This is a genomic window from Paenibacillus sp. 79R4 (assembly GCF_013393165.1).
In the GTDB taxonomy this organism is placed as follows: domain Bacteria; phylum Bacillota; class Bacilli; order Paenibacillales; family Paenibacillaceae; genus Fontibacillus.
Genome location: NZ_QJOT01000015.1, coordinates 57,672 through 99,897 on the forward strand (window position 1 = coordinate 57,672; position 42,226 = coordinate 99,897).

General features: G+C 48.6%; 39 protein-coding genes (1 of these 39 running past the window's edge). 9 read left to right on the forward strand and 30 right to left on the reverse strand.

The annotated features are described in order from the left end of the window. On the reverse strand, positions 1–1,158 hold the 5' portion of the coding sequence (locus tag DMN77_RS19085) for a two-component system sensor histidine kinase NtrB (protein WP_068779697.1). It extends 543 nt beyond the left edge of the window; only the first 1,158 of its 1,701 coding nucleotides appear in the window; its start codon is at positions 1,156–1,158; its stop codon lies beyond the left edge, outside the window. 252 nt (positions 1,159–1,410) lie between these two features. On the opposite strand from DMN77_RS19085, the gene DMN77_RS19090 reads away from it, so the two are divergent. Beyond that, positions 1,411–2,682 carry a BaiN/RdsA family NAD(P)/FAD-dependent oxidoreductase gene (locus DMN77_RS19090; RefSeq protein ID WP_068779696.1) on the forward strand — a complete coding sequence of 424 codons (1,272 nt, stop codon included), beginning with the start codon at positions 1,411–1,413 and terminating at the stop codon, positions 2,680–2,682. 150 nt (positions 2,683–2,832) lie between these two features. On the opposite strand, the gene DMN77_RS19095 is transcribed toward DMN77_RS19090, so the two are convergent. From DMN77_RS19095 to DMN77_RS19125, 7 genes are all read right to left on the reverse strand, one after another. Then, a complete protein-coding gene (locus DMN77_RS19095; protein WP_179016031.1) occupies positions 2,833–4,107 on the reverse strand; it encodes an ABC transporter permease in 1,275 nt (424 codons plus the stop codon). Between the two features lie 41 nt (positions 4,108–4,148). Next, a complete protein-coding gene (locus DMN77_RS19100) occupies positions 4,149–4,853 on the reverse strand; it encodes an ABC transporter ATP-binding protein (RefSeq protein WP_372776215.1) in 705 nt (234 codons plus the stop codon). Between the two features lie 167 nt (positions 4,854–5,020). Then, positions 5,021–5,404 (reverse strand): RidA family protein, encoded by a 384-nt coding sequence (locus DMN77_RS19105; RefSeq protein WP_179016032.1) that lies wholly within the window; start codon positions 5,402–5,404, stop codon positions 5,021–5,023. Between the two features lie 96 nt (positions 5,405–5,500). Then, a complete protein-coding gene (nhaC, locus tag DMN77_RS19110; protein WP_082790005.1) occupies positions 5,501–6,982 on the reverse strand; it encodes a Na+/H+ antiporter NhaC in 1,482 nt (493 codons plus the stop codon). 32 nt (positions 6,983–7,014) lie between these two features. Next, the gene (locus tag DMN77_RS19115; protein ID WP_179016033.1) at positions 7,015–8,193 is read right to left on the reverse strand and encodes a MalY/PatB family protein; all 1,179 of its coding nucleotides are present in this window, start codon (positions 8,191–8,193) and stop codon (positions 7,015–7,017) included. 27 nt (positions 8,194–8,220) lie between these two features. Then, a complete protein-coding gene (locus DMN77_RS19120) occupies positions 8,221–8,901 on the reverse strand; it encodes a helix-turn-helix transcriptional regulator (RefSeq protein ID WP_068779692.1) in 681 nt (226 codons plus the stop codon). 253 nt (positions 8,902–9,154) lie between these two features. Next, positions 9,155–10,486 (reverse strand): MFS transporter, encoded by a 1,332-nt coding sequence (locus DMN77_RS19125; RefSeq protein ID WP_179016034.1) that lies wholly within the window; start codon positions 10,484–10,486, stop codon positions 9,155–9,157. Positions 10,487–10,828: 342 nt separating this feature from the next. Between DMN77_RS19125 and DMN77_RS19130 the strand changes: the two genes are divergently transcribed. Then, positions 10,829–11,296, forward strand: coding sequence for a MarR family winged helix-turn-helix transcriptional regulator (locus DMN77_RS19130; protein ID WP_068779623.1), 468 nt, complete (start codon positions 10,829–10,831; stop codon positions 11,294–11,296). A gap of 70 nt (positions 11,297–11,366) precedes the next feature. Here DMN77_RS19130 and DMN77_RS19135 read toward each other — a convergent pair whose 3' ends face one another. The 8 genes from DMN77_RS19135 to DMN77_RS19170 all read right to left on the reverse strand — a co-directional run bounded on the left by DMN77_RS19135 (position 11,367) and on the right by DMN77_RS19170 (position 18,305). Beyond that, complete coding sequence (locus tag DMN77_RS19135) at positions 11,367–11,537, reverse strand: hypothetical protein (protein ID WP_179016035.1); 171 nt, start codon at positions 11,535–11,537, stop codon at positions 11,367–11,369. Between the two features lie 19 nt (positions 11,538–11,556). After that, positions 11,557–11,901: a hypothetical protein gene (locus DMN77_RS19140; RefSeq protein ID WP_068779622.1), complete on the reverse strand. Its 345-nt coding sequence runs from the start codon at positions 11,899–11,901 to the stop codon at positions 11,557–11,559. A 47-nt stretch (positions 11,902–11,948) separates the two neighbouring features. Continuing rightward, positions 11,949–13,436, reverse strand: a complete 1,488-nt coding sequence (locus DMN77_RS19145) for an MDR family MFS transporter (RefSeq protein WP_068779621.1) — start codon at positions 13,434–13,436, stop codon at positions 11,949–11,951. 144 nt (positions 13,437–13,580) lie between these two features. Next, positions 13,581–15,164, reverse strand: coding sequence for an ABC transporter ATP-binding protein (locus DMN77_RS19150; protein ID WP_179016036.1), 1,584 nt, complete (start codon positions 15,162–15,164; stop codon positions 13,581–13,583). Beyond that, a complete protein-coding gene (locus tag DMN77_RS19155; protein WP_068779619.1) occupies positions 15,164–15,763 on the reverse strand; it encodes an ECF transporter S component in 600 nt (199 codons plus the stop codon). The genes DMN77_RS19150 and DMN77_RS19155 overlap by 1 nt, the downstream gene beginning before the upstream one ends. Positions 15,764–15,843: 80 nt before the next feature. After that, entirely contained in the window at positions 15,844–16,611 is a 768-nt protein-coding gene (locus DMN77_RS19160; RefSeq protein WP_068779618.1) for an energy-coupling factor transporter transmembrane component T family protein, read from the reverse strand. Continuing rightward, the gene (locus tag DMN77_RS19165; RefSeq protein ID WP_372776220.1) at positions 16,608–17,183 is read right to left on the reverse strand and encodes a GNAT family N-acetyltransferase; all 576 of its coding nucleotides are present in this window, start codon (positions 17,181–17,183) and stop codon (positions 16,608–16,610) included. Before DMN77_RS19165 ends, DMN77_RS19160 begins: the two co-directional genes overlap by 4 nt. Before the next feature lie 141 nt (positions 17,184–17,324). Then, complete coding sequence (locus DMN77_RS19170; protein ID WP_179016038.1) at positions 17,325–18,305, reverse strand: NAD-dependent epimerase/dehydratase family protein; 981 nt, start codon at positions 18,303–18,305, stop codon at positions 17,325–17,327. A 257-nt stretch (positions 18,306–18,562) separates the two neighbouring features. Between DMN77_RS19170 and DMN77_RS19175 the strand changes: the two genes are divergently transcribed. The 3 genes from DMN77_RS19175 to DMN77_RS19185 all read left to right on the forward strand — a co-directional run bounded on the left by DMN77_RS19175 (position 18,563) and on the right by DMN77_RS19185 (position 22,293). Next, positions 18,563–19,555 (forward strand): alpha/beta hydrolase, encoded by a 993-nt coding sequence (locus tag DMN77_RS19175; RefSeq protein WP_179016039.1) that lies wholly within the window; start codon positions 18,563–18,565, stop codon positions 19,553–19,555. A gap of 92 nt (positions 19,556–19,647) precedes the next feature. Then, positions 19,648–20,127: a GAF domain-containing protein gene (locus DMN77_RS19180; RefSeq protein WP_179016040.1), complete on the forward strand. Its 480-nt coding sequence runs from the start codon at positions 19,648–19,650 to the stop codon at positions 20,125–20,127. A 294-nt stretch (positions 20,128–20,421) separates the two neighbouring features. Beyond that, positions 20,422–22,293: an LTA synthase family protein gene (locus DMN77_RS19185; RefSeq protein WP_068779613.1), complete on the forward strand. Its 1,872-nt coding sequence runs from the start codon at positions 20,422–20,424 to the stop codon at positions 22,291–22,293. Between the two features lie 90 nt (positions 22,294–22,383). Here DMN77_RS19185 and rhaD read toward each other — a convergent pair whose 3' ends face one another. After that, the gene (gene rhaD, locus DMN77_RS19190; protein ID WP_179016051.1) at positions 22,384–23,205 is read right to left on the reverse strand and encodes a rhamnulose-1-phosphate aldolase; all 822 of its coding nucleotides are present in this window, start codon (positions 23,203–23,205) and stop codon (positions 22,384–22,386) included. A gap of 261 nt (positions 23,206–23,466) precedes the next feature. On the opposite strand from rhaD, the gene DMN77_RS19195 reads away from it, so the two are divergent. Next, entirely contained in the window at positions 23,467–24,228 is a 762-nt protein-coding gene (locus DMN77_RS19195; protein ID WP_068779612.1) for a DeoR/GlpR family DNA-binding transcription regulator, read from the forward strand. A 105-nt stretch (positions 24,229–24,333) separates the two neighbouring features. Here the strand turns inward: DMN77_RS19195 and yfcE are convergent, their stop codons facing one another. The 5 genes from yfcE to DMN77_RS19220 form a co-directional block, all read right to left on the reverse strand. Next, positions 24,334–24,882: a phosphodiesterase gene (yfcE, locus tag DMN77_RS19200; RefSeq protein WP_068779611.1), complete on the reverse strand. Its 549-nt coding sequence runs from the start codon at positions 24,880–24,882 to the stop codon at positions 24,334–24,336. A gap of 157 nt (positions 24,883–25,039) precedes the next feature. Beyond that, a complete protein-coding gene (locus DMN77_RS19205) occupies positions 25,040–26,983 on the reverse strand; it encodes a PTS fructose transporter subunit IIABC (RefSeq protein WP_179016041.1) in 1,944 nt (647 codons plus the stop codon). A gap of 44 nt (positions 26,984–27,027) precedes the next feature. Further along, positions 27,028–27,939 carry a 1-phosphofructokinase gene (gene pfkB / locus DMN77_RS19210; protein WP_068779609.1) on the reverse strand — a complete coding sequence of 304 codons (912 nt, stop codon included), beginning with the start codon at positions 27,937–27,939 and terminating at the stop codon, positions 27,028–27,030. Then, positions 27,936–28,691: a DeoR/GlpR family DNA-binding transcription regulator gene (locus DMN77_RS19215; RefSeq protein WP_179016042.1), complete on the reverse strand. Its 756-nt coding sequence runs from the start codon at positions 28,689–28,691 to the stop codon at positions 27,936–27,938. The genes pfkB and DMN77_RS19215 overlap by 4 nt, the downstream gene beginning before the upstream one ends. A gap of 1,284 nt (positions 28,692–29,975) precedes the next feature. After that, a complete protein-coding gene (locus tag DMN77_RS19220; protein ID WP_068779607.1) occupies positions 29,976–31,376 on the reverse strand; it encodes an MATE family efflux transporter in 1,401 nt (466 codons plus the stop codon). A gap of 163 nt (positions 31,377–31,539) precedes the next feature. On the opposite strand from DMN77_RS19220, the gene DMN77_RS19225 reads away from it, so the two are divergent. After that, positions 31,540–32,445 (forward strand): AraC family transcriptional regulator, encoded by a 906-nt coding sequence (locus DMN77_RS19225; protein WP_068779606.1) that lies wholly within the window; start codon positions 31,540–31,542, stop codon positions 32,443–32,445. Between the two features lie 121 nt (positions 32,446–32,566). Continuing rightward, a complete protein-coding gene (locus tag DMN77_RS19230) occupies positions 32,567–33,418 on the forward strand; it encodes a DegV family protein (RefSeq protein WP_372776228.1) in 852 nt (283 codons plus the stop codon). Between the two features lie 91 nt (positions 33,419–33,509). Here the strand turns inward: DMN77_RS19230 and DMN77_RS19235 are convergent, their stop codons facing one another. From DMN77_RS19235 to DMN77_RS19270, 8 genes are all read right to left on the reverse strand, one after another. After that, entirely contained in the window at positions 33,510–34,547 is a 1,038-nt protein-coding gene (locus DMN77_RS19235; RefSeq protein WP_229520956.1) for a phosphodiester glycosidase family protein, read from the reverse strand. Between the two features lie 322 nt (positions 34,548–34,869). After that, positions 34,870–35,355, reverse strand: coding sequence for a low molecular weight protein-tyrosine-phosphatase (locus DMN77_RS19240; protein ID WP_267490882.1), 486 nt, complete (start codon positions 35,353–35,355; stop codon positions 34,870–34,872). Positions 35,356–35,378: 23 nt separating this feature from the next. Next, positions 35,379–37,055 (reverse strand): DUF4091 domain-containing protein, encoded by a 1,677-nt coding sequence (locus DMN77_RS19245; protein WP_179016044.1) that lies wholly within the window; start codon positions 37,053–37,055, stop codon positions 35,379–35,381. 200 nt (positions 37,056–37,255) lie between these two features. After that, positions 37,256–38,545, reverse strand: a complete 1,290-nt coding sequence (locus DMN77_RS19250; protein ID WP_179016045.1) for an ABC transporter permease — start codon at positions 38,543–38,545, stop codon at positions 37,256–37,258. Then, entirely contained in the window at positions 38,538–39,443 is a 906-nt protein-coding gene (locus DMN77_RS19255) for an ABC transporter ATP-binding protein (protein ID WP_179016046.1), read from the reverse strand. The genes DMN77_RS19250 and DMN77_RS19255 overlap by 8 nt, the downstream gene beginning before the upstream one ends. A 59-nt stretch (positions 39,444–39,502) precedes the next feature. After that, positions 39,503–40,408, reverse strand: coding sequence for an ATP-binding cassette domain-containing protein (locus DMN77_RS19260; RefSeq protein ID WP_229520943.1), 906 nt, complete (start codon positions 40,406–40,408; stop codon positions 39,503–39,505). Continuing rightward, a complete protein-coding gene (locus DMN77_RS19265; protein ID WP_068779600.1) occupies positions 40,405–40,815 on the reverse strand; it encodes a GntR family transcriptional regulator in 411 nt (136 codons plus the stop codon). Before DMN77_RS19265 ends, DMN77_RS19260 begins: the two co-directional genes overlap by 4 nt. Positions 40,816–40,858: 43 nt before the next feature. Continuing rightward, the gene (locus DMN77_RS19270) at positions 40,859–41,593 is read right to left on the reverse strand and encodes an ABC-2 transporter permease (protein WP_068779599.1); all 735 of its coding nucleotides are present in this window, start codon (positions 41,591–41,593) and stop codon (positions 40,859–40,861) included. Positions 41,594–41,795: 202 nt separating this feature from the next. Here DMN77_RS19270 and DMN77_RS19275 point away from each other — a divergent pair, with 202 nt between their 5' ends. Beyond that, the gene (locus tag DMN77_RS19275; protein WP_179016047.1) at positions 41,796–42,119 is read left to right on the forward strand and encodes an antibiotic biosynthesis monooxygenase family protein; all 324 of its coding nucleotides are present in this window, start codon (positions 41,796–41,798) and stop codon (positions 42,117–42,119) included. Positions 42,120–42,226 lie beyond the last annotated feature (107 nt).

Below are 42,226 nucleotides of genomic sequence, written 5' to 3' on the forward strand. Positions count from 1 at the left end.
ATAATGCTCTAATGAGGCCGGACTTTTCTCCCGCATCAATTGCAGGAAACCGCGAACGACGGCCATCGGATTTCTGATCTCATGCGTAATGCTCGCCGCCATTTGCCCGACCAGACCCAGACGCTCCACATGATTTAATTCCATCCGCAGCGCCTCCAGCTCCGTGATATCCTGTACGATAATAACAGCTCCGATGTTCTCATTGGTATGCATCTTCGTAATCGGGGAAGTGGTCGCATAGAAGACGCGGTCAGCGCTTTGCAGGATTTCCGATGTTTTGACGTTCCCCTCCAGCGTCTGCTCTGCCCGGGAGGCGATGATTTCAAAATCGAGGCCCTGCATGACCTTCTCCATCTCCTTCCGGATCAAGTCATCACGCGTCCCACTGGGACGGCTTAGACGATAAAATTGAAGAAATGCATCGTTGACGGACACAATTCTCCCTTTTTGATCCAGCAGAGTAATACTCAGCGGTGCAGCATCCATCATCTGCTGCAGCGTCTCTGCCTCGCGGAAATATTTTCTCGATAAATGCATAACCTGCTCGCGCAGCTTCTCCTTCTCCATCGTCGTCTCTATTATATGTACGAACAAGCTTCCAGCCAGTACGGATACCAGAATATTGGAAATAATCGTTACGATCGCGCCCAGCTCAACCTTTATTTCTTCTATAATATAGGGTGATACGGTGATAACAATCTCTCCGATAGCAAAGATAACTGTTAATACAACCACTTTGCCGCGGCGGCTAATTCGCTTGAAATAATTGGCGTTTAATAGTACAAAGGGATAGAGGAACACCTCTGTCTCCAGCAGAAACTCCAGAACCGTAAACCTTACGGCATAGAGCGGATAGAGCAATAAATACAGAACGGCAAGGATAATCCCTTCCCTCAGTTTGCCGTACAGCATGAGCGCAAAGAGCGGCAATATCCCAAAGTTGATCGGGATCCCATTCCATACATAGCTAGGGAACAATGAGCATAACAACATGCTAAAGGTACATGTATAGGTCAATCCCATGGAGTAAGCCGTCTGATAGGCTTGGCGGCCATTGGGCTGAGGAATTCTAGAAGATTTCTCATACAGAAGCGGGAACAAAAAAGCAGGCAGACAAGCAATCAGGAATTGCAGCAGAATCTCCCTGAATTCAACCATCTTCTCCCTCCTCAGGCGGAAGAATACCAATCTATCATTGATTAAAGCATAGCCGACAAAGTTTTACAATATTTCTTATTTCAGATATCACTAACCCTTTTTTAGAATGTCTATAATATGTGATATCCTATAAATTATTGTTGGGTTGCCACAAATGGGAGCAATACTTCGAACAAAAATTCAAATAGATCGATGTGTTCTTATCAAAAATGAACTTTTTGAACTACCTTGCAAAAAAGAAAGGAAAAATAGATGAGTAAATATGAAGTTATTGTAATTGGTGGAGGACCCTCGGGCCTTATGGCATCGATTGCCGCTGCAGAACAGGGGGCTTCCGTAGCGCTGGTTGATAAAGGAGATAAGCTCGGAAGAAAGCTGGGCATTTCCGGAGGCGGCCGCTGCAACGTAACGAATATCAAGGAAATCGATGAATTGATCCAGTATATCCCCGGCGGCGGAAGATTTCTCTACAGCGCCTTCTCCTTGTTCAGCAATCGTGACATCATCGCCTTCTTTGAGAGTTTAGGAATTGCATTGAAGGAAGAAGACAACGGTCGGATGTTCCCTGTATCGGATAAGGCCAAGACCGTTGTTGATGCACTGGTCGGCAAGGCCAGATCACTCGGAGTGAAGCTGCTTACACATCATCCCGTTCAAGAGGTAATGTTCGCGGAGGAAGGAGTCCAGGGAATCAAGCTCACAACAGGTGAACCAATAGAAGCCAAATGCGTAATAATAGCTACCGGCGGAAAATCTGTCCCGCATACCGGTTCGACGGGGGATGGCTATCCATGGGCTACTGCGGCAGGTCACACGATTACAGAATTATACCCGACCGAGGTCCCCATCGTCTCCAAGGAGCCTTTTATTACGGACCGAAGCGTGCAAGGGCTGTCGCTGCGCAATGTGAAGCTCTCGGTGCTTAACGCTAAAGGCAAAGCGGTCGTCGCGCATCAGGGCGATATGATCTTTACCCATTTCGGCTTGTCCGGCCCAATCGCTCTGCGCTGCAGCGGCTTCATCCGCAGCGTCAAGCAGAAGAGCGGCAGCAACGAGGTGAAGCTTGCGCTTGATCTGTTCCCCGAGATGTCTCAAGCCGGATTGGATGCCTATCTGCGCGGACTTCTTACCGATGAACCGAAAAAAACGCTAAAAAATGTGCTCAAAGGTACGATTCCGGAGCGGCTGCTTCCCCTTTTGTTCGAACGAGCCGCCCTTTCCGGAGAGACGACCTATGAGCACCTGCCTAAGGAGCCTTGGTTTGCCTTTACAGCGATTCTAAAAAGCTTCATGATTCTGGTCACAGGAACCCGGCCCTTTGAAGAGGCCTTCGTCACTGGAGGAGGAATTCATCTTAAGGAAGTCAGCCCGCAGACGATGGAATCCAAGCTCATGCCCGGACTGTTTTTTTGTGGTGAAGTGCTCGATATTCATGGCTATACCGGCGGATATAATATTACGGCTGCTTTCGCCACCGGGTATACCGCCGGGCACCATGCCGGCTTGCTGGCGCAAGGCCACTGAGGGGCCGCTTTTGATCACGAAGTAGTACGGAAAGCTTACTCAGCATAAATCCTGAAATCAATCGCGCCTGTGCATAGGCTTACGAAGCTTATTGATATTTCTCCGGAAACATCAATAAGCTTCGGTGCTGACAACCGTTCCTTGGAACATCTATTCTTGCACTTTTCTGCGCCTTGAACTCATGGAGAAGAAACGCCACAGCACAGGAACCACCAGCAAGGACACGGCAGGTCCAAGCGGGATGGCTGCCAGCAGCCCCCAGCCAGGGGTGAACAAATTCATACAAAGCCCTGCCGTAATAACGAGAATGGCGGGAAATAACAGCAGTCTCATTGTCCTGGGTGCACAAATAAATTCCAGATTCTCGTCCTTCGGCAGTATGAGCAGTAATTTTACCTGATAGAACGCACGCCGCTGCGAATTCATCCATTGGAACAATAACAGGATCAAGCCGAAATAGACTAATAGATTGACTGGGTAAGGCGGCAAAAATACAGCCGTAAATCCGTATATTGTAAACTGCACATATAATAGAACTTCGCGGCCACGGAAGAAGGACTTAACCGCCGCCTCCGTAACGCGATCATGCACCTGCCGCTGGCGGATAAGATGTCCGCTACGGCGGAACAGCCATGGACGCGGCTTCGTCTTCACCGGCCTTTCAACAGAGGGCTGCAGGATCATGCCGGTCAGCTTCGTCCGTTGTCGTTCCTCCTCACGAATCGCCGCCTCAAACCGCCCTCGGAGCATTACCCTCCGTCGAATCAACCCCACGGAGGCCAAAACATAACACAGCAGTATAATAATGCTGATCTCAGGCCGCAATTCGATACACAGTACAGCAGCGATATAGCTTGCTAAGAGCACTCCGATACCAATAAGCCCCAAGAGAGTTCGTCTCAGGCCCGTGAATACAACAGCAAGCAGGTTGGATAGCAGCAGGTATACAGCATTCATGCCATATGTAAGGACAAAAAGAATGACGATCTTTTCGTTCCCCATCCCGTAAATCCGCCACAACAAAGGCAGCAGCAAGACTGCTTCCACCAGAATGACGACTATTCGCTGCGCCAGCGCCAGTGAGATGGCGCGCAGCATGATTCCCCGCACCCATTTGGGATGCTGTTTCAGAAACAAAACATCCGCCGCTTCAATATACAAAACGAGTCCGCCGAGCAGCAGCGTCAGGAGGATTAATGCCACAGGCACAGTCTGGAACGGCAAACCGGTCAGCCAGTTCGGCAGCTCGTCCTGCCATAAACCATAATAAACTCTCCCCAGCAGCAAAAGCCCCGGGATGCCGATATACAACAGAACCACGCCATCAAAAGCCGTGCGCAGCACGCCGGTCTGATGGCGGATATAGTCAAGCCAGCGCCTTCTGAACAACGATCCGGCTCGGGTGGCTGAGCTTATTTTGTGCATAGTCCCCATCTTCTCAAATCAATCCTCCCGGTTACAGCATTTTAAGTCAGGGCATTGAAGCAATCGAATAGAGTTCCCTCCGGCAAGGAAGCCGCGCGGCGAATATCCGCCAATTCCCCGCTCACCACGATTCTTCCGTTCGATACAAGAACAAAATCATCGCATATTCGCTCAGCCGTATCAAGCACATGCGTACACATCAGCACGCCCGCGCCGCGGTGCCTTTCCTCTTCAAGCAGCTCAAGGAAGTCCCTGGTAGCTCTGGGGTCCAGCCCGACAAAGGGCTCGTCTACAATATAGATATCAGGACGAATCAGAAAACCGATCATCAGCATCATCTTCTGCCGCATGCCTTTGGAGAAGCCGTCCGGCAGGTGATGTTTGACGTCCGTCATGCGGAACCGTTCTAACAGCGCGTTACCTTCCCTCTCCAGCACCGTCCCGTTAACCCCATAGACCGCCGAAGCGAGACTTAAATGCTCCCAGAGCGTTAACGTCTCATAGTAGACCGGCTGCTCCGGGATGTATGCATAATGGTTCCCCGCTTTCGTGAAGTTAATGGTTCCCTTCATTTCCGCAAGCAACCCCATAATAGCCTTAATCGTCGTGCTCTTGCCCGCCCCGTTCGGACCGATCAAACCCGTGAGCTGACCGGATTTGACTGCAAATTTGATTTGTTCAATCGTAGAGTGATTGCCGTCATATCCGGCCTTTTCAATATTTATCTCCAGCAATGTATCCGCCACTATTGCTTTCCCACCCTGCTTAATAAATTAAGGTTGCCTGTTTTTATTTATTATACGCCCTGAACCAGCCTTCGTTTCATAGGCGGCCTGCCTCAGAAACCGTAACCCGCGTTTATAAGGCCAAAATAAAAGGCCTCCGGGATTCCAGAGGCCTTCTTCATTATAACTTATTTTATGGCGATAACTTCGATTTCTACAAGTCCGTTCTTCGGCAGTTTGGCAACCTGTACAGCACTCCGGGCCGGATACGGCTCCTGGAAGAAGGTCGCGTAAACCTCATTGACCGCCTGAAAATCATTCATATCATGAAGGAATACGGTTGTTTTAATTACATGCTCCATCCCATAACCTGCCGCTTCCAGGATCGCCTTTACGTTGGACAAAGATTGTCTTGCCTGTTCCGCAGCAGTGGGCGGAAATTCACCGTCGGCATTCATGCCAAGCTGTCCTGAAGTGATCAGCAGATTGCCGAATTGAACGGCTTGGGAATAGGGGCCGATGGCGCCTGGCACCTCAGGGGTAGCGATTGTTTTTCTTTCTTGTTGTGTCATATGGGTTCTCTCCTTTATTAGCGCATGAGACTGCGCATTCTATATTGAATTTTACAAAATGATGCTTTATGCTGCCAAGTTTTCTTGTATGGGTTGTTATCTAGCTGTATCGCTCTCATCGTATTCCTTTAGCATCTCGCGCTGCTGTTCAGGGGTCAGCTTGCTAATACCAAAGCCGGTGAAACCCCAGATCACAGCGAAGATAATGCCTGTCCAGCATAACATTGCCCAAGGCAGGTAGGAAAGGGTCGCAACGCCGAGCGTCCCTGCCATATAAGCACCAGCCGCGGTCCAAGGCAGGATAGGTTCGATAATGGAGGCCGAATCCTCGATCGTCCGGCCCAGGTTCTTAGGATGGACTCCACGACGGATGTATGCTTCGCGCAGCATTTCACCAGGCATCAGGATCGACACTTGACCGTTACTGGTTACCCCGATCATCGTAATCCCGGTAGCAATCGTAGCCAGGATAAGCGATCCTGTAGAACGAACATGCTTGAGAATCTTGTTAACGATCAGCTCCAGCGACTTCGTTAACGAGATCGTTCCGGCAAAGGTAATGGCACAGAAGCAGATGAGCAGCGTTCCCATCATAGAGTTCATGCCGCCACGGTTAAGCAGCCGCGGGATATCGGGAATGACAGTAGCCACATCGAACCCTTGAACCTTGACCATCGCGATGTCAAAGCCATTGATTACTGCGCTGATTACATCATGCAAAGAGAAACCTTGGAAGATCAGCCCGTTTGCCATCGCCACCAGGGAAGAGATCAACATCACCGGAATTGTAGGCTTCTTGCGGATTGAGCCGTATAATACGATCAATATCGGAAGCAGCAGCAACAGGTTCCAATGGAACACGGTGCTTAACGTATCCATAATTGTAATGACCTTTTCGGGAATAGCGACCCCTGCCCCATGTGTATTTAACCCGGTAATTACATAGACCGTTGCCGCGACGATAAATGAAGGAATCGTCGTGTACAGGAGATGGCCGATATGCTCGTACAAATTGACCCCCGTGGATAATGCGGCCAGGTTGGTCGTATCGGACAATGGGGACAGCTTATCCCCGAAATATGCACCGGCTACAACGGCACCGGCTACGGCCGCCAGATTCGCGTCAAGTCCGGCTCCCACGCCCATAAAGGCGACCCCGATAGTACCTGCGGAGCCCCAGGATGTCCCCGTACATAGAGATACGACGGAAGTTACGACGAACGCCGTAATCAACAAAAACTGCGGGTTGATAATTTTGAGACCGTAATAGATCATCATCGGTATCGTTCCCCCGACCATCCAGGCCCCGATCATGAAGCCAACCGTAATTAAGATCAGGATTGCCGGCATTGTCTTGGCAATCTTCTGTGCGATCGAGCCCATAATATCGTCATAGCTATAGCCGAGCTTGATGGCAATAATACCAGCGACCACGGTTGAAGCAATAATCAGAGGTTCAGGCGGCAGTTCGAATAGAATATAGCCCAGACTGAGCAGCAGAACCATCGTAACAATAGGAACTAGAGCTAGAAACAGAGTGGGTTGCTTGATTGTCTTTTCCTTGATGGGCTTAGCCATGATGTGTTCCCCCTAATGAAGTAAATAATTGATTATGACGAATGACGAAGAGGATAATGGTTTGCCATTCGTTCAAAGGCTTCGCGGAGCAGCGCTCTTGGCGCGCCCAGATTCAGCCTTATAAACCCTTCTCCATCGGCTCCGAATGAGGTGCCGAAGCTGACGCTGACCCTGCTTTGATTCTGAATCCATTCGATTAAATCGCTTTCATTTCTGCTATAAGCCGAACAATCTACCCATAAGAGAAAAGTGCCTTCCGCCTGAATGATCTTCAATTCAGGCATGTGCTCAGTGAAGAATGCTTCGGTATAAGCTATATTCTCCTTAATATATGAGCGAAGCTCCTCAAGCCAATCGTCACACTCCGTATACGCAACCTCCAGGGCAGGTACGGCAAAGAAGGTCGGATTGTGAATCCCTGCCTGCCTTAATCCCAGTTGGAAGCGTTCCCGTATTTTCTCGTTGGGAATTACAATATTGGCGATCTCCAGGCTGGCCAGATTAAAGGTTTTGCCTGGTGAGGTACATATTATAGAGCGCTCCGCTACCCGCTGTGACAATTTGGCGATTATCGTATGCTCATGTTCCTCGTGTATAAAATCGGCGTGAATATCATCTGATACGATAAGAGCGTCATAACGGATACACAGCTCGGCGATCCTCTCCAGCTCTTGCTTCGTCCACACACGTCCTGTCGGATTATGCGGGGAAACAAGCAGGACGATTTTGATCCCCTCCTTCATTTGACGCTCCATATCATCGAAGTCGATCTCATATTTGCCGTCTCTGAGCAGCATAGGGCTCTGCACCAGCCGCCTGTCATTGATTTCCACCGCATTGGCGATCGGCTGATATGCCGGAGTATGCATCAGAATACGGTCGCCCGGCTCCGAAAAGCGCTCAATGATGATCGATACAGCTTGTACAATTCGTGGGCAGAACACGATCCAATCCTCCGGCACGCTCCAGTCATAGGCTGTCTCTAGCCAGTGTTGAACTGCAGCATAATAGGGAGGGCGCGGATCGGTGTATCCGTAGATTCCATGACGCGCCATTGAAGCAACCTTGTCAACAACCTTGGGCGGTGCTTGCAGATCCATATCCGCAACAGAGAGCACGATTACATCTCTGCCCAGAGCATCGGCCGCCCCATCCCATTTGGCACTATTGGTATCAAACCTGCTAATGACCTGATCGAAGTTATAACTCATGATGATGTCACCCTCTTGGATATAATGTTATTTCAGCTTCTGAAGATAACGATAGACGGTAGGCTCGGATATCGATAATGACGCTGCTACCTGGGAAACGCCGCCCTTCAATAAGAAAACTCCAAGCTCATTCAGCTCGCGTACAATTTCAATCTTCTCCTGCGACGATAAGCGGTCCGGCGGTATCGTAATTTTGTCAACGACTGATGAGATCATATGCTGCAGCAAATCATCCGCATTCCCTTGCAAATATTCTGTCGCCTGCTTCTCTTCCTTCGGCGCTTCGTCCCCCGGGGGCGTTATATATGGATTAGGCCCTCCTTGCAAAATATGTTGAACCCATTCAGCAGCTACCTCCATATGGGTAACATCGATATTCAAGCATAAAAGACCGACAAGTTCATTCAAGTCATTCTTAATGAAGTAGGTCGAGGAGCGAAAGCTCTGTCCGAATTTGCCGGAAGCTTTATAGTTAGCGATAAATTGTTCCTCATGATACGCTTCGGATTTAAGAATTTTCAATACGAGGTCGGTAGAAGCATCCCCTACCTGGCGACCGCTGATGTATCCGTTCTCAATAAAGATAATGGAGTGCTCCGGATCGCTGATATCATGTACAACAACCTCGCATTTAGGTCCAATGATTGCCGCAATGAAGGAGGCCACCGGAAAGAACTTCTCTAAAAGCATCCGATTCTCGTTCTCCATCTTAATTATCTCCTTCCGTTCAGGACTTGCATGTATTTTATCGGAATAATAAATTATTATCTTGATAAAATCGTATCACATTAATAAACCGTTTTCAATACCTGATTTATAACTTTTCTCATCAAGCAAAAAAGCCCATACCATCACGGTTAGTGACAGTATAGGCGTCCATATCAACCTTATTGTACTATTTTACCAAGTTCAATTGTCTCAGCGGATCAATCGCTATTTCATAATAAGCTATTATTATTTCTTATTTCATTTCCTTCAATACGATGTTGTTCCCAGGCAGCACTACCCTGCTTTGATCCATTCCATCCCGCTTCAGAATTGCAGATTTGAATCCGAGAAGAATACAACCAATCAGCGCAACCAGGCTGCCGGATATAATAAAAGCAATCTGTGGACCAAACGATGTAACCAGGTAACCTCCTACAACCGGACCGATCAACGCTGCTGTTGAAGTCACGCTCGTCACCGTTCCGAACACTCTTCCAATCATCGCCTCCGGTGTACGCTGCTGCAGCATGACCTGAAATGGAATGAACGCCATCCCAGCGCCAAGTCCGGCAAGCATGAACAGCAGCAGCATGATGATAATACCGAATTGATTAAAGGTTCCAAATAAGGCGAACGCACCGGCGATAACGAATACAATCCCCAGCAGCATCCCGCCGACTCCCATCTTCAGCAGGGGAGAAATGGAAAGCTTGGAGGAGAATCCATTTAATCCCGCAGCCAGCAAAGTACCAACCCCGCTAAGCGCGATGCACCATCCTAATAGATCCTCCGGCAGATTAGGGATTTCCCGGAACAAGACCACCGCTTGCGAATCTGCAATTTGCAGCACGAGCAGGGTCATCGCCAACATAAGTGTACTGTAGGCAACGAGGGGAATCCCGATAATCTCTCGAATGCCCGCTCCCACTTCACGCATGAAACCGGTTTTAGCTGACTTGTCACTTGACGTTTCTTCCACGTCTTTATCGCTCGCTGGGATTTTGCCGGGAACAAGCAGTAAGAGTAATGCCGAAAATAAAAATGAAGCTGAATCTACCATAAAGCAGACCGATACGCCAAATGCCGCAGTAAGCATGCCGCCAAGAGCAGGACCTACGATTTTACTACCCTGTTCAATAATTGCGCTGTAGGATACCGCCTTCTCCAATTGCTCCTTGGGAACAACCTCCTTAATCTTCCCGTTCTTCGCCGGCGAGAACATGATATCGAATATGCTTTTGGCAACGATTAATACGTATACCTGCCATATATCCGTTACAAATACCAAGCCCAACACAATAAAAATCCTGACTGCATCCGCGATGATCATCAGCTTCTTGCGCTCTACTCTGTCGGCCAGCATTCCTGCCAGAGGACCACCCACCAGCATGGGCAGCATGGAACACAACATGATCATCGTAATCTGCCAAGGGGTTGCATGCCATTTCAGCCCGACCATCATTAAGAGCGCCAATAAATGCAGCCAATCCCCTAAATTGGATATAAGTTGCGAAGCCATCAAAGACATATAAGCACGGTTGTGCAGAAGTCCCTTCTTCTCCTGTGCGATATTCAAAGCCGCCATTCATCTCACCTGCCCATTTCGAAATTGTTGTCTGATTCAGAGCACCTATTGTGCAACAACAGTTGCCTTATAGCATCCATGCGTTCACGAACTTTTTCTACGACTCATATTAATACTTAAGGCATTTATATCCATCCGCCTCCAGAATGATATTGATCGCCAACTGAGGAAGGATTTTTGATGAGGTCCCAGGGAGGACAAACGGGGCAAAAACACAATTTTAAAAATAAATACCGAAAATTGTGATAAATTATATTTTTTTTAATATAGGCTTGATCTAAGATAACATTATTCCAAACAATTTTTAGCTCATTAAAATAATAGAACAAGGCGGGATGATAAATGTTGAAAACCGAGGAACGCGGAACCGATTTGTCACTGCATCTTTATCGCGTATTTTCGAAGTCCTTCAAGAGCGTCAACGAGCATGCCGTAACAGGAAGTAAAATTCAGGGCTTTAACCCTACAGCCTTCGCTGTTATGGAAGTCCTTTATTACAAAGGCCCGCAACCGATCCAACAAATAGGTGCCAAGCTGCTGCTTCAAAGCGGCAATGTTACTTATGTCATCGATAAACTGGAATCTGCCGGTTATTTGCACCGGAGCCCTTGTCCACGGGATCGTCGCGTAATTTTTGCCGAGTTGACTCCTTTGGGCAAAGAGCTGATGGATCGGTTGTACCCTGACTTCTCTGATCGAATCGATCATGCGCTAAGCGGTTTAAGCGAGGAAGAGAAGCAGACTATGATTGAATTGTTGAAAAAAATGGGACGTGAAGCGGAGAAATTAGCGCCTTTGGCACGCAAATAGTTGTTCCTCATTTCACATATTCATCACAAAGAAAGGCTGTCCGCTTCAGGACAGCCTTCTTTGCCTTACATTAATGTGATGGATCCATATCCGTCTCTTTATGGTGGTTGTGTACATCCCGGTGACGGCGGTCATTCGCTTTTTGCTGCGTCTGCTGCGCACTATGGCTGTTCACCGCTGATTGCTGCAGATCATCAGCCACGTTGCCGAGATTTTTGTCCCGACCATTGCCTTTAGCCATCTTACATGCCTCGCTTTCCTCAAGATGGATTCGTGATCCGGTGCAGAGCTTGCGCACATTCATGAAGATGGCGCACATAGTCGCCGGTCAGCTCCTGAAGACGTTCATTTTGCTCATTCACCGTCTGTCCGTCCTTCTCTACATCGACCAGTTCCACCTTGACTTCCCGGGGGTCCATATAAGAACAATAAAAATCGAAGGAATAGAACTGGTGGCCCGCTGCATTAATATGAACCCTAAGTCCTTGAGGGTTACTCTCATCAGCGAGCACCTCAGCCGAATCACCTGGCTCCAGAAATTCCGGAAGCTGCTCTTGCCAGGCATGGACTAATGTATTCTGATCTACATTGAATTCCTCTAACATCCATAACACCTCCCCTTACCATATAAGGTGCGGAGAAGGGCGAGGTTTTATTCCTCTTTGGCCTCAGGCGCCTGGCTGCGAAGCCCCAAGACCGAGAAGACACCAATTACAGCGATAACAGCCATTACGATGAACAAAATATGCAGACTGTCGCCCAGCACATGCTTCAGCTCACTCCACAATTGCTGCGGCAGAAGATGAACCTTCTCCGGCGAGAGCAAGTTGTTAATATCCTCCTGTGTGACCTCTGCCCCCGAAGTCGTACCTTTGGCCGTACGAGCGGCAATTTGCAAGTTAATCAATACGCCAAAGACAGCAACGCCAATCGTCTGACCAATCGATTTCACAAATGAGTTCAGAGCGGTCGACGCTCCTCGCAGATTGTAACCTACCGAGGACTGCGCTATGATCGTAAATACGGTAAAAGAAAAGCCGAAGCCTATTCCATACAGCGCATTAAATATTAACATCATAAACATGGGTGTTCCTTCGTGAACAAAGGCCAAACCGATGGCTCCTGCCGCGATAATCAGCATACCGATCAGCGAGGTGCTGCGTATTCCTCGGCTAATGATCCAACGGCTGCCCAGCACCGAGCCAAGCATCCAGCCGATCGACATCGGCGCAAGCACAAGCCCGGAGATCGTAGCATTCTTGCCAAGTACACCTTGTACATAAAGCGGCAGATAAGAAGTCAAGCCAATCAGCAGAGCACTCCCGAGCACACTCGCGATGTTGGAGTAAGCGATGTCCTTGATCTTGAACAGCTTGAGCGGAAGCAGCGGCTCCTCCACTTTTTGCTCCACAATAAAGAAAATAACCAGCGATATAACCGATACCGCAAAAATACCGAGCAAGAGCGGCGAGGTCCATTCCCATTGCTGTCCTCCGGTCGCCAGACCAAACAGCAGCGCAGTTACCCCGATGGTAAACGTAATCGCTCCGGCATAGTCGATCTTCACATCCCGCCGCTTGACCTCTTCTTTAAAATAGCGAATGATCATAAATAAAGAAATCAGCCCAAATGGCAAATTAAAATAAAAGATCCAGCGCCAATTCAGAGAATCTACGACATATCCGCCGAGCAGCGGACCAACGAGCGACGAGATGCCCCAGACCGAGCTGATCATCCCCTGAACCTTGGCACGCTCCTCTATAGAATAGATATCCCCGATGATGGTAAAGGTAACCGGAAGCAGCCCACCGGCGCCGATCCCTTGGATTGCCCGAAAAATAATAAGCTGCTCCATACCTGAAGCAAAGCCGGACAACATCGATCCGGCCAGAAACAGAACCGATCCGATAACAAATACGAGCTTACGCCCATATAAATCACTGATTTTCCCGAAAATTGGAGTCGCTACTGACATCGTCAGCAAATAAGCGGTAAATACCCAGCTCAGCAGCTCCACACCACCGATATCTCCGACAATTCTCGGCCCTGCCGGACCGATAACCGTCCCTTCAATCGCAGCCAGAAATGTAGATAATAACAGCCCGGCCAGTATATAATTGCGTTTTAATGTTGCGCTCACTCTCTTTCTTCCTCTCTCTCTGTCTAGACATGCATCATTAAATTATAAATGACCCCCTATTAAAAGAAAAGACGAACAAGCAGAATTATATAGGCATAGTTTGCCACATCTGCTTGTTCGCTGATTCATTCTTCTACTTTGACTTCATTTAAAAAAATGAAGCTGGTCTTCCGTCTCCAGACTTCCCTGATTCATCCGCCAAGTCGCTGCCTGCTCCCCTGCGAACAATTCCGGCTCGTGGGTAATCATGACCAGCGCTGCTCCGGAGGCCACAGCCTCCCTGCAGAGAGCGGCCAGCCTGGCTGCTCCGTGCAAATCTGTGCCCGCTGTCGGCTCATCGAGAATATACAGCTTCTTAGGCACGATCATAGCTGCGGCTACGCTCAGCAGCCGCTTCTCCCCTCCGCTAAGCATATAAGGAGACAGGCGTTCCTTGCCTCGAAGTCCTGCAATGGCAAGCAGGGCCTGAGCCCGCTCCAACATCGGCTCCGGCGTCCGTTCGCGAGGAGCGAGCCCCTGAACCGCACGGGGACCAAAGAGAAGTTCTTCCAGCACCGTATTAGCCACGAACTGATGCTCCGGCTGTTGAAAGACATAACCGATATCCTGGGCCATATCCGATAAGGATAAGCGCGCAATATCCTGTCCCCGCCACCATACTTTCCCTTTTGGGGGATCAAGCAGGCCCATGAATAGGCGCGACAATGTCGTCTTGCCCGATCCAGTCTCCCCGCATAAGAGCTTCCACTCCCCTGCGTACAGAGACAGACTGATATTCTTCAGAACATTCCCCTTGTTCAAATCATAAGCATAGGACAAATTATTGATTTCCATTAATAGCTTATTGGAAGGGGCCTTTTGCGTATGAACTTCAGCTTCAGCCTCAATCTCAATCTCAACTTCAAACTCGGCTTCTGCTTTTAGCATTGACGAAGCTCTTCGCTCAAGCCCAGGCTGCATTCGATCAGACAGGAGGCCCAGCTTGACCAGATTTATTCTCTCCTGCTCCAGCAGGCGCTCGCTGGGCCCATCCAGGGCAATGTTCCCATGCTCCAGCACGATCAATCTTCCCGCCGCTACGGCGAATTCATCGATCCTTCCGCTAAGGGTCACAATGGTGCGACCTTGCTGCTGCAGCTTGTCCAGCAGCAGGAGCAGACGTTCCTTCGCTGCAGCATCCAGACTCGCCGCAGGCTCATCAAGCACGAGTATGGGCGTCTCCATGGACAGCACGGCGGCGATGGCCGCGCGTTGACGCTGGCCCCCAGACAAATTATGCACATTATCCATGCGGTAATTGCTAAGCTCAACCGCAGCCAGTGATTCCACAATCCTTCGTTCGATTTCGGACAGTTCACAGCACATATTTTCCGGCCCAAAGGCGACCTCATCTTCTACGCGCCCTTGTACCAGCTGGGCATCCGGATCCTGAAATACGACACCGATTCGCTCGGCGACCTCACGTATTGCTCCTTCTCCAGCCGGATCTACTCCGTGGACAGATAGCTCTCCACTGCGGATTCCGCCTCCCGTTCGGGGCAAATAGCCGCAGAGCAGCTGGGCCAGAGTAGATTTGCCACTGCCGCTGTCTCCCGTGATATGAACCCATTCACCAGATGCAGCGAAGAGCGAAATCGCTTGTAATGCCGGCTTGGCATCCTCCGCATAGGAATAAGCAACATTACGCAGTTTAAGCGGATAAATCGATGCTTCTGCAGAAGAACTCATTAATTTGCTCTTCTACCACTGTTGACTGCAAACCGCCGCAGCAGACCGCTACGGCTCAGCACATCGCCCAGCAGCTTGGTCAGTATCCCGCACATCACGATGCCGCTTAGAATACGAACTCCAAGAGCCATGAGCAGCACATCCGTTCCCCATGCCATATAGCCGAACATCCTGGCTGCGAAGAAGAACCAGATCGGAACCATCGCTCCCCCAACCAGCATAAGTACAGGCAGATTCCATTTCTTGTACCGAACCGCAGCGAATATAAGCTCGGCAATCACCATATAACATGCTGCAGCTACGAAGCAGGAAGCGATTCCGTATGCCGATCCCATAAAGGACTGAACGACCGCTCCAATACCATAGGTAATGACCGCCGTTCCCGGTTTGCGGATAATGTAATACGCAAGCAGGCCATAAATCATATATAAACCAGTAATCGTAGACGTCGCTATTGGTCCGCCCAGTCCATTCAAGGCCTGATTGAGCGGTGAGAGATAAATCGTTATTACCCCATTGGCCGCCGCCAACATCGCCATAAGTACAATTTCAATCGTTGTAAATGCTTTGAATACTCCGTTACCTGAAGATTGATTCATTTGTTTCGTCATCCTCTCCTCTGATTGTTAACCAACAATTTAAATTTAGGTTAACAATCAGAACGCGTCAAGTCTTTTTTTTAAATGAACCATAAACAGGCCGTCACTCCAACACTTATCACCATCAGAACATATCCGGCAATCCCAATCTCCACGCCCCTGAGGAAAGTGCGCACCGGGTAAGCGCCGAAGCCCTTGGACTCCATTGAGCCGGCCGTCTGCTCCACACGTCTTATAGCCCCGGTGAATATAGCCGCAAGATTGCCGCGCCACATCCGCAATCTCTCACCCATGCCGCGAGGCTTCCTGCCGAATCGCAGCTGGCGCGCTTGCCTTGCTACCCGACCTTCCGATTCAAGCAACGGTAGAAAGGTTAACGCCATGGATATGCCAAAGACGAAGCGATAAGGAAGCTTCAGGCGTGTAGTCAAAACGGTAACGAAATCCTTGGGATTTGTGGACTCGATGTAAAGGATTGAAGATAAAAACAGACAGAACATGCGCAGTGTAATCGCCGCTGCATATTCGGTGCCTTCGATTGTAATCTGTAGAGGCCCCCAGCTGGCAAATGCTTCCCCCGCTGGAGCCGCGATGCTGGTGATGATGAACAAGGGCAAGCCAAAGACGGCAATAAACCGCAATCTGCGCATTAGGCGCAACCAGCTCATTCCCGCACCATAACGGGCCAATCCGACGAACAAGGCCAGCATGATCAGCAGCGGTATCGGCTTGTCCCAATGCATCGCCAGAAGCGCAGCACAGAACAAAGCGACCAGCTTGCTGAGCGGATCTATAGATTTCAGCCCGAAGCCCCGCCTGAGTGAATAATCTGGATGTAACTGGTTCACAAGTATTTCCCCCCTGAATCATAGTCTCTACGCAGCAAAGAACAAATAATCAGATCAACGAAGCCCTCCTCGGTTCGCTGGTACTCCCGCAACAGCCCCTCCTCATGGAAGGCAAAAGATTGCAATATGCTGCGAGAGGCACTGTTCCGTGGATCGACCAGGGCTTCAATCCGGTTCAGTCCCATCGTCATGAAGCCGTAATTCAGTATTAAACGAAGCGCCTCTGTCATATAACCCTGTCGCCAGTAATCACGCCCTATATCGTAGCCGATTTCCCCGCGATAGGCCCCGGACAGCTCCCACGTATTAAAGCCGCAGCTTCCAATCAGCCTTTGCTCCTGCACCAGCTCGATTCCCCAGCGCATCGTATCCTCCGTCTCGGACAAGCCGTTGAGGAAATCGATCATCTCCGCTGTCTCTCCCACAGAGGTAAACACGGGGACATTCATATATTTAACGACCAGCGGATCACTCCAATAGCGGAACAGATCTGCGGCATCCGTCTGCTCCATCCTTCTTAGGCGTATCCTCTCGCCTTCCAGCACCGGAATCTTGCCACCGCATTTAAACACAAGCCTCATCTCCTAACCTGCGCAATCAGTTGTTTTTATATAAGCACAGAACAGGAGCCGGAGTCAAAGCGAAAAAATAAGCCCGGCACTTGTCCGGACTTTATCCTATCAGGAGTATTGTATTTTCAGTTCATAGCTTGCTCATTGCAAGCCCACGATACATTTTTGCAAAGTCTCACGGATGGCAGCCCGCACATCGTCCTTCCTGTACTGCAATACTGGCATCGTATCCTCTGGATCAAGATATGCGTCGCGATTCTGAATCTCCATCGTATCCGCCAAATGAATACCATGCTCTCTTCCAGCCGCCAGTTCTGCCGCATCCATCTGTTCCATCGCCGATTTCATCGTCTCTAATGGAACTACAATGACCTTCGTCTCCGTCTGCCCCAGCATATCAACAATCATCTGATTGAATTCAGTAAATTTCATATTGGTGTCACTAATCGCATAACAGCTGCGATGAGTCCCGTGTTCAATTGCGCCTGCAGCCGCTTCAGCCACTTGCTGTACGGTCACCATAGCAGTGCCCCCGTCCAGTACGGGTACGGTGTCTCTGCCTTTTACCTGTTCCACGAACATCGTCCACAGAGGCATACGTCCAGGCATCACTCCGAAAATATAAGGCAAGCGCAGCGACATCACATCCATCGTCCCTTCACCTTCCATAAATGCAACTTCTTCCTGAAGCAGACGTGTCCGAGGATAGCCATTGTTCCGCTTTAAATCCAGATCCGTCCAAACCTCGGCAAAATGGGAAAAATACGAGCCGAAGACCACAAATTTCTTCACGCCGGCCTGCTTGGCAAGACGAGCCATGCGTTGAGTCGGCAAGACATTAGCTTCATAGAAAAATTTCATCGCAGGTGGCGCCGGAACGACACGTTCATCTGCACCAGCCGCATATATAAACGCATATTTGCCTTCCAGCATTTTTACAACCTGTTCATCCGTCATCTCATTGATATTAGCCAATGTGCATTGAACTTCAGAGGGTAGTAAATCCTCTGCAGGCATGGGTGGAAGCGCCACTGTTGAGACGCGGTAACCTCTCTTTAGCAGTTCTTTGGTTGTATAAAAGCCCAGAAACCCCGTGCCGCCAAGTACAAATACTTCTTTCATTTACTACATCTCCTTTGCACCCATAATAAAATGATAGTGTCACTATCAATAATAGTATTTTGCTATATTTGTACATGTGAATGAAATCACAATATTAAGCGATATAAGGCGTTTTTTCATAAATTATTTTTAGTTAATCCCCAACCGCCCAAATTCACAATATAATGCAGCATATTCATCCGGCGGATCGGCAGATAATATAAACCACATTCTCTGGATGTTCCACCAAAGTCCGACAGTTAAGGAGGTTCACTCGCATGACAATTTATTTGATGATTACTCTGTTGGCCATCGCTGCGATTGGATCAGGAATTGTCGCCTTCGCCTTCCAGCAGCTGACTCACATGAAATTGCAATCCACTTATCATCTGTTTCAATATTTGGAGAAATCCGGCGTCTACAGCCGGGAGCGTTTCGGCTGTCTGAAGAAGCAGGAAGTTGATATTCTCTCTGAGGACGGTTTGCGCTTGTGCGGCTATGTCATAGAAACCGACCCATCGTCCAAACAATGGGTAATTATCGTCCATGGCTATACCGTCTCTATGCTCATCTCCACCCAATATATTGATCTTTTCCAGCGCGAAGGCTTCAATATTCTGCTCATTGACCAGCGCCGCCACGGAAATAGTCAAGGGAAATATACAACCTACGGCTTCTATGAAAAATACGATGTTGCTGCATGGGTCAGATGGCTCTTACATAACTACGGTACCGATTGCAGCATCGGCCTTCATGGCCAGTCACTCGGCGGAGCGACCGTGCTTGAGTATTTGAGCATCGCCCATTCCAACATCAAATTTGTAATCGCAGACTGCCCGTTCTCCGATTTGACACAGCTTCTGCATCATCAAGCGAGAACGATCTATAAGCTTCCACCTTACCCGCTCTTGCCTATCGTCAATAAGCTTCTGAAACGCAAAGCCGGATTCACCATGGAACAGGTTAGCCCACTACAGGCGGTAGAACACTGCCATCTCCCCGTTCTGTTCATCCATGGGACGAAGGACAACTATGTACCCACCTATATGAGCGAACAGCTGTACAAGCGCAAGCCCGGACAGAGAAGCCTGCTCCTGGTAGATGGCGCGATCCACGGCAATGCCTATGCTGTAGCCCCCAAAGAATATAGCGAAGCAGTCCGCATATTAATACATCAAGCGCTCAAGGAGGAAGCGGTGCCAGCCCTCACCACCATCCCCATCGAATTCACCACGTCTACTGAGCCTGCCGTATTGCCACTATCCACCTGAGTGGCTCTGCTTTATACGGCCAGGCATTCATAATATAATAAGGCGTAATAGTTCGTGAACAACCTCTAAACAGATAAAAGGGAGATGGGCATATGTTCCATACAATCAGCTACACGGGTTCCCGTGAAGAACAGCATAATCAAGTCGTATCGCAATTAAAATCACTAATCTGCGAGGAGCCAGACAGAATTGCCAATCTAGCCAACGCTTCTGCTCTATTAAACTTCTATCTATCGGACATTAACTGGGTGGGCTTCTATATGTTCGATGGCAAGGAGCTTGTGCTCGGCCCGTTCCAGGGACTGCCGGCTTGCATTCGCATCCCGCTTGGCAAAGGCGTATGTGGGACAAGCGCAAAAGAACGCCGTTCCCTACGAGTAGATAATGTACATGCTTTTCCAGGTCATATTGCCTGTGATGCCGCATCGAACAGCGAGATTGTCATTCCAATGATCAAGAATGGCGAGCTGATCGGTGTACTCGATATGGATAGCCCGCTGAAATCCCGCTTCGACGAGTTGGATCAAGCTTTTCTGGAGCAATTCGTCCAGGTTCTAACGGAGCATCTCTAGTTCTATAATCGATATAAATCCCATACAATAATCTTCCGGTAACTTTTCAGAACGTGAACAATTCCACTGCTTTCTAATTACCGGTCTGGCATCATAGATATGTGAAGGGTCTGAAAAATGCCAATTTAAAGCAAAAAACAAAGTGGAGAAGCGGTTTAATCCCTTTTAATGCCATTTACTGTTAAATAAGAGAAATTGAACGATTTCCTTCTTCCCCTTATTTCAGTTATGATATTAAAAGTGTATGTTCAAGAATTCGCTTACTCCACTATTTATGAAAGGAAGGGTCGCACCATGTCAGCGTTTCAACGAATCCGGCCTGGGAATCTCAAGCCGTTCGTATTCTTTACCGTGATTATGATCCTGAAAAGCTACCTTGCCTGGATCACGATATTCGATCAAATGCCGGTCTGGGGACCGTTGATCAAGGAGCTCCCGTTTATCCTGATTCTGTTCTGTCTAATCGAGGTCTTCTCCTCCAGGAGAAAATTCGGAATTTATCTGAGCGTCAACCTGATTGTTACTGCCGTCTTCTTTGCAGCTATTATGTATCATAAATATTATGGCGTTATCGTCACCTATCATGCGCTTCAGCAGGTTAATCAGGTGACCGCAGTTAAGAACAGCGTATTCTCTCTGCTCGCTCCATATTATCTGCTTATTTTCCTTGATATTGTTGTCATCGGCTTCTGGCTAATGCGCAGGAAGAGAGCGGAGAAATTCAAGAGATTATTTAATTTGAACCGAGTCAGCAAGACCTTTGTAGGCGTTGTACTCGGAATTTCACTCGCTCTTTGCATATTCAATATTTGGCCAAATCGGGCCAGCATGAATGAGATCAAGCAAGCCGAGCAAATGGGGATTCTGAGCTATGAGACCTATACCATTCTATCGAACAAAGAGGAAGATCTCGTAGACAAAGATGAGATTTCCCAAGCTAAAATCGACAAGATCAAAGGGATTAATAAGCAGGACAATCCGCAATTCTTTGGCGCAGCCAAAGGCAAGAATCTGATTATTATCCAGTTAGAGTCATTCCAGAACTTCCTGGTCGATCTGGAGATTGATGGTCAGGAGATTACTCCCGTCATGAATTCGCTTGTTAAAGATAATTTCTATTTTAAGAATTTCTATCAAATGGTAGGGCAAGGGAATACATCGGATGCCGAGTTCGTAGTAAATACATCATTCTATATTCCTTATAACGAAGCGGCAACGCAGAATTATCCGAATAAAGAGCTGCCTAGCCTGCCTAAACTATTAAAATCAAATGGCTACGATACGGCTACCTTCCACACCAATGTGGTAGATTTCTGGAATCGCGGCGAATTGTACAAAGCGATCGGATGGGACCGCTATTACGACCAAAAGTTCTTCGGTCAAGAGGATACCGTATTCTTCGGACCTACGGACGAAGTGCTATACAAGAAAACGGCTGAAGAATTGGGTAAAATGCAAGCGACAGGTCTCCCATTCTATTCACAGGTTATTTCAATGACCGCGCATCATCCATTTACCATTCCACACGAATTGGACCGGATTACGCTGCCGGAGCGTTACGAGAACAATATGGTCGGCGATTACCTTCGCTCGCAAAATTATGCGGATTATGCCCTTGGCTTATTCATTGATGATCTGAAGCAGCGCGGAATTTGGGACAACAGTGTGGTTGTCGTCTATGGCGACCATCTGGGACTGCCGAAATTTTCGCTCGATAAGCATGGCCTGGAACTTATGAGCGAAATTTACGGTCGCGACTACAGCTACCGTGATATGTTGAACATCCCGCTTGTCATCTCGATTCCAGGACAATCGGAACCAAAAGTTTTGGAGAATGTCGGCGGACAGGTGGATATTCTGCCGACCGTCGCCAACCTGCTGGGTGTTTCGATGAACGATCAGATCCATTTTGGTGAAGATATACTGAATCATAACTATAATTTATTGCCACAGCGTTACTATTTGCCTTCAGGTTCGTTCATTAACGACAAAGCCGTGTTCATGCCGGGAACCTGGTATGAGGATGGGACCCAGTTCCCGTTGGCCAAGGACAGTGTTAGTCAGGCCCTCACTACGGAGGATGAATATAACCGGGCGCTTGATCTGCTGCGCTTATCTGACAGCTATGTACAACAGCTCCCGGATCGTGAGAAGGATCAAGAGTAAATCTGCTTTACAAAAAAACCAGGCTGCCTCAATATTAGGCTGCCTGGTTTTTGCTATATTATATGTGCTTCCTCTATCCAACCCATCGGTTTAGTTCTGCAGCACACCTGGTCTTGGTGTCACACCAAAAGCTTGAGCCAAATCAAGCAGCTCTCGATCCGAGATTGTCTGCTGCTTGCCGCCTTGTGCACATACTATCGTATAGACCTGCGCAGCCTTCTCCGCGGTCTCGATCAATCCAAAGGCCTCATCCATCGTCGTACCTGCTCCGAACACGCCATGATGCGGCCACATCACAATTCGCACACCCTTCATGCGCTCTGCGGTTGCTTCGCCAATCGCATCTGTACCTGGCACCATCCACGGAATAATTCCAACGCCTTCCGGGAACACAACCAGACATTCTGTACACATCTCCCATAGAGTTTTCGTAAATTCAATCTCATCCAGGTTATGTGTAAAGGTCATGCCAATCAGATGGGTTGCATGGCAATGCATAATGACTCGGTGCTTAGGATCTACTACTAACCGCTGCATATGATTCATCAGGTGAGTTGGCAGCTCGCTCGTAGCCACTCCCCCATCGGCAAACCCCCATAAAATCTCATAGCTATGCCCATCCTGGCCTATCCGGATCACTCCAAGGTTCACTGCCGGGTCTTTGATAACATTCTTGAAGTATTTGCCCGATCCCGTGACAATGAAGTACTTCCCTGCCAATTCAGCGGCATCAAAGCTCATCGGCACAGTGCGCTCTACTTTCGAAATATCCAGATAATCGCTTACTTCCTCCTCTGCGATTAGATAGCTAATATTTCCTCCATTGCGTTCGTCCCATCCCAAACGGTACAAATTGGCCGTAGTATCGCACATTTCCCGAAGAAACGGTGCAGTCCGTATATCCTGAAGCATGCTCTTCACCCTACCCTTGCTGTTAATATAAATAAATGACTTTTTCAATAAATTATCCATTTTCTTTGTTTCCAACATTATGATAACATGAAAACAAAATAATTCAACGTCATTTAATGGTTTTATTTTTGTTTTTCACATTTAACCTTTAATGTCAAAAACAAAAAAAGATTTTATTTGGTTTTTCGTAGTTTGTTTTTTGTTTTTCTTCTAAATTTAGGTACAATAGAATTATGTTCACTCTGGGAGAGGCGGGTTCAAATGAAGGCTTTTGAGCGGAAAGAAAAAATTATTCAAGAATTACATAGACATAAAAAAGTACTCGTCTCACAGCTGGCTGACAGCTTCAAGGTTACCGAAGAGACAATTCGCCGCGATCTGGAGAAGCTTGAGCAGGAAGGGGTCGTGACCAGAAATTATGGCGGGGCCGTTCTAAACAATCATATCCAGGACGATCTGCCCTATCAGATGAGAAATACGCGAAATATCGAGGAGAAAAGAGCCATCGCCAGCTTACTGCTCTCACTGATTAACGACGAAGATACACTGATGACCGATACAAGCTCCACCGTATTTGAAGCGCTCAAGCTCCTCGAGTCTGAACGCGACAATCTGACGATTATCACAAATTCTGTGATTATCCTGAACGAGTTCAATCAGACAAGCCATACGATTATTTCCACCGGCGGTTCACTTCGGCCCAAGGCAAGCTCGTTGATCGGACCGGTAGCCAGACAGACCATTCAAAATTATAATGTCGATATTGCCCTGTTCAGCTGTAAAGGCATATCCATGATGAGCGGCATCACCGATTCGAATGAGCCGGAGAGCGAATTGAAGCAAGCGATGAGTCAGCAGGCCCGGCAGACCATTCTGCTCATCGATTCAAGTAAATTCGATTTGATCGGCTTCGTCAAAATGCTTGAGTTCAAGCAGATCCGTTATATCATTACCGATCGCAAACCTTCCGACGAGTGGATCTCATTCCTGGAAAATCAAGATATTACATTGCTCTATCCCTGATTTACACTTTTGTACTCTTGGTTTAATACCCATTGCTCATAACTGCAAATATAAAAAAACAGGCCCCTGGCTTAAACAGGCGGCCTGTTATCGTAACATACACTCCTATGAGACAAAGGTTATCGATTTGACCGTGCCACCCTCGAAATCCTTAACGAGGAAGCTGCCGTCTTCCATAATACCGTAGGAGTTCGGATAATTCTCTTTGGGAAGTGCAATCGATCCGGGATTAAGCACAAATATGCCGTCTTTCATATCAGCTACAGGTACGTGAGTATGACCCTGAATGAAAATATCGTTCTCCAATAGCGGCGGCAATTGCTCTATACTGAAGCCGTGCCCATGCGTTACATATATGCGACGTCCCTCATGAAGGATTACCGTATAATCCGCCATCATCGGGAATTCGAGCAGCATTTGATCCACTTCCGAATCGCAGTTCCCGCGCACAGCCACGATATGCCGCTTGTACTGATTCAGCGTCTCTGCGACCTGTGCTGGGTTATATCCTTCAGGCAGCGGATTTCTAGGCCCATGATACATAAAATCGCCGAGCATAACGATCTGGTCAGGCCTCTCCTCCTTCACTTTCTCGATTGCCTTGTTCAGCCAGTACGCTGATCCATGAATGTCGGAAATAAACATCAATTTCATAATCCATCTTCTCCTTATTTAGTAGCGCTCTGTTCAATGTAACATAATCCTTTCATCCGGATCGACCTCATTATGCACAAGAGCCGCCCGCGCTAGCAAATGACGCTGCTGCGCGAACGGCTCTCCAATGAATCCATACCTATCTGTCTAATTAAGCTTAAGCTCTATCCGCCATTGGCTTCTTCCAAATACCGAGCACCAGGGCTGAGATCACCGAACCAATCGCTACTGCAAGCAGGAACAACAGCGCATGATTGGCCAGTGCAGCAACGAAGATTCCGCCGTGTGGAGCCGGGATATTAATCTTCCATAGCTGGGTAAGCCCGCCGGCCACCGCTGAACCGAGGATACAGGAAGTCAGGACACGAAGCGGATCGGCTGCCGCGAACGGAATCGCTCCCTCGGTAATAAAGGACAGCCCCAGCACATAGTTGGTCAAGCCAGACTTCCGTTCGTCTTCTGTGAATTTGTTCTTGAAGAAGGTGCTGGCCAGCGCAATCGCCAGCGGAGGAACCATCCCTCCGGCCATGACAGCCGCCATCATCAGTCCGTTTGTGTTGCCGCTGGATGCGAATACCCCGATAGCAAAGGTATATGCAGCTTTGTTGAATGGACCGCCCATATCTATCGCCATCATCCCGCCGAGTACAAGCCCCAGCAGAACCGCGTTGGCCGTCCCCAGATTATTTAATCCGGATACCAGCCATGTATTAATCGAGCTGAAGACAGGATCGAAGATAAAGTACATAATTGAGCCAGCGATCAGCAGCCCAAATACCGGATAGAGCAAAATTGGCTTAAGCCCTTCCAGCGATTTCGGTAATCCGGCGAACAGCTTGCGCAGCCCAATCACGATATAACCGGCCATGAAACCAGCGGCCAGACCACCAAGGAAACCTGCGTTCGAATTGACCGCCATCAAGCCGCCAACCATCCCTGGCATGAGCGCTGGACGATCCCCGATGCTCATGGCGATAAATCCGGCCAGAATCGGAATCAGGAAGTGGAAGGCCCCATCTCCCCCGATCGTCATTAGCAACTTGTACAGTGGATGATCCGGTCCGCCCACCTGTTCGAACAGGAAGGAGATAGCGATTAGTATCCCGCCGCCTACGACAAACGGCAGCATATGCGAAATACCGTTCATTAAGTCCTTGTAAATTTTGCTGCCAACGCTTTTCTTTTCTTCCCGCTCTGGTTCCTCAGCGGCTTTATTGCCGCCATGGTAGATCGGTGCATCGCCCTGGAGCGCTTTTTGAATCAGCTCCTTAGGTTTGCGGATACCGTCGCTAACGGGTCTTATGAGCACGGGTTTCCCATCAAATCTGGCCATCTCGACGTTTTTATCCGCAGCGACAATTACCCCGCTGGCCCGGCGGATTTCATCCGGAGTTAATACGTTTTTGGCTCCTTCCGAGCCGTTCGTCTCCACCCGGATAGTTACGCCCATCTCCTTGGCCATCTTTATTAGAGCATCCTCAGCCATATACGTGTGGGCGATCCCCGTTGGGCAAGCGGTTACAGCTACAACCAAAGCTTCAGATTCCGCTGTTTCGGAAGAGGTCTCCTGCGCCACCGGATGGGTCTTCTCCCGACCCTCGCTATGCCCGGCTTCCTTGCTTCTGCTTTGCGCCTCTTCGTCGCCCTCAGCCTGCTTGGCGTCAAACAATGCCGTCACTTCATCAGGTGTTCTCGTGTTCATTAATTGGTCGATGAATTCGCTATCAATTAACAGCTTAGACAGCGTAGCCAGCGTGCGAAGATGCATATTGCCCGCCCCTTCCGGAACGGCAATCATAAAGAAGATTGTGGCTGGCTCTCCATCGATAGAATCGAATTCCACTCCTTTGGAGCTTTTGGCAAATACAACAGTCGCTTCGTTAACCACATTTGTCTTCGCATGGGGCATGGCAATTCCCCCACCGATCCCCGTACTCGCTTCTGCTTCACGTTTCAGAATCTTTTCCTTGAACAGCACTGGGTCGGAGATTCGATTATGCTTATACAGGCTTGCGATCAGCTCATCGATTGCCGCATCCTTCGTCTGCGCCTGTAAATCCATGATCATCGTCTCTTTGATCAACAAATCGGTTATTTTCATGGTTAACACCCCTTTAGTTATTCGTTTACCCAACCAGCCTGAATCTATCGGTTATTAATAACGACCTGCGGCAGCAGTTGATTGATTTGATCTCTGGTGGCAAGATCATCCGCAAATGCCGTAGCGCTGCCTGCAGCGACCCCGGTGCGGAATGCTGCGAGCGAATCGCCGGTTTGCACCAGCGTACCTACGAAACCCGCAATCATCGAATCACCGGCTCCCACCGAGTTCTTGACTTGCCCCTTCGGCACCACCGCATGATACACAGCGGACTCGGTGATTAGCAGAGCCCCTTCAGCCGCCATAGAGACGAGGACATTTCTGGCTCCATCCTCCAGCAGCTTGCGTCCGTACACAACGATATCCTCCACGGAATTTAATTCGGTGTCATACAACTCAGCGAGCTCATGGTGATTCGGCTTGACGAGCAGTGGATGATGCTTGAGTGACTGGAGCAGCGCTTCACCAGTCGTATCGATTACAAACTCGGCATCTCTTTGCTTGCTAACCCGAATCAAGCGTTCATAAAAATCCTCACCGAGCGATGGCGGAACACTGCCCGACAGGATCACGATGTCATCCTTTTGCAAGGCGGATAACTTCTGCAGCAGCTGCTCCGCCTCCGCTTCGCTAATGTCCGGCCCGAGGCCGTTAATCTCCGTCTCTTCGCCATGCTTCAGCTTGATATTAATCCGCGTATCGCTTGCTATTGTTACAAAGTCGGTCGACATGCGCTCTTCCTGCAATCTATCGTTCACGTACCGGCCAGTGAATCCTCCAAGGAAGCCAAGCGCCGTGTTCTCGGCACCAAGCTGGTTCAATACGCGTGACACGTTAATTCCCTTGCCCCCCGGAAGCTTCAAATCCCGCTTCATCCGGCTAAGGCCGCCTATGTTAAGCTCGTCAACCTCTACGATGTAGTCCACAGACGGGTTAAGCGTTATTGTATATATCATGATGCTGATCCCTCGATTATTTTTGTTTTATGTGCGATGCCCTTCCGCAGATGGGGAGGTACGCTATCTGTAATCAGGATCGCCTCGTTCAGATCCAGCAGCTTGGCGAAAGTGACCTCGCCGATCTTACTGGAATCTGCTAGAACATAGGTTTGACCCGATAACTGATGAGCCCGCCGCTTGATAAGCGCTTCCTCAGGGTCCGGGGTGGTATATCCCAGCTCCAGATCAACTCCGTTCGTCCCAAGGAAGCATCGGTCGAATCGGAAATTATCCATGTTCTGCAAGGCAATGCTACCGATGACAGCCTTGGTATGAATCTTCATCATTCCGCCAAGCAAATAACTGCGGATTCGTTGGTTAACCAGAGCTTCGACATGGGACAGTCCGTTAGTCACAACCGTCACATTCTCCGCTTCAATATATGAGATCATCGCTAGAGTAGTAGTTCCCGCATCTAAATAAATACATTCATTATCCCGAATTTCGCGAGCGGCAAGGCGAGCGATAACATCCTTTTCTTGAATGTTTTTGGATGTTTTCTCATCCATCCCCGGCTCCTGACTCCTCTGATTCAGCAAGCTGGCTCCGCCGTGAATTCGCTTCAGCAAATGGCGGCTCTCCAGATCGACCAAATCCCGACGGATCGTTGATTCCGAAGCTCCGATAGCTTCAACAAGCTCCTGCAGCTTAACAACACCTTGACTTTGCAAGCGCTCTAATATTAGGTTGTATCGCTCTTCTGTCAACATAGCCATCCCTCCATCTGTTTTTATCATAGCACATAGCGCTCATAAATCAATCATTTTCTTTCACAAACATTCATATTCATCCAAACTCATTTACCCTTTACTCCCCACGACCGAACTATACCCGCCAAGTTGCGTTTCAAAACACAAATATGCTTACTATCCGATCCCCACATTGTAAAGAAACTGATGATCGTTATTTACGCCAAAAGGCGATTCCAAACTCTAACGAAACTGGGCATCGCTATTTACACCAAAAAGGGCGATCCACAATTCTAACGAAACTGGGCATCGCTATTTACACCAAAAAGGGCGATTCACAATTCTAACGAAACTGGGCATCGCTATTTACACCAAAAAGGGCGATTCACAATTCTAACGAAACTGGGCATCGCTATTGTAGCAAATAAGGGGCTAAATAGCGGGTTTTTACCCAAATAGCGTTATGGTGTTTCGTTAGAGTTCGATACCCCTCATTTTTGTGTAAATAACGATATGGTGTTTCGTTAGAGTTTGCGGGAGTTTGCGGGAGTTCCACAGTGAGTTCTATTAGAGTTCCCTCGGGAGTCCCCGCAAAAAGTTTGACCAGAGTTTCGTAAGACTTCCTCGCCCTTTTCCAATAGTCCGATTATCGCTTTTTTCAACAGTTTCGATTATCGCAGGAGCTTACCCGCTCGCCCAAATTGTTATGTTGCCAAAATCCCAGCACTATTACATCTTTTCACGAAGAAGTATAGGAACTGTACACTATATAAAAAAAGAAACCCTCGTCTAAAAGACAGGGTTCCTATAGTTGCGGCAAAGTGAGCGAATCAGAAATCTAACGAAACTGGGAATCGCTATTTGCTCCAAAATGGGCGATTCACAATTCTAACGAAACTGGGCATCGCTATTGTAGCAAATAAGGGGCTAAATAGCGGGTTTTTACCCAAATAGCGTTATGGTGTTTCGTTAGATTTCCATACCCCTTATTTTTGTGTAAATAGCGATACGGTGTTTCATTAGAGTTTGCGGGAGTTTGCAGGAGTTCCCACATGAGTTCTACTAGAGTTCTACTAGAGTTCTACTAGAGCTCTACTAGAGTTCTACTAGAGCTCTAGTAGAGTCCCCACGGGAGTCCCCACAAAAGTTTCACCAGAGTTTCGTAAGACTTTCTTGCCCTTTTTCAACAGTCTGATTATCCTAGGAGTTTACCACACTATTGCCCTTATCAACAGTTCGATTATCGCAGGGGTTTACCCGCTCGCTCAAATCGCTATGTTGGCGAAATTTCAGCTTCCAGGACAATTACAGCGCCAAGCGGACCTCGGCCGCGCATTGCTCCCCCTGTTCTCTTTGTATCTCTTCTTCTTTCTTGCGCAAATATTTACGCCCTCTCCAGCGGAAGTAGGAGAATACCCCGCGGATATACTCATCCGCAATCATGCATGAATAGATAGCGATGATCCCCCAGCCTAACGATACCCCCAGCAGGTAGGAGCAGCCCGTCGCTACCACCCACATGAAGATCAGGGAGATCTTCATCGTATAACGCGTATCCCCTACGGCGTTAAGCGAGTTGCCGAGCGCCATATTGACCATTTTCCCCGGCTGAAGCATAAGGTTCATCCACAGCAATACGGCACAAAGCGCCAATATATCGGTATCCTGTGTGAACAAACCAAGCACATGCCTGCCGAAGACGACGAGAATGAATGCATTCACTGCCACCAGCGGCAACCCAACGGCCAGCACTTTATAGGCAGCCCGGTAGGCTTCTCCCGTCTTCCCGGCCCCATACAAATGAGCGATCTGAATCTGTGCAGCCAGTGCGAGAGAGAAACCAAGCAGGAAGCAGAACGATTCCAGCGTATTCATATAGGTTCTGGCCGCCAGCTCCGTCGAGCCGAGCATTGCCAGGAAGGAGAAGATCGCCAATTGCGAAAATACCCAATTCGCTGAATTGATGCCGAGCGGCCAGCCGATCTGCAGCACTTCCTTGAACAACCTGCGGTCAAAGAGGCGGAAATCGCTGAATTTAATCTTGCGCTCGAACGAGCCTAGAAAGATGACGAACAGGACGACCGTAGCGATCAGGCGGCTGGTCACCGTCGAGATTGCAACCCCGGTAAGCCCCAATTGCGGGAAGCCATATGCGCCAAAAATAAAGCCGTAATTCATCACAATATGAATCACATTCATGCCGACGGCGATGATCATCGGTCCTTTCGTATTTCCCGTATTGCGGATCGCCGTACCCAATACGGCAATAGCAGCGATAAGAATCATGCCCCCGCCAACGATAGGGATGTAGGTATCCGCCAAGGGCAGCAGTTCATCCGGAAGCTGCAGCATTTTGGCAATCGGACGTGAAAAAGCAATTAACAATACGCTTAACGCCAGCCCGATCGCGATGGTTACTTTAAAAGAGATAATCCCGACCGTTCGGGCATCCTCCTGCAGGCGGGAGCCAATCTTCTGAGCAATCACAATCCCCGCCCCGCTGGCTACCGTTGCAAACAACGTCGTAAGCGCATTAAATAGCTGATTGGAGAAACCGACAACGGCTACCGCATTATCAGATATCCGGCTCACCATCAGGGTATCGACGGAGCCGAGCAAAAATTGCAGGAACTGTTCAATAAATATAGGCCAAGCGAGCAGCCAGAGGTTAAATTTATTGCTCTCGTTGGTCTTGGATTTCTTCATTATTACAACCTCCTGAAGAACGGAGACGATGCTACGCTCCTGCTCTTATTAAACTTATTGACATGAATCACATTATAGATGCATTATTAGAAATAATGTATCAAATAATCAACTCAATCTTTCATAATTCAAACCTATATTTAGCGCTCCTGGAGGTGGATATATGTCTCAAATTATCGAAATAACCGCTCCCCCGCTGCCGCAATATATTATTAGCGGATCGACGCATATGTCATATGGCGGCAAACACCTCAGCCGCAAAAATATCGGCGTATTTGATCTGCTTGTCGTCTCCCAAGGCTGCCTCTACGTGGGCGAAGAGAAGCAAAATTACGAAGTCTCCGCAGGCCACGCCCTCATCCTTCGCCCGGATTGCTACCATTTCGGTTTCTCAGGCTGCCAGGAAGAGACGGTTCATCATTGGCTTCATTTCCAGGTATCCGGGAACTGGCGTGTCATCGAGCTGTCGGAATACTGCAAGCAGCATTTGGCTCAGGAAGGCGAAGACGGAGCGTATATGTCGCTGCATCCCTTCACCACAACGCCCTTCACGCTGGCTGTGCCGCAGTTCACCTATCTTCCCCAGCTACAGAAAATGATCGACACCATCGATGAATTAACAGAGATGAACCGGGCATCTCATCATAGCAGTGTACGGCTGAAGCAGCAGGCCTTGTTCCAGGATGTCATCGGTCTGCTCGCCGCGTCTCTGGAGACCGCTGCCCCCTCCCCAGGTTCAGTCTGCGCGGAGAAGGCAGCCGCTTATTTGCGTGAGCATTTCCGTGAACCCTTCTCCGCCAAAAAACTCGGTGAGAGCATTAATTTTCATCCCGTCTATATTGCCAGGTGCATGCAGAAGGTATTCGGATGCTCGCCGGCCGCATATATGCTGCTGATCCGGATCGAGCACTCCAAGCTGCTGCTCGTTCAGACCGATATGCCCATTGAACGGATCGCAGAAGAAGTTGGCTTCAACCATGCGGCCTATTTCACCGCTTGCTTCACCAAGCAGGAGGGCTTGTCCCCGCGCAGGTTCCGCCAACATTTTGCCTGGAACAGGGAATCCTGATTTAGGCCATAGCCGTAGGAGTAATTACCAACGGTATACTTTTTGCTTCTGTCCCGCTTCTCCTCTATAATGCAGATAAAGAACCAATTACACCAACACTGGAGGAAATGCATTGACACAAGTGAAAATTTTCGCGGACAGTATCTCCGATATCCCACAATCCTGGATCGACCAATATGACATCGGGATTGTACCGCTGTATGTAGTGTTTGGCGAGACTGCCTATAAAGACAGACTTGAGATCACTACCAACGACATCTACAAAAGAGTCGAGGCGACTGGAGAATTGCCCCGTACTTCTGCCCCGTCTCCTGCGGATTTCATAGCGGCCTTCTCCCCATGGATCGAGCAACAAAATCAAATTGTGTTCATCAGTATGTCATCCAAGCTCTCATCAACTTACCAGAGCGCTATGATCGCCGCAGCCGAGCTACCGGAAGGCAGTGTACATGTCGTTGATTCACTGAACGTGTCAGGAGGCATCGCCCTGCTGGTGAGGAGGGCTGTCATGGCAGCCAAGGCAGGCATGAAGGCAGAGCAGATCGCCTCCATGCTCCATGAGGAGCGGGATCAGGTAGAAATTGAAGTGCTTGTCGATACGCTCGATTACCTGCATAAAGGAGGCCGTGTCTCCAATCTGCAGCATATGATCGGGAGCCTGCTCAAGATTCGCCCTATTTTGCGGATTAAAGAAGGCGTCGTCATCTCGGCTGATAAATACCGTGGCAAGACGGAAAAAGCCGTCGAACGCATGCTGCATCACCTCACGGAGAACTTCCACAAGATCGACCGCGATCTGATCATCGTGGCGCAGACGCTTGCGGACAAGACTGCGGAATATATCAAGACAGCATTGCTGGAGCGGACAGCTGTCAAAGAGGTCGAGATTATTGAAGGCGGCTGCGCGATTTCCTGTCATTGCGGACCACGCACCGTCGCTATCATGTATAAGAAAAAACAGCTATCCTACTAAATCATATTTTTTGCAGATTACTGCTCATCATAGAACGAAAAAATGGCCATCTTCCAGGCGCAGGGCGCTTGGAAGATGGCCATTTATAATGCTATTTTTTGCCCGGGTCGATATCCTGCGGGCGCAGGCCCTCCCAGATATTCGGAATGTTCACTTGCTCCGGATGCTCAAATACGAGGAATGCGGTTGGCAAATAACGTTCGCCATACTCAGATGAAGGCTTGTTGACAATCTCCCCGCCCTTAGTCACTAGCACGGTCGAAGAGCCGCCATCCAAGTTCGCCGCGAGCACTGCGCCGTGATCCAGCATGATCTGCTGTACATCGTAAAGGCTGGCCCCGATGCTGTAACCAGGCTGACGCCCGTCGATAACGACGAACAGGATTGCCCCGTCCTCGCGCTGCCCCATTGCCGTGCGTGGCGCGATGCCCCAGCCTTCCTTCTGACTCTTGATCTGGCCTTTGCCGTTCACGATAATTCGCGGCTGGAAGGTAACAGCCTCCTGAATCCCCATATCCTTCAGTTCATCCAAAGAATATTTGCCGGCCACCATCTTTCCTTGCTTGTCGATCCCAACAATTTGGGTGGAGGATTTCTTGGAATCCAGTCCGTTATAGTATAGCTTGCCTTGCGAGATAACAACACCGATAGGCTTGAAACCATTTCCTTTCCAGTTCGGATCGGCGAAGCCTCCCCCGTTAATTCCCGCAACAGCGCCAGTCCGTTCGACCATACTGGACACTTTCTCACCCTTGCCCCGTTTGGCCGGAACACCAAGCCTGATCTTCGTCGGATCATTGACGGTCACCACATACCCGCGGTATCCAGTACCCGATACCTCCTCGATCTCCATTAACGGCTTTGGCTTCTCTTCCTCTTTATCCCCTGCCCCTGCAGTCCCTGGCTGCGGCTTGATTGTATGTGTATCCTTCTCTTCTCCCATTTCATCAAATTGCTTCTGGTAGGCGGCTACTCTTCGATCCAGCTCCGCCTGTCCAATGAGATATTTGGCCCAGTGCCGATGCTGGGTTGTAATTAAGGTATCTGCCATCAAATAGAGCATTTTATTGCCGGATGGCGTTAAATATAGCCACACCTCGCCTATCGCAGCCAGCAAGATCAATACCATCAGAAATCTTCCGACCGTATGGAAGAAGCCCTTCTTTTTGCGTTTCCGCTTCTTGGAAGGTTTGCGAGTCGCTGTGGAACTGCCTTTCTTCCCTGCTCCTCCTTGTCTCGTTGTAGAACGGCTAGGCAATGATGATACCGGATCCATAACATTTCCCCTAACTATCCAGATTTGCATACTACTCCAGAGGTCCCTTTTGAACTCTCACTTCTAGTAAACGCTTGGGAGGGGGATAAAGTTTCGTTCTCGCAATAATGCAAGACGCCCCCATCCGTTAAATCAACGGATGAGGGCGAATCCATAATCTATAGTCCATAGTCCACTAATCCAACTGCGCTTCCTGACGAATGCGTTCCAGCAAAGCCTGGCAACCCCTGCCGATTAATTCGTAGACCTCTTCAAAGTTGCCGGTATAATAGGGGTCCGGCACTTCTTTGTTCATTATACCTGGCACGAGATCAAGCAGCTTGACAATTTGTGCATGCTCGCTCTGCGATAACCGTCTCAAATCCTTCTCATTCTGGACATCCATGGCGACAATGTAATCGAATTCCGAGAAGTCCTCGATTGATACTTGTCTTGCTTTCAGGCCTTCATAAGAAATCCCATACTCATCAAGTATCCCTCTTGTGCCATGATGTGGCGGCTTGCCGATATGCCAATTCCCCGTGCCTGCAGAATCAATCAGAAAGCGATCATCCAACCCCTCAGCAGCCACCCTATGACGAAACACAGCCTCCGCCATCGGCGAACGGCATATGTTGCCGAGACATACAAATAGAACTCCTATTCTCTGTTTTTGCTCCACCTCATCCTCACCTCAACCCGATACTACATGATTGAAGTTGCCGTGACAAGCCTCTCCTGGATCTCCCGATTAATCCGGTTGCGCATATCGATAATATACTGCTCCTTTCTAGGATATTCGGAGAAGGTAATCGGTTCAACCGCAGCCTCCTCGATGATGCTCATCACAAATTCCTTAGAGCTCAAGCTCTCCAGAAGGTTCATCGCCCGAAGGTCATACAGCGCCTCGCGGAATACTTTGAGCCGGATGGAAGTGACCGGGCTTCCCTCTGCTCCCGGGTACACCAGAAAGGCATCGCCGGAAGGGAATCCGCAGCCCGCGTCGGTCACTGCATAAGGATTAATCGCGTGAATGGAAAACTGCGTATACCAGAAGTTGTAGCCCCAATGCAAGAAGCCGGCAATATCAAATTTATAGAGCTGGGTAGCGATGATGCGATTGCGGCGGCTTGGCATAGACATGAAGCGATTGCTTACCTTGTTATGCTGGGCGCAGCAATAATAAGTCCACAAATTCGGCACCTTCGCCTCAATAAACGCATCGATATGATCATTTGCCGGAATAGGGGTCTGGATCAAGCCTTTCTCATAAAACTCATAATCGGATAACGCATCGATCACCTTATATCCCCGCAAATGCGGCTCCATGATCTCACAGGCGCGGCGGTAACTGTCCAATTGCTCCAGGTTCGGCTCATCCGATATATGAAAATAACAGCGCTCCTGAATTCCCCATTCCTCCAAAACCGAGGTCAACTGCGGCAAAAGTGAGCTTAGGAATTTACGGTAAGCATCTCCTCCGGCATCGGTATCCCAACCGAATATAGCCCGTTCTTCCCCAGCAATGCTGGCTATAATCTTTGGAGCGGAAACCGCTCCCCACTGCGTAAACAAATGGGACATCTCGAAATATTCCATCCCCGTTCGCAATGCCATATCTATGAACCTTTTTAATCTCTGAAAATCAAATAAATAATTACCTTCAGCATTGACATGAACCTTAACGAGCTGAACGGTAGGGCGTTCGCCCCCGATCTTTGTATCAAGAGGCGGTGTGAACAAAGGAGTCAGAATCATATTCATCCCGTGCTCGGCCGCTGTCCTCATATAGTCTTCTATCAGTGTCCAATGGGACTCGCTCAATTCCTCCACCCCGTAATGCGTGCTTAGACAATCATAATGGAACCAGCCGGTATGAATTAACGTCTGCTTAGGAAGCACCGCATCGATCAACGAGATGGTATGGCTGACCTCAGCCAGCTTTGTTCCATCTTCATGCAGGAAACGAATGATTATAGCCGCGTCCTGTACTGCGGCATCTTCTGCGAACTCCGCTTCCACCCAAATGCTCCGCCACTGTCCCGGCAGCACTTTGATATTGTCGTCCGTCAGCTCCAGCAACGGATCAGGAAATAATCCGGGGTGCTTCGTCAAATAATCCGCATCCGTCTTCGGATAAGCTGGCATTTCGGAAGGTACCACTCCTACCCTGCTCATCTTCACATTGATTCCCGGAGATGGCACTGCCTTAACGTGAAGATATTGTGCCACCTCGGCCTCCTCGGGATCTATGTAGTAAGCGATCTGATACGAATATTTCTCGCCGCGCAATACAGAATCAACCAAGCTACAGGCAGCAAGCGGCTCTTCATGAAGGAACACTTTCTCCAGAGAGGATAGTTTCTTAACCTTGAGGTTCATAGATTCGAACAGCCTCCAGTATGAAGTATTTTCTATCTATCGTTAACCCTAATGGTACTCTCCGATAATCGCAATGTAAACGTTCTATATTGACTTTTCAGGGGCTTCGCCTGCTGCTGCTATGCGAAATAAGGCCTACTCCCCCTTATCGATTAAGAAGGAATAGGCCTTAGTTTAATTTACTGCAATCTCAAGGTTTCTTAAATCTTGTAAGCCTTCATCGCCTTGCGAAGCTCCTTGATGGTTGGGCGCTTGCCGTATAGCAATACGCCTGTGCGATAGATCTTCGCAGACAGCCATCCGAAGACATAGATCGCAATGAGCAGCACCACGATAGAGACGGCGATCTCCCAGGCTTTCGGCGTTCCCATTCCGATACGAACGATCATACTGATCGGAGAGAAGAATGGAATGTAATTACATACCTTCATCAAAAGTGAATTTGGCGCACTCATGCTGAAGCTGCCGATATAAAACGCGGCCAACGACAACATCGTGATCGGCATAACCGCTTGACCCAGCTCCTCTGTGCGGCTTACTAACGAGCCAACCGCAGCGAACAGCGTCGCGTACAAGAAATATCCCAAGATGAAATACACCAGCCCAAGAATAAGTACAGATGGATCCAACTGCGAGAAATCAAGCTCATACCCTTCCAAGGATGCGCGATTGTATGGAAGCGATAGATTCGCAGCTATAACTACGGCAAAGACGAGGATTTGCAGCAGTCCGATCAAGAACATGCCGATAATTTTACCGAACATTTGCACCAGCGGGGACGTGCTTGTAATCAGTAGCTCCATAATCCGCGAGCTCTTCTCGGCAGTTACCTCGGCCGCTATCATATTCCCGGTCATCATAATCGTCATGAAGAAGAGAATAATGAGCGCGTACATTACAACGAAGTTGGCTGGCGAGAAATCGCGCTCCTTGCCGGATTCTTCTCCATTCTGGGCGCCGCCTTGTGTATTTTCCAGCTTGTGTATATTGATCGATACAGGAGCATTCAATTCAGCCACCTGGGCATCCGATAGCGAGCCTTTGGTAATGAATTCAGTCTTCACACTTTGCAGGGCAGCCTGCAATTCGGTCTGTACTCCGCTGCTGATATTATCATTTTTGGAGACATAATTCACTTCCGGGAAGCTCTCTGCTTCTGACTTGTTGAACTGCAGATAACCGGCGATTTTACCCTCCTCCAGATCCTTGTCCAACGATGTGTCAGCCTGCTCATACTTGGTGAACTTCAGGCCTGACGCGGCAAGACGATCATGGTATTTCTCCAAAGAACCAGCCAGTTCGGGGTAGTCCGAATACACGAGCCCCACTGTCACCGGGCCGCTTTCTTTTCCTGTGAATTTATCAATGAAATAAGGAATATGAATACCGATTGTCAACAATATGGCCAGCACCAGTGTTGTGATCAAAAATGATTTTGTTCTCACCTTATTCATAAACGTGAAGCCTATAACTGTACTAAGCTTATTCATGAACCTCACCAACCTCTCTAATAAAGATCTGATTCAATGTTGGCTCTTTTATCTCGAAATGCTCTACTTCGCTCTCATCCATCGCCTTACGCAAAATGGCCTTCGCTACGGCCACGTCGGATATGCGAATCGAATACCCTCGCTCCTTGCGCTCCACCTTCTCGACTCCATCGATCGCTTCCAGTCCGTTTACTTCACCTGTCGTATAGAGAAGGACCTCTTCACGCGGATAGCGCTTCTTAATTTCGCGCAGATTGCCTTGCAGAACTGTATTGGAGCGATCCAAAATCGTAATATTGCGGCATAGTTCTTCAACATGCTCCATCCGGTGTGTAGAGAATAAAATGCTGGTGCCTTCATCGCGCAATTCTTTGACCGTCGCTTTGAGCAGCTCGACATTAACCGGGTCCAAACCGCTAAAGGCTTCGTCCATAATGACGATTTTGGGTTTATGCACAACCGCGGCAATGAAGCCCATCTTCTGCTGATTCCCTTTGGAGAGTTCTTCAATCCGCTTGTTATAATAATCCGGTACATCAAACCGTTCCAGCCAATAACGAAGACTCTTCTCCGCCTCGGATTCCGACATGCCCCGCAGCTTGGCTAAATATTTAATTTGGTCGCTGACTTTCACTTTAGGGTACAGACCGCGTTCTTCCGGCAAATAACCCATGTTGCTCTGCAGCTCTTTATTGAAGGGCTTGCCATGATACATAATGCTGCCTTCATCAGGATAGATTAGTCCAAGCACCATTCGCATCGTTGTTGTCTTTCCCGCTCCGTTCGCGCCGAGCAGACCGTAGATTTCCCCGGCATCCACTTGCAGCGAGATCTCGTTAACCGCGGTCTTCTCGCCAAATTGCTTTACAACCTTCTCCAGCATTAAAGGTTTTACCATCTTTCGTTATCCCTCGCTTCACTTATTCAAAATTTATACATCTATGGCATAACAGGCATTTACACTGACAATTCCTCTGGCTTATGACCTTCGATCCACAACCGCAATATCTCTTCAAGCTCAAGTGTACGTGATTTCACGACCTGTAAATCCGCTGCCGCCAAATACTTTTTCCACTGTTCATTATCCCGAACCGTAATCCGTGTTAAAGACGGACCGTCCGGATTGCATTTGACGACTCCCGGCAGCTTGCCGAGCGCGCCTGCATCCCCTTGTACCCAAAGTTCCTTCCAGGTCCCGTACAGCGAATCCTTCTCTGCTATCCCGAGAATCCGTCCTTCATCGACCAGAATGATATAGTCCGCCAATCGCTTGACCTCATCTACAACATGAGTCGATAACACGATCGTCACCTCCTCATTCTCCATCGATGCCTGCAGTTCATCGATCATATCGCCCCAAGCGAACGGATCAAGTCCTGAAGAGGGCTCATCCAGCAGCAGAAGCTTGGGACGGGCGGCAAGCACAGCCGCGATCTCGAACTTGCGTCTCTCCCCCTTGGACATCCGGTTCAATCGCTCATTACGCGGCACGCGGAACCGTTGCATCAATTCCTCGAATCGCCCCTCATCCCAGCTTGGATACCAGTATGAACGAAATTCCGCTACCGCATCCGCCGTAAGATGACTTTCCTCCGCGATCGAAGTCTCCGGAACATAACCAATCTTCTGTCTTAAGGATAACGGTATTTCGCCGTTGAACGTCTCCCCATACCAGCGGATTGACCCTTGGTCCGGCCTGGTCGTCTGCAGCATCATGTTCATCATCGTGCTCTTGCCGGCTCCATTGGCACCAACCAGTGCAACGATATACCCCTGCGGAATAGTCAGATCGATCGGTCCGATCGGGTGTCTGCGTCTTTTTTTAATTGCTCCTCTAAATTCAATCGCCATGCGCTCTGTCACGCTCCATCCCTCCCGCCATCTTTATGATATTTTTGCTTCAATATGTTTAGAAACAGTTGTTTCAGTTCTTCTTCTCCATATTGCACAGATATTCCAGTATCCACCGCCGTCTCGACAGCTTCCTGAACCACAGATTTCCGATATGCATCCCGTTCCCCGGTCCCTACCCTGGCCACAAAGGTTCCCGTCCCTTGCTTCGTCCTAAGCAGGCCTTCATTCTCTAAATCCTGATATACCCGTCTGATTGTAATGACACTGCAGCTTAGGCTCGCTGCTAATTCGCGAATGGATGGCAGAAGTGTTCCTTCTTCAATTTGCCCGCTTACGATCAATGATTTAAGCTGCGTCTCGATCTGATAATATAAAGGTTCTGCACTTTGCTCATCAATTTGTATCGGAATCCACACCTTTCCCTTCACCTCCGGTCTCTATTTGTCAGCTGCCCATTCATCAGACCAAATCCCGCTTGTTCAGCTTCCGCATAGTTTGAAGACCCATCCCATATGCCCCTAAAGCGCCGACTAAAAGAGTCCCCCACATTAGAGGCGACAGCAGAGCATAACGGGCAGAAACATCCATCGTGTATTTCAACAAATTGCCATGTAGAAGGGTAATAACAACGGAGATCACGACCACGCTGAGCATCAACACGCAGCTCAACCAAAAGTAAGTTTTGCCTTTATTCAGCAATTCCATATAAATATACAGTCCGTTTATAAGCAGTGCATATCCGATCCAGGTCAGAGCAAAGGCAATGTATTGGAACGGACCCAGATTAATGTCTAATCCGCCTAGCCAAAAGATAACGAATATCACTCCGAAGAAAAAGGTTCCGTTAAACAGAAGGGCTGCGATGAGCTGAAGGTAGCGACTCTTTATAATGGTCCTCACAGGGATCGGTAGGGTGTGATAATACCACAGCATTTGAGTGTAGGAATCTTCCCTCAAATAACTGAACGATCTGCGCGAAAAATAAAATCCGATCATCGGGATAAGCACTAGCATCAAGCAATCCGCTAATGAATGAAACGCATCATCGGAATGAACTACGGAATAGAGCATCGTACTGAACATTCCGCCGAAATATAACATGAACAGGACATTCCAGATCAGATAAAATCGATCTGAACATACGTCCTTTTTGAAAATGACCCAAGCATCCTTCCAGCCTTCCAATTTCATCATCCTTTCTCTTCTCTCCCTATGTACTTAAACACTATTCTACTGTGCTTACTGTTTATATCTTTATACACAGTATATACTGTGCTTATTCTGCTCGTCAACCCAGAAAATCCATTTTCAACTTATTGTCCAAGCCAATTGGATGATTAACGCTTGACTTTCACGAACAAATGTTCTAAATTAGGTTGTTATTGGGGGAATAGACATGAGCGAATTGGCCTGTACACCACAGCCACCGTATTATGCAGTAATCTTCACCTCTGAACGGACAGAGGGAGACCACGGTTATGCCGAGATGGCCGGGGAGATGGCTCGGCTCGCCGCCATCCAGCCCGGATTTTTGGGAGTGGAGAGCGCAAGGGAAGGTCTGGGGATTACAGTGTCGTATTGGGAATCTCTTGAAGCTATACAAAATTGGAAACAAAATGAGAGGCATCTCATGGCACAAAGTAAAGGGAAGTCAGAGTGGTATCTCAAATACAAGACGAGAATTTGCAAGGTCGAACGAGATTACAAATATGAGCAATAGAACTCAAAAAGAGGGTGTCCCAAAAGTCATCATAGATGACTGAGGGGGCACCCTCTTACATTTCATCAAACAAAAAGAAACCGCTCTTTGGTAAAATGGAAGTACGA

Bases quoted from the DNA above. Each gene is read 5' to 3' on its own strand.
- DMN77_RS19090 (WP_068779696.1), top strand. From the start codon at position 1,411: ATGAGTAAATATGAAGTTATTGTAATTGGTGGAGGACCCTCGGGCCTT.
- DMN77_RS19095 (WP_179016031.1), bottom strand. From the start codon at position 4,107: ATGCACAAAATAAGCTCAGCCACCCGAGCCGGATCGTTGTTCAGAAGG.
- DMN77_RS19105 (WP_179016032.1), bottom strand. From the start codon at position 5,404: ATGACACAACAAGAAAGAAAAACAATCGCTACCCCTGAGGTGCCAGGC.
- nhaC (WP_082790005.1), bottom strand. From the start codon at position 6,982: ATGGCTAAGCCCATCAAGGAAAAGACAATCAAGCAACCCACTCTGTTT.
- DMN77_RS19115 (WP_179016033.1), bottom strand. From the start codon at position 8,193: ATGAGTTATAACTTCGATCAGGTCATTAGCAGGTTTGATACCAATAGT.
- DMN77_RS19120 (WP_068779692.1), bottom strand. From the start codon at position 8,901: ATGGAGAACGAGAATCGGATGCTTTTAGAGAAGTTCTTTCCGGTGGCC.
- DMN77_RS19125 (WP_179016034.1), bottom strand. From the start codon at position 10,486: ATGGCGGCTTTGAATATCGCACAGGAGAAGAAGGGACTTCTGCACAAC.
- DMN77_RS19130 (WP_068779623.1), top strand. From the start codon at position 10,829: ATGTTGAAAACCGAGGAACGCGGAACCGATTTGTCACTGCATCTTTAT.
- DMN77_RS19135 (WP_179016035.1), bottom strand. From the start codon at position 11,537: ATGGCTAAAGGCAATGGTCGGGACAAAAATCTCGGCAACGTGGCTGAT.
- DMN77_RS19140 (WP_068779622.1), bottom strand. From the start codon at position 11,901: ATGTTAGAGGAATTCAATGTAGATCAGAATACATTAGTCCATGCCTGG.
- DMN77_RS19150 (WP_179016036.1), bottom strand. From the start codon at position 15,164: ATGAGTTCTTCTGCAGAAGCATCGATTTATCCGCTTAAACTGCGTAAT.
- DMN77_RS19155 (WP_068779619.1), bottom strand. From the start codon at position 15,763: ATGAATCAATCTTCAGGTAACGGAGTATTCAAAGCATTTACAACGATT.
- DMN77_RS19170 (WP_179016038.1), bottom strand. From the start codon at position 18,305: ATGAAAGAAGTATTTGTACTTGGCGGCACGGGGTTTCTGGGCTTTTAT.
- DMN77_RS19175 (WP_179016039.1), top strand. From the start codon at position 18,563: ATGACAATTTATTTGATGATTACTCTGTTGGCCATCGCTGCGATTGGA.
- DMN77_RS19180 (WP_179016040.1), top strand. From the start codon at position 19,648: ATGTTCCATACAATCAGCTACACGGGTTCCCGTGAAGAACAGCATAAT.
- DMN77_RS19185 (WP_068779613.1), top strand. From the start codon at position 20,422: ATGTCAGCGTTTCAACGAATCCGGCCTGGGAATCTCAAGCCGTTCGTA.
- rhaD (WP_179016051.1), bottom strand. From the start codon at position 23,205: ATGCTTCAGGATATACGGACTGCACCGTTTCTTCGGGAAATGTGCGAT.
- DMN77_RS19195 (WP_068779612.1), top strand. From the start codon at position 23,467: ATGAAGGCTTTTGAGCGGAAAGAAAAAATTATTCAAGAATTACATAGA.
- yfcE (WP_068779611.1), bottom strand. From the start codon at position 24,882: ATGAAATTGATGTTTATTTCCGACATTCATGGATCAGCGTACTGGCTG.
- DMN77_RS19205 (WP_179016041.1), bottom strand. From the start codon at position 26,983: ATGAAAATAACCGATTTGTTGATCAAAGAGACGATGATCATGGATTTA.
- pfkB (WP_068779609.1), bottom strand. From the start codon at position 27,939: ATGATATATACAATAACGCTTAACCCGTCTGTGGACTACATCGTAGAG.
- DMN77_RS19215 (WP_179016042.1), bottom strand. From the start codon at position 28,691: ATGTTGACAGAAGAGCGATACAACCTAATATTAGAGCGCTTGCAAAGT.
- DMN77_RS19220 (WP_068779607.1), bottom strand. From the start codon at position 31,376: ATGAAGAAATCCAAGACCAACGAGAGCAATAAATTTAACCTCTGGCTG.
- DMN77_RS19225 (WP_068779606.1), top strand. From the start codon at position 31,540: ATGTCTCAAATTATCGAAATAACCGCTCCCCCGCTGCCGCAATATATT.
- DMN77_RS19235 (WP_229520956.1), bottom strand. From the start codon at position 34,547: ATGGTATTGATCTTGCTGGCTGCGATAGGCGAGGTGTGGCTATATTTA.
- DMN77_RS19245 (WP_179016044.1), bottom strand. From the start codon at position 37,055: ATGAACCTCAAGGTTAAGAAACTATCCTCTCTGGAGAAAGTGTTCCTT.
- DMN77_RS19250 (WP_179016045.1), bottom strand. From the start codon at position 38,545: ATGAATAAGCTTAGTACAGTTATAGGCTTCACGTTTATGAATAAGGTG.
- DMN77_RS19255 (WP_179016046.1), bottom strand. From the start codon at position 39,443: ATGGTAAAACCTTTAATGCTGGAGAAGGTTGTAAAGCAATTTGGCGAG.
- DMN77_RS19270 (WP_068779599.1), bottom strand. From the start codon at position 41,593: ATGATGAAATTGGAAGGCTGGAAGGATGCTTGGGTCATTTTCAAAAAG.
- DMN77_RS19275 (WP_179016047.1), top strand. From the start codon at position 41,796: ATGAGCGAATTGGCCTGTACACCACAGCCACCGTATTATGCAGTAATC.